Here is a 57,393-nt window from a genome sequence, read left to right on the forward strand (position 1 = left end):
AGGACAAGGACAAGGAGCCTCCTCCCGAGCAGCCTCCCGAAAAAGAGGATATCAGCAAGGAGCAGGCCCTCAGGATCCTGAAGGCCTTCCAGAAAGAGGAGGAAAAGCAGCTCAAGCAGCTGCGGGCACGCTATCAGGTAAGGAAAACCGACAAGGACTGGTAACCATGGCAAGACCTGCACACAGACTTCTCTTCATCTGCCTCGCTTTCATGGCGCTCTGTGCCGCGGCGCTCCACGCCCAGGGGATTGAGCTCTCGGCAGATGTGGACAGGACCTCCCTTTCCCTGGGTGAACAGCTCACCCTCTCGGTGACAGTGCGGGGTGAGAACGCCCCCCCTCCGGTACTCCCTTCTCTTGCAGATTTCACCATCCTCTCGCAGTTCCAGTCACAGAACATAGAAATCATCAACTTCCAGACTTCCGCCTCCATTACCTATCAGTATGTGCTCCAGCCCAGGAGGGCCGGCACCCTTACCATCAAGCCTGTGACCCTCCAGGCGGGCGGCACCACCTATGCCACAGACCCCATTGTCATTGAAGTGACAAGAGGAGGGGGCGGAGGTGCAGGCCTTCCTTTCGCCACACCGATCCGCCCCACCATCCCTGCGCCTCCCTCCATTCCCTCCCTGCATCCCCACGGGGCGCCGCCGGCTCTTTCGACGCCCTTTCCCAATTTTCCCTTCATGGACGAGGAGCCCCAGGGGCAGGTCTTCGCCGTGGCGGCCCTCAACAAAAAGAAAGCTTACGTGAATGAACAGCTGATCCTCACCGTCAACTTCTGCTATCCCGCAGAGGTCTCCCTGGACCACCGGCTCCTGCCTCCCTCCTCCCAGGGATTCCTTATCGAGGAGATCAAATCGCCAAGAAGCTACTATACGACGCTCCAGGGGCAGAAATACGCCGTCATTGAGCAGAAATATATCCTTTACCCCATCTCGTCAGGCTCGCTCACCGTCGAGAGCGTCACCGCCAACTACCAGGTCATGAGCTTTTTTGGCGGCGCCATGGAGACCGTGAAGACCGATCCCCTCCCCGTGGAGGTCATGGAGCTCCCGAAAGGAGCGCCCTCCCATTTTACCCATGCCGTGGGGGAGTTCAAGGTCGAGGCGGAAGTCGATCCCGGAGAGACGCCCATGGACGAGCCTGTGACCTTTACCATAAGGATTAGCGGTGAAGGGAACCCTTCCACCATAGAGCTGCCGAAGCTCCCCGACCTGGCGGGATTCAAGAAATTTGATACCACTGAGTCCCAGCGCACCACCCCCCAGGGCGCAAAGGTGACTGGTGAAAAATCGTTCAGCACCACCCTCATTCCCCGGAAGGAGGGCACCCTTGTCATTCCCGCCATCACCCTCTCTTACTTTGACCCTGCCTTGAAGGCCTACCGCACTGTCGCCACATCACCTCTGGAAGTGAAGGTGACGGCACCGAAGAACCCGTCGGCAGGGGGGCCGTCTCCCGAGGTATCAGGAGCTCAGCCCCTCGAGGTAAAGAAGACTGATATCCGCTACATCAAGTCTTTCATGAGGAAATGCGCCCCTGAGGACCTCCCCCTCTATAAAAACCTCTATTTCCTTGCTGCCGGGGCTCTGCCTCTTGTGCTGCTGGGAGGCTTTGCCTTCACCTTGAGAAGAAAAGAGCATCTTGAGAAGAATACGGCCCTCATGAGAAAGTCCCAGGCTTACCGCCAGTTCAGGACCCACCTGAAAAGCGCAAGATCGCTTGCGAAAGACCCCCAGACCTTTTACGCGGCGGTCCAGAAAGGCATCTACGAGTACCTCAGGAACCGTTTTGACATGGCAGGCTCCGGCCTCACCATCTCGCAGATAAAGGAATCTCTTGGTGACAGGGGTCTTGACGAGGCCGCCCTGAGGTCCTTTGAAGAGTTCCTCACAAAGTGCGATCTCGCCCGCTTCGCTTCAAAGGACAGCAAAGACAGCGATCCGTCAAAGGACCTGGAGCGCTGCGAAAAACTCGTGACTGCCATTGAAAAAGCCACGCGCACCGCAAGGAGCTCCCAATGAAAAAAGCGCTTCTCACCGCATTGCTTGTCCTGATTCTGTCTTCGCAGGCCTTCGCCGGCGCAGGCGAAGCGGACAGGCTCTTCCAGGAAGGGAACGAGGCTTACAGGAACGGCACCTACCAGAAAGCCATCGAGTGCTACCTGAAGATAACGGCCATCCAGCAAGTGGCAAGCCCCCAGCTCTATTACAACCTCGGGAATGCCTACTTCAGGGACAACAAGCTCGGCTATGCCATTCTTTACTATGAGAAGGCCCACCGCCTTCTTCCCAGGGACCGTGACATTGCCTTCAACCTGGAATTTGCAAGGGAGGCGGCGCAGAAAGCCGGGGCCCCCGAGGGGAAAGAGGGAGCATCCATCCTCTCCCTCGCCTCCATAAACGAGGTCACCGTGGCGGTATTTCTTCTCTGGTGGGGCCTTGTGGCCCTTATCATCCTCTATGTGTTCCTCAAGAAGGAGCAGTACCTCTGGGCACTCTGCACCGTGGCCATCCTCTTTCTCATGGGAACGGCCCTCATGGCCACTGCGATCTATCAGAGGGAATATCAGCAGAGCGGCATCATCACCGCACCGTCGGCAGAGGTCCATTCAAGCCCAAGCCTCCAGGAAGCCATCTCCGTGATCATCCCCGAGGGCACGAAGGTGCGCATCCTGAGGACCGAGGAAGACTGGGTGGAAGTGGCGGTGCAGGGCCAGAAAGACAATGCCTCCACAGGAGGGCCTATACAGGGCTGGATTCCTGCCAAGGATATAAAATCCCTCTAGGGGATGACGGTGAGAATCTTCCTGAGATCCTTCTCGTAGATTACCACATTACAAACGCGTGCAAGTCTCTCGGACTTGCAGTTGAAGGCAATGGAAAAACCGGCCGTCTCCGCTATGGAAAGATCATTTTCATTGTCGCCCACAAAAAAACAGCGGTCCAGCGGGATTCCTTCCCTGGAGGCAATCACCTTGAGGCCCTCGCCCTTCTTCTCCACGTCGTAGGGGGTGGCTTTCCCCCCCGAGATGACGCCATGGTCGTCGAAATAGACCTCGTTGATAAGGACATCGGAAAAGGGGTGGTCAGGAAAAAGCTCGTCAAGCACCATGCTGAGGCTTCCAGAAATGAGTGCAAGCTTGTATCCACGGCTCAAGAGCTCGTCAAGTGTTTCGCGGGCCCCTTTCATGAGCTTCAGCGAGCGGATGGAGGCGCGCATCTTCTCTTCGGTGACGCCGTGGTCCCTGAAGATCTCCAGATCGTGGAGGAACCACTCCTCGTAAGTGATCCTCTTGGCATAATAGTCTTCGGTGATTTTCTTCTTGAGGCTCTCATCCTTTACATAGGTTTCATAGAGGGTCTGCCAGATATAGACAGTGCCGTCAATGAGAGTGCCGTCCAGGTCGAAACAGACAAGCCTTCGATGGTTTTCCATGAGCGGTTCTCCTTTATTCTATTTCAAGGGGAGCAAAAGGACTTGCGCCTCCCACGCGGGGAGACTCATATCCCCTCACCTCGGCGGGAGCCACAGTGATGCGGCAGGGGAGGGCCGCCGTAAAGGGAATTGAGAGACGCCCCCCCTTCCCCTGCATCACTATACTGAGGGTATGGCCCGTCATGGCATAGTCAAGAATGTCGCCCTTCCCCTTGAGGGCTTCAAGGGCCTCACGCTTGACCTCAAGGCTCCAGGGAACCGGTATGGTCACCGTGACGGGCCCCTGGACAGCACTTTTCCAGGTGACGGTATATTCGACATCCTGCCCCCTTTTTACCCGCGAAGGCGTCACCACTCTTGCCACCTCGACTCCTTTTGACGCAGGCGCCTCGCTGTAGTACCGCCCGCGCAGGCGGTAGTAGAGGGGAAAATCGACGCGGGGCCGCAGCGTCACCACCCCTTGCGGCGCGGAAAATGCCGGGATGCTCCTCCTGAGAGGGCCTTCCCCACGGGGAAAGCTGAGGGTCTCTGCCTTCCTCCCGCTTACCTGTACCTCCAGGCTCCCGGAGGCGCACCTCCCCTCCTCAAGGCGCGAAAGAGCGGCAGCGACAAGCCACGTGGTGAATGGTGTGCCCCATGTGCCGTCAGGAAGCCTGTTGCCGACAAAGAAGGCCGTCACCGATACGGCGCGCTCATGACCGAGAAGGGAAGGCTCAAGAGCCATGACCGCCAGAGCCGTGGCCTCGAGGTCGGCGGCAGTGCCTTCTGCACCCGAAAAAAGTGACCTGCTCCCCTGCCAGAAAAAAAAGCCGCCCCGGGACAGGGCCGAGCGCAGAAGCGCTTCCTCTGCATCCTTTGCCTTCTCAGATGCACTGCGGCGGAGAATACCGGCCAGGAGAGCCATGGTGAGGCTTTCACTGGAACGGTCTGCCTTGTCAGCGAGGTATGCCAGGGATTCCTTCAATTCGTCAGAGGGTACCCCGCACTGAAGAAGTGCCCACGTCACCATGGCCGTGCAAAGCTCCGGCGCCGGGCCCCTCCCCTTCTCCTCGACCCAGCTCCCGTCAGGCCTGCGCACAGAGAAGAGCCACTTCACATGCCGCGCCGCCATTTTTTCATCGCCCACTGAAAGCTTCGCCCCCTCTTTAAGGGCCATCACCACGAAGGCCGTGAGGGCCGCTCCGGAGGTCTCATCGCCGGCATAACGGGAAAACCCGCCGCCCTTCTTTTCAAACCGGAGAAGACTGCCGTAATCCTGCTGGAATGATTCCCGCAGCTTCTGACCCTGCTCGCCGCCCTGCGGCACCGCTGCCCCTGCGAGAAAAGCGTTCTCGAGCATCCTGGCAGCGAATTCATCGGCAGTCACAAAGAGGCTCTTTTTTGAAGATTCCGCTCCCTCTGCGAGAAGAGAGGCGGCACTGTTGTAAATATCCAGAAAAACCTCCCGTCCCTCTTCCCTGGCACCTCCCGGAAATTCAAAGGAGAGGGCGCACTCTTTTTCAAGCCTCCCCTCCCTGGCCTGCTCATGCCCGTATGCCTTCGGCAGAACAGTACAGTCAGCGCGGACCTCCTGGTAAGCACCGCCGCTGCGGGCGGCCACTGCAAGCTTGTAGGGGCCGCCGGGACGGCTTATGGTGAGGGGGAACCATTGGAAAGCCTCGCCGTAGGGAGGGACTGTCACTTTCTTTTCACGGTCACCCGAAAGCAGAAACCAGTCCCTTTTCGATATCTCCACTAGAAGCTCCCGGGGAGCACCGAGGTAATTCACCAGCCTCACGGGAAGGGAGATGCTGTCGCCTTCCACGAGGCAGGGCTCCAGAAACCGGGGAATCTCGCAGAGAAACTCCTGGAATATGGTGACCTTCTGGGTGATCTCCCAGTTCTCGTCGAGGGACCCCGCGAAGAGCTCTCCCTGCAGGTTGCGGGCAGGGAGGAGAATATCCCGTGCAAGGGTCGAACGGGGAGCCACCTTGCTCGAGGGATCAAAATAATAGACGGCAGGAAGAGTGTTCCTCCGGGAGCCGTCAAAGGGCAGGGCTATGGGGACTGCAGGCGGCGCCTGGCGCCCCTCTTTCTTCTCGTCCCCGGGCCACGCTTCTTTGCGGTAAAAGGAAGACATCCTCTCTGCGAGGCCGTAGCGGGCTCCCTCCGGGAAGTGCTCCCCGTCCGGCCTGCTCCCGGTGAGGAGCATCACGGTCCTTCTCTCGAGCACCTGCGAGAGCTCATCGCTTTCAGGGGGCTCCTCCCCGCCGCTCTCAAAGGTGAAGGCCTCTTCCCCCGGGGAAAGCTGAAGAAAAAGGGCAGCTCCAAAAAACTGCCTTAAGCCTTCAAGCTTGATGGCGTCACTGAAGACGGCCCTCTCAAGGGCCCGGCACATGTCAGGGGAGCCGTCAAGGGGGAGAGGGTCCACAAGGGAGATCCAGTTGGATCTCCTGTAGCTCACCGGGCCGGTGGAGCCAGCCCTTCTCCTGAGGCCCACCTCCAGGAACCGCTCCCTTGAGGCCTCAACCTTGATGGCGAGGGGAAGCACCTCGCCCGGAACATAGACGCCCTTCATGGCGCCCATATTTATCTGCAGGCTCTCATGGGGCGAGACATATAGCCACTGGATGTCTCTGGGCCCATCTTTTACGCCCAGGGAGGCCCTTACCTCAATAAGCCCTTCAAGGCGCTCATCCAGGGGCAGCACAAGCCTTCCATGGCCTTCGGTCATGGCGAGCGACGCCGTGGCGCAGAGCTGGCCAGCCGAGTACAAATCAAGATAGACCAGTGCGCGGGCCTCTGTAGAGAGCACGGTAAAGGCGGGACTCTCGCCTTTCAGGAGCATGCTCCTGTCGGCACGCACAAGGAGGCTGTCGCTCCCTTTTTCCACGGGAAGCGTATACTCCTCATCAACGGTGAGGCCTTTTCCGTCCGAGCCCTTGACGCGGATATGCAGGGGCGCAGACGAAGGGGGCGTCACCTCGAAAGTGGCCCATCCCTTCACCTGCGTCGCAAGGGGCTGGGAGAGCCCTTCTCCCGCCACCGTCACCGAGAGGGGATAGGGCCCATACTCACGGTCGGTGACCAGAAGGGTCACCTTGTTGGCAAGGCCTCGTTTCAGCTCCCTGCGCTCGGGAAGGAGATTGACAAAAAAGGGGCGGGAAAAGACCGGGAGCTCCCGGGAGACTTCTGCGGTAAGCCCTCCCCTTGAGGCTTTCAAGGTAAAGGCAAGAGCCTTCATCTTTCCGCCTTCGCCCTGAGATGGCACGAGTGACTTGAAGCGGTAGAGGCCTTCCCCGTCGGCAGTCCGCTCAAGGTGGGCCAGAAGCTTCTCAAAAGCGCCGCGCGAGGTGATGGAAAGGTCAATGGCTGCCTGCGGCACGGGGCGCCCGTCAGGGCGGAGCACCTTCACCGTGCCCTGGATGGTGTCGCCTGAGACGGCTGCTTCACGATCAAACTCAAGCACCGCAATGAGAGGCTGAAGGGGTGCTCTCGTGAGCCTGAATTTCCTTGCGGACTTCGCTTCACCTGCAAGGGCGCTCATCTCATATTCCCCGCCGGCAAACCCCCTGGTGAGGGGGAACCGGGCAAGGGCCACTCCTCCTTCCCCCAGGGGGGTCTCAGTCTTAAAAAGAGTCTTCTTTTCCGGATCGACAAGAAGGAAAGTCACCATGCCTTCCCTGGCGGGAACGCCGCCGGGCACCTTGAGCACCCGTGCCCGGGCCAGAAGAAAAGAGCCCTCGGCGGTGCGGGTTTCAAAGAGCGAGAGCTGAATCTTCTTCCGCTCCTCTATGGTGACGGGGAAAGAATACTCCCGCCTTGCGCCGCCGCTGCCAAGAGCCACGAGAAGCTCACCTTTCCCTGAAATGCCGCTGACGGCAAGGGCGGGCGACACAGTACCGTTCCTGTCGGTGGAGAGCGACGAGGAGGCCTTTGTCCCGCCGCGATCGTCCCTGAGGGAGATCTCCACAGGGACCTCCTGGAGGGGCTTCCCGTCCGAGGGATCACGGACGATGACCCTCACGGAGAAAAGGCTTCCCTCAATGAGCACCTTGGTGAACGAGATGGCCGCGAGGTACGGCGGGGGGACTCCACCCCCTGCAGGGGAAGGGAAAAGGGGCTCTGCCGCCGCACACAGTCCGGCCATGATAAAGAGCATTGCCACAAGGCATATTCCGCCGCGGTACATCACAGTTCACTCTCTCCCTGTATAGTGACGCACAGTATACTCTCAAATAGTTCTCCATCACAAGCCCTCATTCCTCAAGGGGGAGAATTTTTCTGGAAATAAAAAGACCCCGGGGGGGTCTTTCTGGCCACTCTCAGGGGAAAAGGCCTACCTGTTGTGATAGACCATGCGGTAGCAGCCTGTAGGCTCTATCTTGATAAAAATGCCCGGCCGCACGGGAAGGATGGAAATCCTGTTCGTATATCCCAGATCAGCCAGCGTGAGGCGGTAATTGGCCCTCATCTCCATCATGGCAATCTGCGCCTCAAGGCTCAGGCTCACCCTGTCACGCAGCCATGGACTCTTGAAATCCACTCCCAGGATATTTGAATCGGGGGTAAGGCTCGGGGCTGCTATAGGCGCAACAAGCGAGGCCTCCATGGGGTTGATGCCCACCTGGACCGTGTCTCTCCCTCTCTGGGCCCTGATCTGATCGATCCTGTCTCTTGGATCTCTGTCCATATACTGCTCCTCCTTATCGCTTCCGGATGACCACAGGTATCCAATTTTATTATAGCATACCCTGGGGCCTTTTGTGTTGCGAAAATGTTAATCTTTTCCGGCGCCTTCCCCTCTATCATAGCGTTATTTCCGGAAAAAAGCAAGCCATGACAAAAAAAGAAGGAGGCGGTGCCTCCCTCTTGGATCCTTTCTGCTGCCTGCGGGCCTACTGGCCGTTGATGAGCTTGTTCACGCCGCCCATCATGGGGTTGAAGGCCTGGTTCCCAGTCTGGCTCTGCTGGGTGTCAGTCACACCCGACATGGTAAGGGCTGTCTTCACGAGCATCTGAGTCTCGGGGCTTACCTGGGCGCCGTCCTGCTGGCACTGCTGCCAGTCGGAGGTCAGCTGCTGCACTGCAGGGCTTGTTCCTTGGCCTGCGCCCCCGAAGCCTCCGTCTATGCCGCCCATTCCCTGGGGTCCGCCTCCCCCGATCTGCTGCGTCTGGCCCACGTTGCCCACGCCGCCCACGCTCTGGGTGGCATTGAGGCCCTGGGCCTGGCCCGCCTGAGGCACGCCGCCCTGGGCGGCGTTCTGGGCACCGGCAATGCCCTGCATTTTCTCGTTGATGACATTCATCACGTCATCCTTGAGCTTTGATTCCCAGTCCTGGCCACCCTGGCCTGCCTGCTGGGCGGGAGCGGCCTGCTGGGCAGGAGCTGCCTGCTGGGCTTCCTTGGGAGCGGCCTTGTCCTCGGCCTTCTTGTCATCCTTCTTATTGGCAAGCGATTCGACCATCTTCTTGAGGTCTTCTATCTGCTTCTTGAGGTCATCTATCTCCTTCTGCTTCTTCTCTTCGGCTTCCTTTTCTTTCTTTTCTTTTTCCGCGTCGGTTTCCTTGGTATCTTCCTTTTCGTCGGTCTTATCTACTTTGTCTGTGGTATCGGTCTTGGTTTCCTTGGTTTCCTCGGTTTTCCCCGCTTCCTCGCCCTTCCCCGTATCCTTGGCTGCCGCCGTGTCATACTTGGAAGTGGTCTCCTGAGTCTTGCTGGTGCCTCCGCCTACCTCGCCAATTTTGCCAATCGCATCATCTTCCGCCATTTCATTTTCTCCCTTCATTTATAATTTTTTATCACTCTTTCCTTCAAGGCTCCCTCGATCTACCTTGCCGGGAAGCTGATAGTTCCTTGTCTTATATGTTATCACATCTTTCCTTCTGGCAGTTAAGAGATCCCATGTTAACATTTTGTCACAAATATGAACGAAATGTAAGCAGATTGTTGACGAAATACTCGCTGCCCCGTCAGGACTCCTTGTCGCCTCCCATGAACCTGTCCTTCAGAAACTGCATGATTTCCTTATTGCTGTAATTCCCCTCGAGGATCTTGTTCATTTCCTCCTGCTCGCTCACTTCGCTCACTTCACTCTCTTCGCCGTCTTCGAACTCCCCGCCGAATTCCTTGTCAAAGGCCTCTTCGTCAAAATCCTCAAAGGCCACAATGCCTTCTTCCCATACGGTGACCACCGAAGCGCCCTTCGCGGACCGGTCCCTTTTGTCCTCATGGGCTTCCTCGGAAAAGAACACGTCATCATCGCATTCTATGGGACGGGATTCATCGAGAGGAACGCCAGCCTGCACCTGGGCGACTCCCGGGGCCTTCTTCGCCTGCTGGGCAGCCTGCTGGGCCCGCTTTTTCATCATGGCCCGGTATTTCGCGTACTTGGCCCTCATCTTGTTGCCTGAGCTTTTTCCCCGCGCCATGGCACTATCCCCTCTCTAAATATTTCTTTCTGGTGCTTCTCTTAAGACTGTCTTCTTCATAATAGCAATTTTCAAAAGAGGAGTCAACGGGAGGCCTGCCTCACCGATCTCCGTGGTAGCCGAACCTTCCTATGAGCGGCACAAAACGGCACTCGCAGAGCCTTACCACATCGTACTGGTCTGCCTTTCGCGTCACAAGCATCAGTACCTCACAAAAATCGGACTCGAGGGGGAGAATGAGCCGCCCTCCCTGCGCCATCTGCTCTTTCAGCGGCTCCGGTATCACCGGAGAGGCTGCCGTCACCATAATGGCGTCATAGGGTGCATGGTCCGGCCATCCCTCGGTCCCGTCACCGACAGTGAGATAAATATTGCCGTATCCAAGGGCTCCATAGATCTTCCCGGCCCCGGCGGAGAGCTCCGGGAGCCTCTCAATGGAATAGACCTCTTTCACTATCCTGCTGAGAACGGCGCCCTGGTACCCTGATCCTGTTCCCACCTCGAGAACCCTGTCGTGAGGTTCCAGTGCCAGGGCCTGGGTCATGTAGGCAACAATCCATGGCTGCGAAATGGTCTGGCCAAGGCCCACGGAGAGAGCCCTGTCTTCATAAGAAGACTCGCACTGCTCAGGAGGCACGAAAACCTCTCTGGGAACGGAGGCCATGGCGGAGAGGACTGCCTCATCGGTGATGCCTCTCGCCCTGAGCTGGATCGCCACCATGTGCTCCCGCTGCTCTTCAAAGATGTGCCTTCTCACGCTAATAATTCCTTCCCCCGGCGTTGCGGGTTTCCATGAGTCTTTCGTTGGCTTCACGGAGGCGCCCTGAGAGGACCTTGCAGACCTCTATGGCAATCTCAGGCTTCTCATAGATTATGTTGTAAAACTTCTCGCGGGTGAGCACCGAGAGCACTGAAGGCTCCAGAGCCACTGCCGACGCCGAGCGGGGTGCCTCGTCAAGCATGGCCATCTCACCGAAATAGTCTTCCGTTTTGAGCTCGGCAAGCACGATTTCGTCGTTCCTGCCGCCCCGCTTCCATATCTTCACCTTGCCCGAGTAAATAAGAAACATTTCGTCGCCAGGCTCTCCCTCACGGAACACCACATCGCCGGCCCTGTAGCTCCTCTCTTCGGAAAGCTCGCTTATGGCGGCGAGAAGCTCAAGCGTGAGATTCATAAAGAGGGGTATCTTCCTGAGAATGCTTATTTCCTCCAAAACTCTCACTCCCCTTTCGTCGCATTCGCTGAGGACCTCTTCATCAAGCAGTTCACGGCGGTCGCGCCTGACAAGGAAATAGCATGTGGCACGTCTGATCCACTTGTCAGGGTGGTGGAGATAATCTTCCCAGAGTGCATCCTCCGGTGCCGCCATCTCCTTCGGGAGCCGGAGCCTTCCTCCCGCGCTGTTGTCCAGGAGCGCCGCGGCAAAGGCTCCCGTTTTCTTTTTCAGAGCAATGAGCTGCGGGCCTCCAGGCCCCCTGGCGGGGGGGGGAAGGCTCCGGCTCACAATCATGATATGTCTCAACGCCTTCTGGTTGTAATCATAAAGCGCCTTGGCCAAAAGATCCTTTTCGGCGCCGTATTTCTTGAGCACCTCAAGGTAATGAAGGTTTCTCTGGGCGATATGAAACTCCACTTCCAGGAAACGGTACACGCAATCGAGGGAGATAAGGGTCGATCCCCCTGAGATAAGGGCAAGGGATGATTCCACTACCCTCTCGTCGCTGTGGTAGAGAAAGCTTCTCAGGTCATCAAGCAGGTCGTCGCGATGCCGGGACAGGGTGGCGATTGCCTCCCTGCGCACATCGCTGTGCCTGTCACCGAGAAGAGAGGCCACAAGGGGCAGAAGGCCCTCGGCGCCAAACTTCGCACATATCCTGAGGGCAGTAAGGCGGAGGGCCGGCAGGCTGTCCTGGAGAGCCTTTATGAACATAGTGCGGAAATCCCGCTCCCTGTAATCAATGAGGCGCTCCATGGCCTCCATGACCCGGAGCCTCACCGCGGGGCTCTCCGACGAGAGAAGGGGGGCAAGATAATAGAAGAAGGACCGGTCCAGGGATCGTCCCGCCGCATAGGCACCCCAGCAGATCTCGGATTCCTCGCGGCTTGCGAGCAATGAGTGTATAATCTGGCAGGAGCGCTCTTTCATGAAGCCGAACTGGCCTGCATGGAGGGCGGCAACGGCGCGAACCTCGGGGGAGCTGTCATCGAGGTGCTCCAGGATGAGGGGGATGTTCTTCTGGAGGTCCAGATCGCCAAGAACCTTGATGCAATGGGCTCTGAGATGGGCGTTCTCCGAGGAGAGAAGCTTCACGATGGGCTCATAGGCCTCCTGGACATCCATCTCCCCGAGAATGCTTATAATCTCGCTCTGGACCATAGGCTTCTTTTCGGGAAGAAGCTCGATGAGGGACTCGACAAGCTCCCTGTTCTGAAGTTCGCGGAGTGAGCGGAGGAAAAAAAGGCAGGGAAGGTCATCATAAGCCTTCACCCCTTCAAGTATGGCCTTTACATCGGGAATACCAAGAGGGCCCAGGTGATCCGCCAGGGACACCACATCAATATTTCTCTCCCTGAAACGCATCAGAAGGTTCTGAATATATTCCCGGCAGCCCCAGATAAGCACAGGAAGGGAGACAAGCGCGGCGCCTCCCCCCAGGAAGACAGTCCCCATCAGAAACCATGAGGACGCCGCGTCAAAGCCCATGAGTATCACGCCGCAGAATATTGTCGCTCCCGCCACAATCTCGGGCTCCACGAGGCTCTGAAAGACCTTTCTCGCCGTGAGGGGAAGGCCGTCACAGAACAGCACCTCCACCTCCCGCGCCACAGGGCCTCCCAGTGCGTATCTGGTCACGATGAAGGCCCAGAGGAGCACAGCCCCCCCCACGGGCACCAGGGCGGCGATGATAAAAATCACCAGGGCAAAGAGAGGGTAAAGCCCGTAAAGGGTACGGACGCCAATATGAGTTTTCAGAGCGGGAACCACAAAGAGAAGGCACAGCACGGTGGCCGTTCCCCCACTCATCATAAAGATCCCTCCGAGAAAGGCGGCCTCGCCGAAGCTCTGAAAGGATCGGGCCGAGAAAAAAAGCACAAGCATGTCCTGGGCCACCGTGATGATCGTGGTAAAAAACATGGCCAAGGTAAGAGCCATGGCGAGCCCCCCTTTTTTTCCCCGGAAGAACCCCCGCAGGAATCCCGTGGTCCCGGCAAGAGAGATCTGCACCGGGAGCTCCCCGGAAAAAAGCGCCGCAGCGGGGAGGGCACCGCCAATGGCAAGGAACACCGATGAGAAAAGGAGCACAGCGACCTCTCCGGTCCCGCAGGCAGAAAATACCACGAGGCCACTCACCACAGATCCCGCAGCAACGCTGAGAGCAAGGAGGCCTCGGGTTTCGAGTCCTCCTTCCTGTCCTGCGTAGTAAAGAGAAACATACCGGTACAGGATGCTCCAGAGGGCTCCGAAAGCGCCTGCCATCACCGCAAAGAAAAGGCCATGAGCACGGGGAGCCAGCAGGAGCACCAGGGCCTGCGCCACGAGGGCCCCATAGAAAAAGAGCCGGGAGGGGCGCCTTACCATAAGCCATAGAATGGCCTGGAACACACCGCATGCCAGAAGGGCGGGAGAGAGCAATGCGAGGTTTCCATGAGGTGCAAGCTGAAAGAGAAGGGAAAAACCGCCCGTAAAAGCGCTTGCGGTGAGGAAAACCATGGGCATGGCTTGGCCAGAGGTGTGGCGGGGCTCTCCAGGCAAGGATCCCTGGTGCAGGGTAAGAGAAGAAGGAGAACTCATAGATGTCATCATTCCTTACGGCTCCCCTTGATTCCTGTGGGGGGGGAATAATATATCGCCCCGCCGGGCCATGAACTGCTGCCGGCTCGCGAAGAATGCCTCCAGGATTCCTTCAGGTCCCTGGGGGGCCTGGCCCTCTGAAAGGGCTTCAATGAAAGCCGAGAGCGCGGCAAAGAACCCGGAAGCTTCAGACACTTCAACACCCCGGGAGACATCGTCCATGCGCTCATCCAGGGCAATCCCAAGCCCGTCAAGCTCTTCAATGAGCTGTTCCGCCTGGCGGCAGATTCTCTCGTGGGCCTCGAGCATTGCACAGTAGGGAGAAAGTGCATGGCGGTAAGGCGACAGGACATCCTTGCCCGGCCTTGAGAGAAAGGCGTACATCGCTTCCCGTTCCACCCCGTGCTCCCCCTCCCTTGCGAGACATTCTGAAAGGCCGCGCAAATGGGCCATCGCCACGGTACGCTTCTTCCACAGCTCTTTTTTCGAGGGATGGGCAAGAAGTGCGCCACGCCGTTCAAGCTCCCACTGGCTCCTCACCTCGTCAAGGGCGCGGAGTACCTCCTTTATGGCCTTTTCCTTCTCATCTATCCTTATCTTCAAAAGAAGGGAGGCCTTCAGCGAAAAAAGAGGGCGCATGGCGGAATACCTGGCCCTGAGGGTGAAAAGCTCTCTGTTAAGGACATCTCTTCTGAGGCGGAGGGATTCCTCCCTTTCCTTCAGGGCGCTGTTCACCAGGGCGGAAGCATCAAGGTAATCCAGTTTCTCCTCATACCCGGTAAGATCCCGCTCCATAGCATGTGCCCTCTCCATAAAAGAGGAGCCAAGGGCTTTCCTCCTCTGCCGTGCAGAATCCTGGAGCCTGTCCCAGAGCTCCCTCTGTTCCGCCTGAAAAGACTCCCTGCCTGTGCGGTATTCCCCCAGGGCCCCGTCTATGAGATCTCTTGCAGGAGAGAGGACTTCCCGCCAGTAAAAATGGCGGAACCCTGAATAAGCGGCCTCCACGGCGAGACGCCTCTCGTTAAGAAGCTTCTGAAGGCGGCCTCCCTCGGCCATGGTTTCTTCTTTATGCATCGCCTTCTTCTTTCATGGCACTCTGGTGGCCCTCAAAAGGGCCACTCTGGTGGCCCTCAAAAGTGAGGGTCATGTCCTGATAGAGGGAGAAGAGAGCTCCCGAGAGAGCCTCAAGCCGGGCACCCGGGGCACCTTCAGGGGGAAGGGCGCCTTCGGGGAGAAGCCCGCTCCTTATGGAAATCCCCTCGAGGCCGTCAAAAAAAAGGGCCCAGAGGAGATCTGAAGGCCTGGAGATCTCCCCCCTTGCCTTAAGCTCTTCCTTCTTCAGCAGCACCATATCGTCGTAATATCTTCTGAGCATGGTCTTGTCGGAAAACCATGTCTTCATGATAAGCCCGTCGGCAAGTGCCTCGAAAAAAGGATGGCAGTCTCTTTCCGTGAAAGCTCCGTCCCCTTCGGACACCATTGAGAGAAAGATCTCCTCGGGAAGCCCTGGAGGAACGCCGGCCTCTCCCCTCCTGACGGTGAGGGGTTTGAGACTTGAGACCGACAGCACTTTGTCCATAAGGAGCGACACAAGGGCAACAAGCATCACCGTGTGCGAGTTCCTGATAAAAAGGGCCGCCTCCAGAGGGGTAAGGACCGGCAGAATTTTCTCACGGTCCTCGGCAGATGTGGCAGCCTGAAGGTAACGCCTCCTGAAAAAGGGAAGGCGGCTCAGAAAGAAAAGGGACAAAAGGAAAAAGAGCACTCCCAGAAGCCCTATGACAAGGTTCTTCTCGGCTCCGGGAGTGAGAGACAGCGCTGGCACCGCACCGCATGCTCCCACAAGAGTCTCCTTTCTTCCTTCCAACCCCTTGGATATCAGTGCTACTTTTCTGCCTTGCAGGCCTTTTCCCCTTCAGGGCTGGAAAGGGCGGAAGACGGCACCGCAGTGGAAGGAAAGGCCAGGAGGGGAGGGAGAACCTTCACCGCAGAGAACAAAAGAGAAAAGCACACCTATGAAGAAGCATGCCATGAAACTGAAAGATCTTCTCTCACTCTTTCCCATAGCGGCCGAGAACCTCATCCACGGGGCCTTTCTCAAGCTGCGCGAATTGGCGGTCCTCGGCACCAGCCCATGGTGGTGGAACCTCCAGTTCCTCCTCTTTCTTCATTATTTTTTTGATCCCCCTTACAGGATTATCACAAGGCAGGGAAGCGACGAAGGGAACCTCATTTACGGCGAGACGCCTCTCCTCACCCTCAGGAGCATCCTGGCCCGCATCAGGCCTGGCAAAGATGATGTCTTCATGGACCTCGGGTGTGGAAGAGGCCTTCCCCTTGCAGCCGCCCACTATTTTGCAGACATCCCCGCTATCGGCATTGACTGTGTCGGCGAATTCATCAGGAGGGGCAGAAAAATTTTCGATGCCCTTGGCATCAAGGAGGTCTCCTTGCAGGAGGGATCTTTTCTGAACTGCGATCTGTCCAAGGGAACCATCTTTTTTCTCGCCGGCACCACTTTTGCGAGCGACACCCTCGCATCGCTCGTAGAGAAACTGAAGCAGCTTGAGGGGAAGAGAACCGTCATCTCCCTTTCGCAGGAGCTGCCAGGCTTCAGGACCCTTCACCGGGGCTACTATGACTTCTCCTGGGGGAAAGGCTCTGCCTATATTCAGGAAAGGGAGGAGCGGGGGCCAGAGGAAGGAGCTTCCCAGGGCCCGGGAGAGCGGCGGGAGAGTCCCTCAGGATTTTGAAAGGAATGAGAGAAGAAGCTTATGGTCTTCCCCTTCCATGCGGGACAGATCGACAGAACTCACAAAATACCCTTCCTCGCTGTCCTGGCCGTTTTTGATGACAGCCCCTTCAAAGGAGAGCAGCTTTTCGGTGGTGCCCAGTTCAATCACCACTACCTCGCCCTGAGGGAACTCACCCGGCGAGGAGAGTTCCAGAGATCTCGCCGTGACGGAGATCACCACTGCCTCGTAGAGAGCCTCTCCGCTTTTCACCGTGCAGGGAACCTGGACTGCCGGGTGAACTGTTGCCTTTGGCGCAAGCCTTGAGGGGACTATCTCCTCCCAGAGGACCTGCGAAGGCACCTTCACGGAAAAGAGAGGAGGCCTGTCTTCAGGCATCACGTCCATCACCTTTGCCTGAAAGCTTCCGAGGAAATTGTCCCTCCTGAAATGGATCGTCACCTCCATGCCGGGCACCAGGGCGCTTTTCTTGAGGACCGGCGGGGGGATCTGGATCTGGATCTTCTGGGGGGACTGGCTCTGGATCCTGGTGATAAATATCTGGGGGTAGGGCTCATCTCTCGGGGAAAGGATTATTTCAACCTCTTCCTCACGCAGAAAAGTGACAGGCCTTTTTTTCAGGAACCGGAAGACCAAGGGGCTCACCTCTGGGAAAGCTGTTTTCTCGCCCTTCGCTGCTGGTAAAGCATGGCATAGCGGAATATCATCTCGCGCTCCTTGGGGCCCACGTCATCAAATTCTATGTCGGTAACACTCTTGCGGGCATCGGAAGGGAGCTTCTGGCTTCCCACTACTTTTCCCTTCGCCTTGATTACCGGTGAGTCCGGGATTTCAAGTTCAAGGTAAAGAAGGGTCTCTTTGGGAATGGGGAGGTTGGTGATTACTTTTATGCCTGTGGCACTTATTTCCTTGGTGGTGGCCGTCTGGAGATGAGCCGTGCTGATTGCCCGGTATTCCACCGACACGGGGATCTCGACGGAAAAATCATTTTCCGTGAAGGGGCTCTTCTCCTCGGCAATATCAGAGGGAATGGTGAGGTCGATCTCCCTGTCGCGCTTCTCAAGTATCTTGGACTTGAAAGTGGAGACGTTGCTTGCGTCAAGAAAAGCTATCAGCACCTCATCTCCTATGGAACAGGGATAAACCTTGCTTCCTTTCTGCGGGGTCTTGAGGGTGAACCGCTTGCGGTCTATCTCGAGGACCACGGTAAAAAAGCTTTCCGTCCCATCCTGGGTCACAAACTCAATCTCCACTTCCTGCTTTGCTTCGAGCTTCAGGCTTGGCTTGCTTTTTTTAAAAAACCCGAAGACCATACCCTTCCCTCCTTGACATCAAAACACCGAAGACCTTGTTCACCCGTAGAAGAACTATTTTATCAGATGGAGATGAGGCCGCTTTTGAGAGGCACCATAGAGAGTGCCTGGCAAGAGCTTTTTCCGGGATTCCTGAATACATATTCTCTCTGCGAGGTAAATCTCCTTTTTCCCCTGCTCACGGTACCGGCTCCTGTGGCGCCCGGCGGGAAAGGCATCTTGTGGCAAAAGAGGAAATCAAGCAAGACCCTAGAATATCACTTTCTGGCAATGAGCGCCAGAAACCGCTCTTGAAGCGGGAATGGCGCGGATTTTTACGGAAAGAGGGAGCACCATGGTAGAATACAGCAGGGCTTATCTCAGGAAATATTACGATAACTTCAAGTTTTTCGACCACGAGTGCGCCGACAAAAGGATCAGGGAGATAAATCTCCGCATAAGGCGCTGCCTTAAATGCCCCGGGAAAGAGCAGTGCAGATGGCACCCTGAGTTCTGGCTCGAGGGCGAGCCTGAGCGCCTCGCAGAAGATGCAAGGCTCAGGACTCTTGAACCTGACGAGCCGGAGGAGCAGGAACCCGAGGAGGAAGACCTCGCATCGTAGGGTCTTCGGGGGGTGATGACGCGGTACTACCGGATGAAAGGCTGTAAGTGGCGTCAATGTCAAGAGAAGAGAGTCACGATGAGACGAAAAAGTCAGGATGGGAATCCTCAAAGCTCCGGAAGCTTAAAGTATACACCTATGTCCAGAACAAGCTGGAATCCCTCATAAAGAAAGATCCCATCCTGGCCGATACCTTCAGCGGCTCAAGGGTTGACCTCAAGAATCCCACGAAAGAGGACTACGACTTCGCCCTTTCCCTCTGCCTCGCGAGGAGCGGAAAGCTCTCCGACGAAGAGACCAAGATTATCCTCAGGAACATCTTCTCCCATGGAATGGGGACTTCATCGCCTGACGAGTATTTTGAAAAGATCATCCAGAAAGCCCATGCCACCCTCCAGGGGACACCTTCCCATGAAAAGCCCGACAGGATGGACCACAAAAACCTTCTCACCGGCACTTCCCTCCACGAACTTTTCAAGGAAGAGATGATGACAAGGCGTGAGCGCCACCGGGCCACAGGGAGATCCTTCCCCGGCCATGACACGGGATTTCCCTTTCTCAACGGGCATCTGGGGGGAATCCAGCCCGGGGCCCTCATAGGAATTGCCGGCACGCCGGGGAGCGGGAAGACAGGCTTTCTGCTGGCGCTTGCACGGGAGCTGGCAAAAAAGGATTCGGTGAAAAGCCTTTTTATAAGCTACCACCAGTCGATGGTCTCCCTCGGAATCGCGCTCCATGCGGCCCTCACGGAGATTCCTCACCAGGAACTCGCTTCAGGCTCATATAACGAGGCGCACTATGAGAAGGCTATGAAAAAGGCACAAGGAGAGCTGGACGCCTGGGGCGAGCTGCTGGTCATCCAGGAGGCTGATGAAACCTTTCACCTCTCGGCCCTGAAGCTCCTTTGCGAGGAAATAAGGCCTTCAGTGCTTTTCCTTGACTCCTTCGAGCAGATTCCCACCGGGAGGTCCATGACCCAGGAGCATCGCTTTGAGGAGCTTTATCCCTCCCTGCGGGGAATGACGAGAGATCTTGGGATTGCCATTGTCTTTTCTGCAACGATTGAAAAGGATCAGGAGGTGGCCCGTTTTGCGTGCTGCGATGCCGTGCTCAGGCTTTACAGGACAACGAGAGCTCCCCACGAGGAGCCATCGAACCTCTCCCTCATCATAGAGAAAAACCGCTACGGGAGGAATGACTTAGTGGGAGTCTTTGAATTCGATGCCCCCACTTTCACTTTCAGGGAGCGGGGTGCCATAAGCGCCCTGGAGCTTCCCTGATCAGGCCTCCCGCACCGATTCGCCATCCAGATCGGCATAAAGCTTCTCAATACAGGAAGGGCAGAGGCTGTGGCTGAAATCAGCCTCGGAATGCTGCTGGAGGTAGAGCTCTATCTGCTGCCAGTATCCCTTGTCATCCCTTATTTTCTTGCATGACGAGCATATGGGGAGAAGACCGCTCAGAGTTTTCACGTTGACAAGAGCGTTTTGAAGCCTCAAGATGAGGCTCTCTCTCTCTTCATCATCCTTTTTCCTCTGGACCGCAAGCGCATAGAGCATGGAGAGCTTCTCCATCACCTCGAGATCCCATTGACTATAGTCTCTCTTTGAGTGAGCCACCACAAGCTGCCCTACAAGCTCTTCGCCAACCACTGCAGGCATGGAGAGGACATTCCTTATCTCCTCCCTGCAGGGATCAAGCACGAGGGCGCCGCGCGGATCGGCTTTCGGCTCATTGGAGAGAAAGGGGGTTCCGTGGCCAATGACCCATTTCTGAAGCATTGCGGCCTCCTCGAAGACAGGGCCCGACATACCCTCTTCCCGGGAACCGTCTTCAATTGCGGGAATCCTTAACTGCGCATCACGGGAGGCCAGGTATCCGACAAAGCCATAGGTGCTCTCAGTGAGATGCCGTGCATAGGACAGCACCAAGAGCGATATCTCCTCCAGAGAGGCGAGTGAGAGAAGGGCTTTCGAGAGCTCTGCAAGGGCGGCGTTGATGGTGCCGGTCCTCTTGAGCTCATGTTCGAGGCTGTGCTTGTGAAGGGCCATCTCTATGGTGCTGTGGAGGAGGCGCTCTTCGAAGGGCTTGAGGATATAGCCGAAAGGCTCAGTGCACTTTGCCCGGGAGAGAGTGGCATTGTCTGAGAAAGCGGTGAGAAACACCACGGGCACATTGAAGCTGCTCTTGATCTGCTCTGAGGTCTCGATACCGTCGATGCCGTTCTTGAGCTGGATATCCATGAGGATCAGATCGGGCTTCAAGGCCTCGACCTTCTCGAGGGCCTTCTCACCTGATGTGGCTACGGCGCAGATTCGGTAGCCGAGCTTCTTGAGGGAGTCCTCTATATCCCGGGCCGTTATCACGTCATCTTCAACTATCAATATCCTGGCATCCTCCAAGTCCTTCACCCCTTTTTAAGAAGAGTAACTTCATTATATAGGCAAGAGGGGTGCCCCATCAAGGGTCTCTTCACAAGGCCATAAAATAAAATCGGGGCGAGAGGATTTGAACCTCCGACCCCAGCGTCCCGAACGCTGTGCGCTACCAGGCTGCGCTACGCCCCGTTTTAGCTCCCTTCAGGAGCCCCATTGATTTTCTCCATTGTAGTATATTCTCTCCCAAATGTCAAATCTCTCTCTCACTCGTAGAGAGGGGTCCCCTCGCTCGCGGTGAGGGCACGGTAATCCTCCAGGAGCGCCATGGTGACCTTCCCCGGGACGCCGTCACCGATTGTCCTCCCATCAAGAAGCACGACAGGAATAACCTCGGCTCCCGTGCCCGTGACAAAGCACTCATCGGCCACATAGATATCGTGGGGAGTGAAGGGCTCCTCCCTGACGGCGATGCCCCTCCTCTGCGCACGCTCAATAATGGTATTCCTGGTGATCCCCTCGAGGATTCCCACATAGACGGGAGGGGTGATAAGGGTGCCGCGGGTGAAGATGAAAATATTCTCCGTCGTGCACTCTGTCACGAAGCCTTCCCTGTTCACCATGAGGGCCTCGGCGGCACCTGCCTCGATGGCCTCTATCTTGGCCAGGATATTGTTAAGATAGTTGAGGGATTTAATCTGGGCGTTGAAGGCGGCGCTGATGTTCTTTCGCGTCGAGGCGGTGACGACCTTGAGGCCCACCTCGTACGTCTCCCTGGGATAAAGGGCTATCTTGTCAGCAATGATCACCACCGTGGGTCCTGCCGCTTTGCATTTGCGGGGATCGATGCCAAGGTCACCTACGCCGCGGGACACCACGAGCCGCACATAGGCATCGCGGAGATCGTTTTTCCTGCACGTCTCGACGACGGCTTTCTCCATCTCCTCCAGGGTGACGGGGATGGTGATCTTCAGCGATTTCGCCGATTTGTAGAGGCGCACAAGGTGGTCCCTGAGCTTGAATAGCTTCCCCCCGTAAGCCCTGATTCCCTCAAAGACTCCGTCTCCATAGAGAAACCCGTGATCCCATACGGAGATTTTTGCCTCCTCGCTTTTCACATACTGGCCGTTCATATAGACTACCATGATGCAACCCCCTCCTCATATATATGGCGTATAACTTCTTTTTCTTTCCCAAGGTTCCTGCCTTGCGGGTTTCTATGAGGCCCGCGAGAAGGAACTTTCAGGAACCCAAAGAATTGTATCTCAAAAGAGTTCCCCTCAGGAAAGAGCACTTCCCATGAAAAAAATAGCCGAGCAGAAAGTCCGCGAGGCACTCGCAAGCGAATGCCTCGATCATATGCGCTATCTCATCTTTGCCGAAAAGGCAAAAGAGGAGGGCTACCACAACATTGCCCGTCTCTTCCAGACTATTGCCTATGCGGAGCGCATCCATGCGAGGAAATACCTTCTCACCCTCCAGGATGTGGGCACCACGAAGGAGAACCTGCTTTCATCGCTCGCCGAGGAAAAATTTCAGTCCGAAGAGCTTTACCCCGCCCTTTTTGAAATCGCAGGGTTTTTCAAGGAAGTGGAGGCCCAGATAGGATTCCACGGGGCGCAGCAGTCCGAGCAGGTGCACACCGCCCTCTTTCAGAAAGCCCTCGAGACCATAGAAGCGCAGAAAGACATCATTCTCGGGGAGATCCACATCTGCAGGAACTGCGGTTTCTCCCTCGAGGGCTCGCCCCCCCCTACATGCCCCGTATGCGGCATGGCAAAGGAAAAGTTCAAGCAGTTCTAAGGATCTCCCCTGGCGCGGCGCAGAGCCTCCCTGGCCTTCTCCACCTGCCCCTGCCTCGCATAGAGTACCGCAAGGTTCATGAAGACCTCCCTGGAGCTTCCCCCTGAGGCAAGGCATTCGCCAAGAGTTTTTTCCGCCTCGCCGTACAGGGCAAGCTCAATCTCGGCCTGCCCTTTCTTCAGCAGCACGGCGGCGTTCCGGCCCTCGAACCTGCAGGCCTCGGAAAAGCACCGGTAGGCCCTCCTTACCTGATCAAGCTGCGCCCATTCCAGGCCGAGGGAGTACCACGCAAGGCCATAGAGCCTGAGAAGCTCCCTGGAAAAGTAGTCGTGAAACTTCTTTTCATCATAGCAGCCGCGGTATTGATACTCATGGCCAAGGAGCCGCTCCGCGGCTTCGCACTGCTCCCTTGAAGGCCCTTCTCCGGGTTTCAGCACAAGGGAGACAAGGCCCTGCGAAACCACTGGAAAGGCACTGTCAGAGACGGGATGGTTGAAATAGACAGGCCCTTTTCCCTGCCGGCCTTCTATTACCTTCAGAATGAAGGCTCTCCCCCTGGTATCCGCCGGGATTCCTTCGGGAAGAATGCCCTTGTGCCTCCTCGCAAGCTGCCTCCTGTACCATGGCGAATCAAGAAGGCCCTCCACCAGGACGGTAACGTCGCCTCTCAGGCCTTCCACAGACTGACAGTAAAGGAGAGCTGAAGAGGGAACATCGCCTGAGACGAAGAGAATCCCGCCGTTCCCGACGCTTCTGAGGACATTCCTCCCGTAATCAATGGCCAGGTAATCGCTGCGCCTCGTCACCATGCCGAAATTCATCAGCAGGGCAGCGCAGGGCAGCACAAGGGCAGCACCCAGAGCAACGGTGCGGCAGTTCCGCAAGGCCGAGATCGCCATGAGGCCTTCCCCTGCCGCCAAAGCCGCCACAAGGTAAGAGGGGAGAAAAAACCTCTCGAGCACCGCCAGGTATCCCTCTTCTGCGGGAAGGCGGGCCCAGACGATAAAGGCCAGGCTGAAGACCAGAAAGAGAAAGAGTCCTCCCCAGAACAGTGTTCTCTCCCTCTTCCAGCACGACACGGCGCCAAGCGCCATGAAGGGGAGCGCCATGGGGGTGCACTGCACCGCAAGAAGTGAGAGATAATGCCCTGCCTCCTTGAGAAAGATCCCGAAGGACCACGATGAGCCTGACACCGTGGCAAGAGACAGGGAGCCGTACCCGGCCCGGGTCACTACTCGGACAAAGGCTTCCCAGTCGCGAGGGTTCCCCCAGTTCACCGGGGGATCGGACGCCGCGCGGAGCGGAAGGTACAGATAGGGAAGGAGGCCTGCTGCAAAAAGGACCAGGGCGGCGGCAATGTTCCGGGGAGCCATGAGCCAGGTGAAGAGCCTCCCGCTGATGATGAAGTACAGCAGCAGAGGCGCAAGGAGAAGCACCGTGTGGTGATGGGAGAGGGAAAGGCCTGCAGTGAAAAAGAAAAGATAGGGCTCCCAGGTGACGGCATGCCTCCCTGAAGCATCCTTCCAGCAGAGCATGAGATAAAGCAGAAGAACCACGAAAAGAAGGTGAAGGGAAAAGACCTCCGCCGATAATGAGATCCTGAAGAAGGCCCTTGAGAAGGCGAAAAGAAGGGCTGTAGAAGCGCTCACCAGGGGATTTGCGAAGAGCCTCAGGCAGAGAAAGAAGAGCACGAGGACCGCCATGGACGAAAAAAAGGCCGACATGAGATTTACCCTGAAGGCGCCGTCAAGGAAGGGAAGCTTTGAGAAAAGATGGCCTGTCATCGTGTAGAGGGGGTAGCCGGGAGGATGGGCTATTCCTGCCGTGACGGCTGCCGTCACAAGCTCTCCGCTGTCGCTCTGAGAGGAAAGCGACGGCGAGAGCGCCATACCGTACACCACAAGGGAAAAAGCCCACAAAAGTCCTCCGTAGAGCCAGTTGATCCCCCTGGGTAAGCGGTGGCCTTCCTTCATGCTCATTTGTTCGCTCCCCCGGGTCCCGCCTCCTCTCTTCTTCTTTTCCTCCTCCCTCCCGCATTCTTCTTCCACCCCCTCCTGTTCCACCCCCACAGAGGATTCGCCCCGGGCCATGGAGAATGACTCCGCAGGGGACGCGCCACAAAATGAAACCTGTTCCGGAAAACCAGAGACTTCTCTCCCGTGAGCACCTGGAGCTTGTTCTGCTCAAGGCCCTTATCTGGAAGGATCCTCTCTATCCCGAGATCATTGCCGCGCTCTCGGCACAGGACTTCTCTGCCGATCACCGCCGCATTTACACTGCCCTGGTGAACATGGTGGACATCGGTATCGAGATCAAAAAGGATACCCTTGAAAACGCCATTGAAGTCCCCCTCACGACACCCCTTTTTGATGTGCCTCCCAGGGAAAAAGAGGTGGCTTCTGCCTTTGAGCTCTTCAGGCAGAAGCTCCACCACAGGAAAAAGGCCCTGGAAAAAATATCCACATGGAAGAAGACCATCGACAGCCTCACCGAGCTTGTCGAGGAGGGCAAGCTTGACCCCCGGATATGGGTCGAGCGCATGCAGAACCTGATTCCCTCCCCTAAGATAGACGAGAAAAAGAAGGCCGAGCCTCCCCGAGAGACTGCAGAGGAGAAGACGCCGAGGGAAATGCCCGGGGCTCTCGAGCCCGACTGGAGCAACCTCATCAGCCTCTTTGAAAAGGGAGAGCCCCGGGAGCTCTCGGGCCTGAAGACCGGCATTCAGGAGCTTGACAGGAAAAGCCTGGGGCTCAAGGGCCTCAATGTCCTCTCGGGCAGCCCCAAGATGGGAAAGACCACCCTGGCGCTTCAGCTCGCCACGGAGATCGCCCGCCACAACGACTGCCTCTCGGTGTTCTACTCCATGGAGATGGACCGCAAATCGCTGATGCTGCGCATCCTTTCCAGGATATCCCATATCCCCTACGAGCACTTTGTTCTCTGCAAAGGCAAAAACCTCGCCGATAAAGAGCGCGCCCGCTTCACCAAGAGCCGCGAGGTCTTCGATACCTTTCGGCAGAAGATGGTCATCCTTGACAGAACCTCTACAGAGCTTGACTCGGAGCAGATATTCTACCAGATAGACGCCCTGCTGAAAAGGGCGCAGAACGAGAAGGTCTTCATCGTCATTGACTCCCTGCCCAGCTTCTCCCTCACAGGAAAAGACATGGCAAAGCCCTCCTCCTTCGGCCCTGTCTTTCACCATATCCTGGGCAAATTCAGGCTCATCCAGCAGTACTTCGGTGCCATCATACTGCTTGTCTATCCCAAGCATTACGGAACCCACCAGGATCAGGAGGCCGACGACGGAGTCTACGATCTGGTCCACGTGGTGGACACCTTTTTTGAGCTCCTCAACAAGTCAAAGACCTCCACCGCCAGTGACTACTATAATGAATACACGACGGAGGCGGAGGAGATCGACCTCTGCGCCTCGAGCAGGGAAACGGGGCAGTGGTACATCCCCCTCACCTTCATGAAGAGCTTTTTTGACTTCACCCACAGGAAAAAGGGGTTCAAGGCCACAAAAATCACCTGGGGAGAGCAGGAGGAGCCAAAAGAGCCGGCTTCGCCCAAGGAGAAACCTCGAAAAGACGCAGCTTCAGAGCCAGAGGCGTCATCACAGTGACGGGGGTGCACCTCCGAGAGCGGCGCTGCCGGTAGCCCGGTAAAGCTGTATCTTGCACACTTCCCCGCCCCTGATATAAAAAGTGATTCCCTTCTCCACGTAATCAAGGGTATAGACATGTTTGGAGAACAGTGCCCTCCGGCAGGGGCCGTAAGCGCGCTCCACCTCGCAGGCAAAGCTTCCCACCGAGACACCGCAGGGAGTGACATAAGAGATATCGCCGAAAGAAGACTTCACGATAATAATCCGCTCTATGAGGTTCTCGGGGGCATAGAACTCAAGCCCCTTGTCTTTGTACCAGTAGAGAGAGCCCATGGTGTCCTTTGCCACGCCGAAGCGGGACACCACCTTTTCCATGGGTTCTCCTATGGCGATGGAGCCGAGCCCCCTGCCCGAAGTGATGAACCACTCCTCTGCCCTGAGGGGATTTCCTGAAAAGAGCGTCATGAAAAAAAGAAACCATCCTATGACCTGGTATCTCATACGATTTCTCCTTGCTGCAATGCCCCCGGGGGGCCTTTATCTGTCGGCAGGCACCTCTGTGCTGGCGATCCTTCCCGGCACCACCGTCAAGGGCACCTCGAAACGCTCTTTTGGCGTGCCCTCAGCCGTCACTTCCACTATGGCGCAGTGCTCGATGGAAAAGGCATCATTTTTAAAAGACAGAGGCCCTTTCCTGGCAATCTCCACCTCCCACTCAAGGCGTACCGGCGAACCGCCGGGAAGATCCCCGCCAGAAAACCTTTTTTCGGCAAGGAGGTACTGCTCCTTCACTCTGCCGCCCGCCATGAGGCGGCACTCGGCAGAGAGGGCCACTTCCTTCATCGATACCGGGGCTGAGGACCCGACAGCGACCTGCAGCTTGTTCCGGTAATGTGTCATGAGCTCCCGGGGGGAGATCTCTACGGTGAACTGCCCCATGGATTACCACCCCACAGTGACGGGATAGACCACCAGAGGGTGCGTCATCTCGATTTTTTCCACAGATTCGGCAATCCTCATGGTATATCCTGCTCTCCAGATGACGCCATAGTCGCCCTTAAGACTTGTGAACGACCCGGGGAGATAGGAGTCCTTGTCTTTTTCAGGGATCTTCAGAGCGTGGGACTCGCTGAAGCTGCACCGGGGATAAAGAGGTACGGCACTTGCCACGACCTTCTTGGAAAAAAAGAAGCTCTTCGTCTTCTGGGTCCCTTTTTCGGGGTATCTCACAAGGCACTCAACGAATAAAGCGAGCTCCTCGATGGTGATCTTTCTCTTCGCAACGACCTCTATGGAAACCAGAAACTCTTCCTCGAAAAATAGCTTGTGGGCCGCCACCTTGAGGGTTGCCAGGGCAGGCTTCCCTCCCGGTAATGCCATTCTCATGACCATGAGCAGCACAAGGGCGGCAGCGCAGACTTCCAGAGTGAGGAGATAGCCTTTCTCTACAAGCACCTCATAGAATATCGCAAAATCCATACCTTCCCGCCTCAGCGCTCGCCCGGCGGCATAAGGAGCACCCGGGCCATCCTTGTGTATTCCGTGACCACTTCCCCTATGAACTCCCTGGTCCTGTAGCCGGACTCAGGCGCCACAAGAATCCCAAAAGCAAGACCTGCGAAAAAACCCAGGCCGGCCCATAACAAAGGGCACCGTTTCATTGCACTCACCTCTCTCACAGCTCTATCACGTCATCACCATGGTCCTGTATATAACGCTCTGAAATGAGCTCCCTGTCACGCCTGAATTCCAGCGCAGAGGCCAGAGGAAGCCCATGGGAGCGGGTAAACTCCTTGAGGATCGGCATGTTCCTGAGCCCCGAGGTGAAGCAGAAGCTTGGGATGGCGCCAAAACAGAAGCATTGCTTGAAGAAATGGGAAGAGACGCCAAGCGAGTTCAGCATATCGCTTCCCCTGTCCAGGCCGTACTCGGCAAGCTTTGCCATTCTTTCCTCGCGGGTCTCGAAGGCAAGCACCGGGTTTCGATGGGTGATGCCGTGCCGCCCGAAAAATTCCTTCACAGCCTCGAGGTATTCCCCCTGCTGGATAAAAATCTGATCCTGGGCAAGGCTGTTCCCGTCTGCCGAGGAGGAGATGCCCCTCTGATGGCAGTAAATGATGGTCATGGTTTCCATCATCAGGCGGCATACCAGATCGACAAGAAGGGGGCTCCTGTATTTTCTGTACTGCTCGTCAAAATCGTCCCTCATGAGCCTGAAAAGCTCCCTGCCGTCCAGAACCCGGTGGGGGAAGCGGTGCCTGCCGAATTTCCGCTGGAGCTCCTTTGCCACGAGGCCCGGGCGGTAGGTGAAAAGACAGAAGCCCTGGACCACCGTCACCAGGTGCACCCGTTCATAATGCTCCTTGAGGACCAGGGCGGCCACCGTGGTATCAAGCCCCCCCGAAAACATCAGAGCCACCTCTTTTTCCATGGTAACCTCTCTTCAGTGAAATTTTGTCACTTTCGGCCCCAGGGCCACCTCGTCAACTATCCCCGCCACGACGGTTCTTATGGGGGCCTTGGAGTCATCAAGGATCTGCCGGGCCGAGGTCCCTTCGTCAATAATGAGGACCGTGTCGCCGACACCTGCATCCATCGAGCCGTCAACGGCCATCTGGATCTTTCCCGTGAGCTTTCCCGTGAGCACATCCAGGGGCCTTACCAGGAGCAGCCTGCGGCCCTCAAGGCTTTTCACCTTCACCGTGGCCCACGTGACACCGACGACTTTTGCGACAAACATCTCTCACCCTTCTTTTTCAAGCTCCACTCCGTCAATGATGCCCACTATGGCGGCATCGACGGGAGGCACGGCATCAACGGCAACAGCGGCCTCCCTGGCGCTCACGTAGAAGATGAACTCCTCGGAGCCTGAGCCCACGGCATCGATTGCCACAAAGGGATCGCCCTGGGGTTTCCCCTCCCAGTCCGTGGGCTGTACAAGCAGGAGCCTCACTCCCTCAAGGGTGGAAGTCTTCTTTGTTGCCACGACCCTTCCGATGACTCTTCCCGGCTGCATCTTTCTTCCTTTCGCTGCTTTATGGCCCTCTCAGGAGCTTTCAGCGTCTCACCCCGCCGCCTTGCCTCTTTATCAGCTCTCAGGGTATCGGTCTTCACTCTTCTTAAAGATAATCTCGCCCATTTTCTCCACCGTGTCCACAATGGCCATGATGACGAGATCACAGGGCTTGTTCTGAGTCGTTTCAGTCTGCCGCGCCGATGAACCGCTCACCAGCAGCACGAGCTCGCCCTCGCCGGCGCCTACGGCATCAATTGCCACCTGGGGGCCCTCGGCAGGCTGAAAATGGATATCCACGGGCTGCACGAGGAGGAACTTCCTTCCCTCTATCTTTTCATCCTTTCTTGTTGCCACCACCGTTCCGATGACCCTTGCGAACTTCATAGTGCCACCTTCCTTATGCGCTTACAAGCTCGAATTCCAGCATCTGGTATATCTCGGGGGCCGAGGCAGACTCGCCCCTGACCACCACTTTCCCCGGGGAGCCACCGGGCCAGAATACGGCCTCGCCGGTGCCCTGGTTGTTCATCTTCACGGCAGGCGTAATCCTCCCGTCACCTTCAAGAACCCTGAACCTCACGATTTCATCAACGGCGCCATTCTCATCGGAATAAAGAAGGGTAGCCTTGACCTTGAGGCCTTTCTTATCATTGGCTTCCACCTTGGGCTTCTCGGCCTCGAGGCGCAGTTTCTCAATCTTCACCAGCTGGATCTCAAGGGCCTCGCCCACGTAGGCATTTTCCTCGAGGGTGACCATAACGGTCTGCTTGCCCACCTCGGTGCCTGCCGTGTAGAAATTCAGGAACTCCCCCTTCCTCGTGGCAGCCGTTTCACTGGTAAGCCTCCCGTTCTGCTCGGCGAGGGAGAAGACCAGTTTTTTCCCGTCAAGAGGCTCACCGGAAAAATCGGTAACCCTCACCTTGATCATGCTCTTGCTCTTCCCGTCGGCCAGCATGGTCTTCACATCAGTGGTGACGATTATTTTCACGTTGGCCTTCTGATCCTCCGACATCAGCGCATTGGAGAGCTTTCCGATCACGCCGTCAAGGCCCTTGCTCGACGAAATATCCTGTTCCAGGGCCGCCGGCGAGACGGGAACAGGGGAGGCAGCCCGGGGCGCCGCTGCCTTGCTCCTGTAATAGAGCACCATCCCGAAAAGGAGCACGACGACACAGACGCCGCCGATAAGAAGCTTGTCCTGGGGAATCCCTCCTCCCCCGGAAGGGGATGCCGAGGGTTGCGGGGAAGGCGCCGCCATGTCATTGATGGCTATCTTGTCAAAGTACTGAAGGGCTGCCACCTTGACAGAACTGTAAGTAGAGGTGGCGTTTTTCAGCAAGATCAGCTTGACTTTCCTGGAATCAAGGATCCTGATGCCGGCAAAGACGGTGTACTGTTCTCCTCCAAGCTCGTAAAAAGTGCCGGCCTGCCCTCCGAACTCCGATCCTGACCGCATTCTCCTGTCGCTTACCGCCGAGGTGCGCACCCAAGACTCCATGAAGGCGAGGAGCTCAGTCTGGGCCCTCAGGGCATCATCGGGCTTCGGGAGCACCCCCAGCTCAAAAAAGAGCTCTCCGTCGGCGCCCTGCATGGCATGGTAGTATTCCAGATCCGACGAACGCGCATTATAGCCGGCAAATATCTCGTCAACACGGCTCAGGCCGGGAAGGCTCTTGATATAGGTGAAGCTCCCTATGGTGGTCTCCGTGGGATAGGCCACAGTGACGCCCCCGCCCTGGGAAAAGGCTCCACGGCAGAGGCAGAGAAGGGCCGCGAATAGTAGTAAGCCTGGAAAGCCTGCCCTTTGTTTCACTGACTTGTCACCCCGCTTGGATGCTTTCCAGAACTCTTCGAGAAACTCATGGCTTTTCCTCTCTCCCCTTCAGGAAGGCCTGCCTTCCCTCCCACGTACCGGAAGAGAAGAAGAGCCACAAGAAGGGAAAAGACCAGCTTTGCCGAGGGTGTGATGGCCATGGGAGTCACAAAACCCTCCACCACCGCTGCCACCGCAAAAAGCATCAGCACCCCCACCATGAGGCGGGCCGCTTCGCGGCCGCGGAGCTTCAGGGCATCGGCCCGGCTTCGCATGCCGGGGCTCACAAGGGCCAGGGCCAGCAGGAAGCCTGCACCGCCGGCGATGAAAATGGCAAGAAACTCTATGACACCGTGGGGAAGTATCAGAGACCAGAACATGAGGCTCCTGTGATAGTGGAGAGCAAGGGCCGCCAAAGCCCCCAGGAGCGCCCCGTTCGTGACAAGAAGCCAGATGGTGCCCGCTCCGAGGAAGATGCCGCTCGCGAAGGCCTTGATTCCCACGCCGATGTTATTGGTCATGATCTGGTGTGAGATCATTGATTTCTCCTCAAGGGAGAGGCTCTCGCAGGCGGGCTTCTCACCCTGGCGCTCCATGGAGGAGACCATGCGCTGGTCCAGAAAGAGGGAAGCGCGGTCAGGGCGGCTGTAGACGACAAGAAAAGCCACAAGCATGCCCAGCAGAAAGAGGAGAGCTGACGCCAGGATCGCTCCCCCGTTCTCCCTAATGGCACGGGGAAAGCCTGAAAGGTAAAAATCCCTCACCGAGTGGAGGGAAAAAGGCTCCTCCCGGTAAATCTCCCCGTAGGCCCTGGTGACACAGCCGTTCAGGTAGCTGACAAGCGCGGGGTCATAGCGGCACGATGTGGCAAAGGCAAGGTCGGAGCTCGCCTCGCGGTAAAGAGCGCCGAGGGCCTTGAGCTCACCTTCGTCAAGGCTCTTAAAGCCGCCTTGGCGAATCTTTGCCACAAGCCCGTCAAGGGAGTCCCACCGGGGTTTTCTCACGCGTACAAAAGAATCCTGATCCACTGCCGCCTCTCTTCCAAAAAGGATCGGAGCCCCCGCCCGTGAATATCTCTTTATGGAGACCATCACCATAAGAACACCGGAGCAGGTGGAGCTCACCTACGAGCTCGCCGGTGCCGGGTCGCGCTTTTTCGCTCTGGCAATAGACATGGCCATACGAACCCTTGCCCTGATCCTCGTCTATAAGGCCCTTGCCCTGGTAATCCGCTCGGTGAACCTCATGCCACTTCATGGCGCCCTCTCCTCGCCGGCAGTCTTTTCCCTCTTCGTGCTGGGCACCCTGGGAGGCTTTATCACGCTTGGCTATTCCATGTTCTTTGAAACGCTCTGGAACGGCCAGACCCCTGGCAAGCGCGCCGCAGGGCTCAGGGTGATCAAGGAGAACGGGACGCCGATCACGGTTTTTGATGCCGCCCTCAGGAACTTCATGAGGGCCGTCGATATCCTGCCCCTCTTTTACGGCATCGGGTGCCTCACCATGCTCATATCAAGGAAAAGAAAACGCCTGGGTGATTATGTGGCAGGAACCCTCGTGGTAAAAATCCCCGCCGAGGGGAGCCCCGTGCTCCTTCCCGAGATAGAGGTGGAGGCACCTGCCGATGCTCCCGATATCTCACCCCTCGACGAGAGGCACTTCCACCTTGCGCGTAACTTCATCATAAGGCGCGGCGGCCTTTCAAGCACCATTCGCGGCAGCCTGGCAAGGGAGGTATGCGGTGCCCTCCTCTCGACGATTGGCCTTGAAAGCCACTCCTTCCCAAGCGACGAGGAGTTCCTGGAATGGGTGGTCATCTCGTATGGAAAGGCTCAGGCTTCCGCAAAGCTGGGATCGAAAAGGCTGTGATCCTCGATGGTGGAGCTGAATACCTCGGCAAATCCCCTTTCCGCGATATACTGCTTGTCCCTTGCGTTGATAAACTCCTCGCGGTAATCGACAATAGCCTTCCAGATATCCTTCTTTTTGGCAAGATCCTTGCCGCAGGAGCTGAGCCTTTTTACCACGTCGCTGTGGATGATCTCCCGGAGCTCTTTGTTGCTGCGTGCAAGGATTGACTCCAGGATCTTCTCCTCCATGCCTTTCTTGCCCACAGGCTTGTATTCCTTGAGGCCTGTCCTCTTGTCCATGTAGCTGTAGACCATGGTCTGGGGATCGTCCTTGTCGGGGGCGATGACACCGATGGCAATGCCGATGAGGATCGCCACACGGGCCTTGCGCTGCTCTTCCTGGGAGGGCATGGTGACCTCGATCAGGTAGTCCTGCTCGCCCTTGCGCAGGTGGAGAGGAGTCTGGTAACCCTCGGAGAGCTGGTCATATTTTCCCTCCCACTTGTCTATCTCGTTGATCATCCTGAGGGGGAAGGCGCCCTCCTCGGTGGTGAAGAGGATCTCGTTCTTCCCCCTGATAGGCTGGATGCCCCTGAGCTGCCCCGGCTCGGAGCAGCATTTTTCAAGCAGCGGGATGAGATCGCGGAACTCGGGGAGAGTCCCCTCGCGACCGCCGAAGGTGCCAATGAGGGAGACCTTGCTGTTGGGGAGCCTCACGAAATCAGGAATCTGCTTGAAAGTGAGGAAGACCTCCGAGGAGGCGAATATGTTGCGCAGGGCCATCAGGGCTTGCTGCTCGTTGGGATACTTGTCAAAGAACTTCTTTGCCACCGAGATCTCCTTGACGCCATCAAAGAATGGCTTTGACACCGAGATGAGCTTTCCCATGATGTCCTTGTCACGGAAGTCATCTTTGCGCAGATCAAAGAGATTCTCGGCCTTGAGGGCCCTGAGCACCTCCGAGGACACCAGCGAGATGGAGTCCCGCTCATGGAGCTTGTCCTGATCCTCTACAAACTGGCGGTAATACGTTTCGATATCGGAAGGGTCATAGAGGAGCTCGCCGTTCATTACGAGCCCCGACGTGTCGTCAATGAGGTTTTTCTCGTTTTCCGTGAGGCGGCGCAGGATATTCTCCATCTTGGTCTTGAGCCGGTCCATCTCAAGCTCGAGAGCCTTGAGATACTCCAGGACCTTCGTGGAGAAGTCTATGGAGAGCTCAAGGACCTTCTTGTCAATCTTGCGCTTGAAGAAGGAGTTGGAGGCGCCGCTCGTCGCGTTGGTGATCTTGTCCTGGACCTGCTTGAGCATCACTTCCTTCTTGTTGAGGGAGAAGCGGTCGGCAAGCTTCTTGAGGGACTCGACCTCCTGAACCTTGCGCGTGGCGAACTGCGATTCCACCTTGGAAAGCTCATCATATTTCTTGACGAAGTAATCCTTGTAGCGGCTCATGGCGCTCTCGAGGGCATCCATGAACTGCTTGGCAAAGGCAAGCCCTTCCCCTTCTTTGGTGATCATCTTGGCGATATCGATTTCCAGCTTGGCGATGGTTGCCGAGAGCTTCTTTTCCTTGTTCTTGAAGATCCCCCGTGCGAACTCGCCCCACCTCGTGGGGTCCTTGTCGCCATCGTAGAATTTCTGCACAAACTGCTCGTCGCGCTTCAAGAGCGACTCGCCCCACTTCTTCTCATCGAGCTTCTGCAGGCTCGCGTAGCCTGCATTCATCTCTTCATCCACTCGGCTGTAATAGGTCTTGTTCCCCTCGCCGAGGGAGAGCTCGTCGCGTATCTGGTTTTTCTTGGCCGAGTCCACATCCACAAACATTTTGTTGATATCAAGGTAATGGGCAAGGTACTCGTCCATGCGCTCTGACTGCCCGCCGGCAAAGAGCCACCCGTTCACCACATTCTTTGCCATCCGGTAGGAGCAGGCATTGATGACGCGCTCCTTGGGGAAATAGATGGTGGCAAGCCCCAGGCTCATGAAGTTGAGGGGGCACCCCAGCTTGTCCAGGCCCCCGGCGACGGCAGAGACGTTGTCCTTGAGGGATGCTTTGTACTGGCCGAACTCATGGGCGAACTCCAGGTAGATGTTGTGGGCCACCATCTCGAAGAGGTCGGAGCTCTTGGAGAAGGTGACGCGTGAATTCCTGTTGTCGATGAGGTAGCAGAAGTCAAAGGGCGGCGGCTGAATCTTCTTGCCCACACGCTCCTTCTCCCAGTTGGCCTCGAAATCATGGGAGAGGTTGTAGTGGTTGAGCTCCCTGAGAGCGGCGTAGCCAGCACCATAGGGCATATCGGAATTGAAGACTCCCGGGAGTATGAAATAGCCGATCCGTGAGTGCTCTGTCCCCTCAAGCCAGCTCTTCACTGAAAAGGCAAGGTCCAGGAAGATTCCGCTTCCTGTCCCGCCGCAGAGCGAAGAGACAATATAGACATTCAGCCCCGATTCCACCTGGATGTTGTGGGTCTTGAGCATGTAGTCCATGTTGGACTTGTCGGTGACCTTGGAACGGATGCTGTTGAAGCTGCTCTTGATCTTCGAGTAGTTGAGGAAATAGGCGAGCCTCCCGACAGCCCTTATGCCCTTGGCGCCGACAGTCACGTCACCTAGCTCCAGGATCTTTCTGTCAAGCCACTCGGCAAGCTCGGGAAAGCTCCTTATCTCGTCCTTGAGGCGCTGCGTGCCCGTGACGGTGCAGTGGAGGAACTCCGAGGGATTCAGGGATATCTGCGAGAGCAGGACCTCGTCCACATCGGGCATGATGGGCTTCTCGGGGTCAGTGTCTATGATGAAAAAGCCCACTATGGGGAGCCTGTCGAGGCTGTCATAAGCCTCGACAATCTTGCGCCGCACGTTCATGATTATTCTCTGGCCCGTGCCGCCGACACCTATGAGAATGCTGGGACGGATGGGCCGAAGCTGTGTTACTTTCTTGGAGCTGTCCATGGGAACCTCCTTGTAATAATCGCATACCAATTGATGCGAGGGAAGTCTGAAAAAGAAAAGAAACCCCTGTTAAGGTTTCTCATGTATCGCGGTATTTCCTGCAAAGACGACGCCCCAATTAGAAGCTGAAGTTCCCGCCCTCTTCATCAGAAGGGGGAGGCGCTGCCTGAGCTTCCTCCTGGGGGACGCCGTACTCCTGATCGCCTTCCAGGAGCTGGATGGCGTGATAGGTGCCGTCAATGGTGAGGGTGAAGCTGCCGCCATAGGCGAGCTCCCGCTCTATCCCTGCCTGGGGTGCATCGGAGAGGACTCCCTCTTTTTTGGAGGTCAGGATAAACTTCCTGTCCCTTCTCGTGATGATGGCCACAAGCTCCTGGCAGCCCTCTATCTCGAAATCGGCGCCGCCGCCGAGCGTGATGCTCTCGCCATTTTTCAGTCTGAAGGCCCTTCCCTTCTCCTCCGTCTTGAGCGTCACCGTGAGGGGCATCATCTTCCTGTATACCACAAAGCCGAAGCCCCCGACAGCGCCCAGCCCGAGGGCCGTGACAAGGACGAAGAGCTCTGTGCATGGCGGGAGCTTTCCTGCCATGGGAATGGTCTCCCTTTTTGAGATAAAGGGATAGTTGTAGGCCATGGCAGGAGCTGCCGGCGAAGGCGAGGCCGACGCCTCTTTCGAAGAGGGGGGCTCGGCCTCCATGATGCCCGTCACTTCAACGTCCAAGACTCCCTGAAACTCCCTGGGGCTGAAGCTCCAGTTCTTGGGAAAGTTCACTTCGCTCACGAAGGAGAGTGATTTTCCCGGGGCAAGCACAGGAGCGGGAAGGTTTGAGTCCTTGGCCCTGCCTTCGCCGGTGCCGTTGTAAAAGCTTCTCACGGTGAGATTCTTCACGGCGAGCTTCTGGAAAGCGGAGAGCAGCTCAAACTGTACGGCTCTCTGGTAAGGGTTCTTGGTGGTCTTTCCAGTCTTTTTCAGGGTGAGCCTGTCGGAAAGCCATTCGACATAGAACCTGAAGGGAGCGAAGGCCACCTTCTCTTTGTCTTCTTTTATCTCATAGTCTCTTTCAAAGACTTCCTTGAGCTTCTCGGTGAAGGACTTCAATTCGCTTGAGATCTTCTCGTTGACAGGCGTCTTCGACTCCTCCTTGACCGACTTGAACCTGGGCTCGTACCCCTCGAACTTCATGCCGATGGGGATAATATCGATCCGCCTGGTCTTTTTCGCCTCGTCCATAAGCTCGGAAAGCTCGACGGACTCTTTGCTCCCCGGGTTCCTGAAGGGGCTCGCGCTGGGCGGCATGTCATCGCCGTCGGAGATGAAGACCACACGCTGGATCCTCAGGGGCTCACGCCTTTTTACCCTTCCCTCGTCAAATTCCTTCAGCGTCTTGAGGGTTGTCCAGTAAGCCTTGCGGATGTCGGTGCCGAAGCCCTTGGTGGTGGTGGTTTTTCTTATCTCCATGCCTTTGAAGAGCTCTTTCTGGCGGTCGTTGTCAATCTGCTTTATCTGTGCAGGTTTGGTGTCCTCGTCGAACTTGATGAGCACAAGGGTGTCGCCGATCCTGGAAAGGTCAACGACGCTCTCGGCCATGAGCTTCCACTCGGGGAGCACGGCCTTCATGCTGTCCGACACGTCGATGACAAAGACTATGTCATAGTTGGGATTTTCCAGGGCGGAGAGCAGGCGGATGATGTTGGCATCCTTTTTCGTGATGGTCTCGCCTGCAGGGGGAACCTGTGCCTCCACCGTGAAGGCGAAGACTAGCAAGAAAAAAGCAAAGGCAAGACTCACCGCTTTCAACAAATTCCGCATGGCCACTCCTCGTTGTGCGATTCCCGGGGGGTGCCGGGATTTCTTTCTATTCGACCTTGAGGAGATCTTCTCCTTTTTGGGGGCGCCTCGCGGTGAAGGCATAGCAGATGCCGTCGCAGCCCGCCACGTAAAGATGGCCGTCAGAGACAAGCGGGGAGGCCATTATCTCCTGTTCCAGGCGGTAACTCCACAGGTCGCGGCCTTCCATATCCAGGGCATAGACATAACCCGACTGCGAGCAGAAGAGCACCGCACCGCTCCCGAGGATCAGGGGCGGTGAAGTGATTGCATCGTTCACCATGATCTTCTCATTGCGGAAACGCCAGTTCACGCCGCCCGAGAGCTTTCCGAGGGCATAGAGGTACTGGGCCCAGGTGCCCGCAAAGAGCAGATCAGCCCCCACCGCGAGGGAAGCATTGATCCCCCCCTCGACCTGCGTGTAGAGATGCCACGTATCCTGCCCGGTCTCAATACTGAGGGCATAGACATTCCCGGCACCGTCGCCTATGAAGACGATTCCCTCACTTATGGCCGGAGCCCCGGCCACACGGGCACCCATGGGCTTGTCCTCTGGAAACCGCCATTTGACGGCGCCTGTCTTCCCGTCGAGGCCCCAGACATACCCCACGCGGGAGATCACGACAAGGATGCCCTTTGACAGGGCAGGGGAGACGATAAAGCCGTGCTCTTCGCCCTGGAAGTCATTGTCACTGAAGCGCCAACGGGGAGAGCCCGTGGCCTTGTCCAGGGCAAGGACCTCGCCGCCTGACGTGGCGACATAGACCAGGTCGTCCTCCACGAGCATATCGGCCTGGATGGGCGCAAGAGTCTCGTTCCGCAGCTGGGGATAAACCCAGAGGAATCCGCCGCTTGAGGCGTCAAGCTTGAAGACCTTCCCTTCCATGGTGGCAATATATACCCTTCCGAGAGAAGGGGCTCCCTCCTCATCGGGTGCAGGGCGCTCCTCGTCAATGGCCGGCGTCGCCACGAGAGCGCTTGAAGTGGGGCGGACCCATATCTTTTCACCGTTATACTGGTTAAGGGCATAAAGACTCCCCCCATGGGTGGCGATAAAGAGCACACCGCGCCATGCAAGAGGCGATGCGGTGATCCTTACCGCCTCCTTGAGATCGGGGAATGTCCACTTCAGGTAGAGAGGAAAGGAAATGCGCTCCCTCGAGAGGCCCGTGCGCCCGTTATCACCCTGGAACGTGAGCCACTGCCCCGGCACCACGGGGAGAGGCGACTGGCACTCCCTGCACTTCTCAGACTCCACCCTGTTTGACTGCCTGCAGTTGAGGCAGTACACCACTTTCTTCAGGCACTTGGGGCAGAAGAGAGCTTTCCCGCCCAGGATGCTCTTGCATTCCTCGTATGGGCAGATACCCTTCATATCCCCGCCGCAGCAGGGGCAGAACCGTGCTTCGACCCTGCGCAGCACCACCTCCTTGCCGCAGAGCGGGCAGGCTCTCCTGAAGAGCTCGCGGCCCGTGGTGCTGCAGAACCGGGCAGCCTTCCTGTGAAATCCCTGGCAGAGGGGGCACCGCTCCGAAGCATCCCTCCCGGGGGGCACCGGCGGCGGCTCCGTTGGGGGAGGGGCCTTGATGTCCAGGGTCTCAAAGCCCGCGGGAGCCATCTGGATAGGCTGCGTGAGGCTCTCTGAGGGAATTACGACGGTGGGCTGCCGAAGGGCTGCCTTGCTGAGCTTTTTTGCGCCCGTGAGGGCATGCCCCGTGACAGGGCAGAACTTGGCATTCTCACTATGCGGTTTTCCGCAATGGGCGCATTGCTTTCGGGCGTTCATTGAAAATCCTTGACGGTGAGTATTTCTTTCTCCCTCTATAATTATTCAGAATGAAGCAACCCTCCTGCAATCTCCCTGGGGAATAAGATAAAGGGAGGAGCACGGCGCAAAGGCTCGAATGAGTAATAGAGAAAGCTCTCGAGGAGGTACGCCGGTGCTCGCTATGCTCGCCATCACGAAAAAGATGCTCATGGAACAGTGGGATATCCCCTCCCTCCTTGTGGAAAGGGCCGAAAAATCCCTTGAGGCGACCGAGAAACGCCGGCAGGAGCTCCGTGCCATCACCGGATACACCATGCTGAAGGTCCTGACGGCCTTCAGGAACCATCAGGTTTCAGACAGCCACTTCTGGGGAAGCACGGGCTATGGATTTCATGACGCCGGAAGGGAGGTCCTTGACGGCATCTTCGCAGAAATCTTCGGCACCGAGAAAGCCCTGGTGCGATGGCAGTTCGTCTCGGGCACCCATGCGCTTGCCTCGATCCTCTTCGGTGCACTTCGCCCCGGCGACCGCTGGATATCCCTCGTAGGGCCTCCCTACGACACGCTCTGGCCCCTCATCGATGGATCGGGCCGCTGGAAGGGCTCTCTTGCCGAGTGGGGCATCACCTACGACGAGGTCCCTCTCGCCAGGGACTGCTCCTTTGACAGGGAGGCAATAAGGAAAGCCCTGGATCATCCGGCAAAACTGGTATACCTGCAGCGCTCCCTCGGCTACACATGGCGCCCCTCGATCACGCTCTCCGCCATGGAGGAGCTGATCGCCTTTGTCAAATCCCTTGCCCCCGCGGTAATCGTGATGGTTGACAACTGCTACGGCGAGTTTGTCGAAGAGAGGGAACCGACCCATATCGGCGCCGACATCATGGGAGGGTCTCTCATCAAGAACGCCGGCGGAGGCCTTGCCCCGGCGGGAGGCTATATCGCAGGGAAAAGTGACCTCGTGGAGAGGGCTTCAATATACCTCACCTCACCCGGCATCGGCCCCGACGAGGGGGCCACCGTGGGGCTGAACCGCCTCCTCTTCCAGGGCTGCTTCATGGCGCCTTCAGTGGTAGGCGGGGCCCTTGAGGGCGCCGTGTGGGCTTCCCATCTTCTGGAGAGCCTGGGTTTCAAGGTGCTCCCCGGCCCCTTCGACGGCAGGACCGACATTATCCAGGCCATCGGCCTGGGAACCCCTGAGGCTCTCAAGACCTTCTGCAGGGGCATCCAGGAAAGCTCACCCGTTGACCACTTTGCCTTACCCGAGGCGGTGAGCATGCCGGGATACCGGGACCCCATCATCATGGCAGGGGGAACCTTCATACAGGGCTCATCGATAGAGCTCTCCTGCGACGGCCCCCTCAGGGAGCCCTATGCCGCCTATCTCCAGGGGGGGCTTTCATTCCACCATGTGACCATAGGTGTGATGAAAGCCCTCGCAAGGCTCGCCCGCGAGGGCCTCGTAACACTCTGAACAAAAGGAAAAGGACCTACCTTTCCTCGTTGTGGTAAGCCCTTTATCGCTTTTCCTATTTTTCTGCTGCTTAGCAGTCCTTGGCGGGCGGTATAGGTACGCCCTTGACGGGTTCCTTGGGATCAAATATGACGAATTTGAAATCCTTGTTGTGACCTGAGTAATTCCTGATCTTCACCTTGATGTTGTCGTAAAGAAGCGTATTGTTGGTGTGAGGCACGCAGAATGACTTGTAAGCCTGGCGCACTCTCACCTTCCCGAAAAGGGTATTGTTGGGAGTATAGAAGTAAATTTCAAGGTTGATGAGGGGGTCGCAGAAGAACTCGTTGTACTCGATCTGGAAGAATTTCCCGTTGTTGCTGTCAAACTTGGTCTCAAACTCGTGAGGAAGGTAGAAATAGCTCTGACCCGTGGGATAGTGGTACACATTATAGCGGTGTGTGTCCGCTGGTGTGTGGAAGAGCTTCTCGTCCTGGGCCCATGCCTGCCCGGCAAACATGACGATAAAGGCACAGACTGCAAGAAGCGCTATCGCCGTAAATCTTTTTGTCACCTTTCAAACTCCTTTCTTATCCAAAATAACACGATTTTTCCTTGGTGGCGGTCACCTCCCCTCATTGAAGCTTTCGTCTCAAACCTTGTAGGAATAGTGGTTTCCCAGATTTTGACTATAATTCGCGCAGAGCAGAGAAATTCCTTCCGGGAAAAATAAATTTCTCACCGCCATACCCGAAGGTACGCGTCGCCGCTTATGGCCTGCCCTCCCGATACGATGCATCTGTTATCGGCCGTCAAGGGTATGGCCATGACGGCGCCGGTGTGGCCCACACACCTCCTGAGCTCCCTGCCGCTCTCAAAATCCCAGACCCTTACCATCTTGTCGCTGCTTCCGGTGATCACATGCTTTCCATCGGCACTCATTGTAATGGAGTTCACCCACCCGCTGTGACCGCGGAGATCCCTCAGGCGGGCTCCTGTGGCAGTCTCCCACACGCATGCCACGGTATCATAGCCTCCCGAGAGGCACCAGCGGCCGCATTGCGAGAAAGCCAGGGCCGAGACATCGCTGCCATGGCCCTCGAGGCGCCTCACCACCTTGCCGCTTACAGGATCAATCACCCATATGACCTTCTCCCCGCCGCCGGCGAGAAGAAAAGTGTGGGAGAGGGCCAGGGCAAGGATTCTCTGGGATGAGAGATCAAGGAGCCTCACCTCCCTGCCGGTTTCTCCTTCGAGGAAGCGCACCGTGCCATCATTTCCTGCCGAGAGAAGAAATGCACCGTCGCCGGTAAAGGCGTTCTGGCAGGCAAGCGCCAGGGTCCTGCCGTCAGGGGAGAGCGCCATGGCCTGCACCTGGAGAGAGGATGGGCCTTCCCTCCCATCAAAGGAGCGCAGCTCCGCCATGGGATCACCGCCATAAATCCGCACTACCCCTGCGGCGTCTGAGACCGCCAGGTGGCTGCCACAGGGCATGGCCACAGGGCCTATCACCTCTTTCGAAGGATAGGGCATAGCACCAAGACTTCCCCATTCACTCCAGGAAGGATCTGGCCCGCCTTCCTCTCTCTCCGGCAGCCTTCCAGTGACGGTGGCCTGGAGCTTCGCGCGGAGCTCCGGGCTTTCCTCCTTCGGCGCCATTTTGCTCCAGACCCTGAGCGGCGTCTTGTCACCGGAAGCCGCTGAGATCATGAAGCTGAAATCATGGAGCATGACCAGGGAGTGGATTATGCCCATGTGGCCAAGGAGTCTCCTGAGCTCCCTGCCGGTGGCATGCTCCCATATGCGCAGGAGCCTGTCGCCGCTCCCCGAGACGAGATAGCTCCCGCAGGGCGAGAAGGCAAGACGGAAAACACCGTTCAGGCACCCGGGCATGGATCTCACTTTCCGGCCTGAGGCAGGATCCCATATATGGATCATGGTGTCAAAGCCTCCCGAGGCAAGCTCCTTCTCATCAGGGGAGAGCGCTATCGCCGCCACAGGGCCTGAATGGCCTTCGAGAGTCTTTACGAGCGCTCCCACTCCTGCGGGAGCTGTTTCTCATCTATGGCCTTCCTCAAAGGTATTCCATTGAGAAGCTCCATCTGGATATAAAAGTTCAGGGCCCTGCCGTCGCCGCCCACCTCTTCCACATGGACCACGTGGGGATCGTGAATCCCTTTCAGGATAGCGCCCTCGCGGAGAAACCTGGTCACGATCACCTGGTCGCTGCGGTACTCCTCCTTGAAACGCTGAATAAATAAGTTCCCCCTGAGGGTGCAGCTTGTTTTTCCTCTCATTTCAGCGGGAGTGCGCTCTTTCCCTCTCGGAACGATGACCGGGCGCACGTAAAAAAAGGCGCTTGATGGCGCCTTCGGTACAAATCAAAAGGGGCGTGTCGCCACGCCCCTTCGAGAGCCGACTTTTTAACCCTTTATGTATTCATCCCACTTGTTGAACATCTTGTCCTGCGTCTTGGCCCTGTTGAGCGTCACATCCTGCTGGATTTCATAGATCTTGGTCTGCGTATCCTGCAGAATCTTCCACTTGGTCCATTCATGCTTCTGCTTCTCAGCAGCCATCTGCATGGCGGTCTGCTCACCCTGCAGCGAGTCGGTCTGCTGCATCTGAGCCATGGTCATCATACTAGAGGATCCACCTCCGCCTACTCCTCCGAACATACGAGCACCTCCTGTAGGTTAGTATTTTTCTTATCTTTATTATGCCATTTCCTCTGAGAAATGTAAAGCGCCTTTTGTTAAAATCATGTTAAGATATCTTTAAAATAATGTTAACATCCATGCAGAGAAAGGATTTGTACCATGTGTTCGCGTCAAGAGAACACAAAAAACGGCAAAAACAGCGGGCCATGTACTCTGGAATCTACCGCGGCGCATCAGAGAAATAAAAAACTACAGGAAATATATGTCCTTTCCTGCAGTTCTTTATCGTCTTGCGAGAGAGGAAGCCTCAGAAGCCCTGTTCCGCTGCAGGAGCGCCGGCGACAAGCCCCATCTGCTGCAGATCGTGGTGTATCTTCTCGTTGTTCTCATACATGGTGATGATGGCGCCGTCGCGGGCAGCCGTTATCACCACTTCCAGGACCTCCATGAGGGTTTTCTGGGATACGCGGCCGTCCTCATCCCAGTTGATCTTCTCCTTGGACTTTTCCCAGACATCGAGGTACATCCTGTTGAACATGTAAATCATTTCCTCGGGAGTGAGACCAATATGTGTCTCCATGCTATCACCTCCGTAAAAAATACGCCCTCACCCTGGACATTACCCGATTTTCATAAAGAATTCTCTCTCTTCATCGCAATTCCTTTTTCTCTGCCATGAGATCCGGGAATTCCCGCAGAAAGGCCTCTAGCCGAGGGAGACCATACCCACGGAGTTCACATTCACCTTCGGAGCTATCTCGTTCCACGAGAGGACCACAAGGTTGGGGAAAGAGCGGTCCGTGAGCCTCTTGAGGGCAGGCCTGATCTGGGGAGCGCAGAGAATGATGGGCTGGAGGCCGCGCTCCTGGAGCTTGCCCACCTCCTGCCCGATGGACATCAGAATCTCCTGGCCCATGTTGGGATCGAGGGCCAGGAAGGAGCCCATCTCGGTGCGCTGGATCGACTGGGCGATAAGCTGCTCAATCTGGGGATCGAGGGTGATCACGTTGATGACCCCTTCATTGTTCATGTACTCCTTGCAGATGACGCGTGAGAGGGCCACGCGGACGCACTCGGTGAGCACCTCGGGGTCTTTGGACATGTGGACGTTGTCGGCCAGGGTCTCAAGGATGGTCACGAGGTCGCGGACCGAGACGCGCTCGCGCACGAGGTTCTGGAGGACCTTCTGCACCTCGCCGAGGGAGAGCTGATCAGGCACAAGCTCCTTGACGACGGCAGGGTGGGTCTTCTTGATGGTGTCCACCAGGGCCTGGACTTCCTGGCGGCCCAGGAGGTCTGATGCATGGGCCCTCACCACCTCGGTGAGCTGCGTGGCGATCACCGACACGGGGTCGAAGATCATGCACCCCAGGCGCTCGGCGTCTCCGCGCTGCTCGGGAGAGATCCACACGCCGGGCATTCCGTAGGTGGGATCGACCGTCTTCGTGCCTCTCAGGTTCTTCAGCTTGTCCTCGGGGCCGATGGCCAGGAACTGGTTCACCATGACCTCGCCGGTGGCCACCTCGATCTCCTTGATCTTCACCACGTAGGCATTGGGCTTGAGCTGCAGGTTGTCCCTGAAGCGGACGCCGGGCACGACTATGCCGAGCTCGAGAGCCACGTGGCGGCGGATGGAGGTGACGCGCTCCAGAAGCTTTGCGCCCTGGTTGGGATCAACGAGGGAGAGGAGGCCGCGGCCCACCTCCAGCGAGATGGGATCAACCTGCATGAGCTGCACGACGCTCTCGGGCTTCTTGGTGGCCTCCTTCTTGCTCTCCTGCTGCACCTGCGCCGTCTGGATCTCCACCTTCTTGTTGCCCTTCTCAATATATCTGGCAAGGATATAAAGCACCACGGCGAGTATGAAAAAGGGAATCTGGGGCAGGGCGAAAAGGCCGACCATGCCCAGAAACCCCAGGATGGCCATGAAGACCGCGGCGATGTTGAGGGCCTTGGGCTGCGCCGTGACCTGTTTCACGACATCCTCACCGAGGTTCGCTTCCGAGGCGGCGCGGGAGACGACCATACCCATTGAAGTGGACATCAGGAAGGCGGGAAGGGTGGTCACCAGGCCGTTTCCTATGGAGAGGATGGCATAGGTGCTCACGGCGTCACCGGCCTTCATGTGCTTCTGCACCACGCCGATGAGGAGGCCTCCGACGATGTTCACGATCATGATCACCACGGCCGCCATGGCATCACCTTTCACAAACTTGCCGGCGCCATCCATGGCCCCGTAGAAATCCGCTTCCTTTTCAATCTCCTTGCGCCTTTTCTTGGCTCCCTCGGCATCGATGAGGCCCGAGTGAAGATCGGCGTCGATGGCCATCTGCTTGCCCGGCATGGCGTCGAGGGTGAACCTCGCGGCCACCTGGGCGATACGCTCGGCGCCGCTTGTGATAACCATGAACTGGATGATGATGAGAATGATGAACATGATGAAGCCCACGACAAGGTTGCCTCCCACGACGACCTGCCCGAAGGCGGGAATCACTTCACCGGCACCGATAGGCACCCCCTCGGCATTTTTCACATCACCATGGAGAAGGATCATACGGGTGGCTGACACGTCAAGCGCCAGGCGATACAGGGTGGCCACAAGAAGCATCGTGGGAAAGACGGCAAATTCCAGGGGGTTTGCAATGTAAATGGAGATAAGGATGATGATGACGGAGAAACAGACATTGATCACCAGGAGAATGTCCAGGATTTCCGCAGGCAGGGGAATGATGAGCATCATCACGATGCCCACGACGACAACGGCGATGCCGATATCGGAATGCTTGATGAGTTTCATGCCTGGCGCATCAGTTAATCCCATAAGGCTTCTTCCTCCTGTGGTCCAGCTTTGTAGAGAGAGCTTTTTCTCACTATGGCGGTGCCGCTAGCCTGCACGCCTCGATGCCCTGCGGGCCATCTTCTTCTTCATCTCGCGCTTCTTCTTGAGCTTGAACACGTATGCCAGCACCTCGGCCGTCGCCTTGTAAAGCTCGGGGGGGATGCCCGAGCCCACCTCGCAGGCGCCGAAAAGGGCTCTCGCAAGCTCCACGTTCTCTACGATGGGTATCTCGTTTTCCTCTGCAATCACCTTGATCTGCACGGCAATGAGGCGCTCGCCCTTTGCCACCACGACGGGCGCCTTGTCCTCGCCCTGGCGGTACCTTACCGCCACTGCAAGGTGGGTGGGGTTGGTAATCACCGCCGAGGCGCCGGCGGCATCACCCATCATCCTTCCCATGGAGGCCTGGCGCATGAGCTGCTTCATCTTGCCCTTGACCTGGGGGTTTCCTTCAGTGTCCTTATACTCGTCCTTGAGCTCCTGGATGGACATCTTCATCTGCTTCATGAACTGCTGCCGCTGGATAATGTAGTCGATGATGGAGAGGGCCGTCATGCCCACGAGGACGTTCATGATGATGCGCTTCACGACAGACTTCAGGAACGTGGTGGTCTGGTAGATATCCCACTGGATGGCCATCGAGAGGTTCATGATCTCCGATTTCACAATCTTGTAGACTATATAGCCGATAACGACCAGCTTCGCTATCTGTTTGAACATCTCGATGAGACTCTTTACGGAGAATATCTTCTTGAAGCCCTCGATGGGGCTTATCTTTGAGAGCTTGGGCTGGAGGGGCTCGGTGGAGAAAATGAACTTGACCTGCGCGAGGTTCCCGAAGATGGCCACTACAAAGGCGGCGGCGAAGAGAGGGGTCAGGTTCTTGAAGAAGACGATAAGGAGCTGCAGGCCGTCGGCGAAATTGTTCCTCTCGTTGATGGGATTCTGAGGGATCGTGGGGATAATGCTCCAGACCCATCTCATATAATCGCCGAGGGACCAGAAAAGCTTGGCGCCCATGGAGCCAAGGATCGCTGCCGTCACCAGCAGAAGCAGGGTGGAAGTGATGTCCTGGCTCTTAAAAACCTGGCCCTTTTTCTTTGCCTCCTGAAGCTTGTGCTCAGTCGGCTCTTCAGTTTTATCACTGTCTTCGCCCATGAGATCTCCCCCTTTATGGGATCATTTTGGCACCATGACCTTCACGGTATTCATGACCCACTCGTTGTCCATCATGAAGAAAATCTGGTACGTCTTGATAAGGATATAGAGCGACGCGCATATGAGCGTAAGCCCTACGGCGATGTTGAGCGGGAAGGAGAGCATGAAGACGTTCATCTGGGGCGCCACGCGGGCCAGGAGGCCCAGGCCTATCTGGGTGATGAAAAGGGCCGCGAGCGACGGCGCCGCTATCTGTATCCCAAGGTAGAAAATCTGCCCCGTCATCTTCACGAGCTGCGTTATCAGATCCCTGCTGAAGTTGCACCCCGTGACGGGCACGAGCTCAAAGCTCTTGAACATGGCCCTTATCAGAAAGTGGTGGCCGTCAAGGCAGAGATAGATGATCATGGCAAGGTAGAACTTCATGCGGCGCATCATGTTCACCGAGCTTCCGCTTGCAGGGTCAAAGCTCGCTGCCACCGAGAGACCCATCTGCGTATCCAGCAGCTCGCCGCCGAACTGGGCGGCAGCCATTATCATGAAGGAGGCGAAGCCTATGACAATCCCCACGACAAGCTGCGTGACCAGCATGAGCATGAAGGGGAAGACGTTGAAATCAAAGTACTCGGGCACCGGGAGCTCCGGGAACACGATGATGGTCATGGCGGCGGCGGCGGCGACAAGCACCTTCTTGTCAAAGTGATGGCTGCCCCAGATGGGCGCCTGCACGAAGAAGCCGACGAACCTCACCAGGGCGAAGAGCCAGAGGGCGAAGAGCGTTAATATTTCCCGTGTAGATGAATCCATCTCCACCACCCGACAGTATTTTGTAGAGCTACTGATTATTTATAATGGCGGGAAACCCGCTGAAAATCTCAATGGCAAAGGACGAAATCATTGACGATATCCACGTGGCGCATATCACCACGGCCGCGAAGGTGGCGACAATCTTGGGTACAAAGGAGATGGTCTGCTCCTGGATCTGCGTCGTCGCCTGCAGGATGCTGATTACAAGGCCCGTCCCGAGGGCGGCCAGAAGCATAGGCGCCGAGAGGAGCAGCGTGAGATAAAGGGCTCTGCTCGTGATGTGAAGCACAAAATCTTCGGTCATCCCATCCCTCCTTGCTGCAGAAGTGGCAGCTCCTGCTTTCATGATACACTTTTATTTGAAACTTCGCAATAACCCTTCCACTACGAGATCCCACCCATCGATGAGCACGAAGAGCAGCAGCTTGAATGGCATACTGATGGACATGGGCGAGAGCATGAACATACCCATGGCCATGAGGATGCATGACACTACCATATCCACGACAAGAAAGGGCAGGTAGATGAGAAAGCCAATCTCAAAGGAGGTCTTGATCTCTGAGAGCACAAAGGCGGGGATAAGGACCCAGAGAGGCGTGGCCTCCTTGTTCTTGAGCTTCTTGATGCGCGCCATCTTCACGAAAAGCACAAGGTCCTTGTCCCGGCAGTTGCGGAGCATGAATTTCTTCAAGGGTGTTGACGCCTTGTCTATGAACTCATTCCAGCTTATCTCCTTCTTGCTGAAGGGCTTGACGGCCTTCTCGTTGATCTCCTGGCCCACAGGCGCCATGATATAGAAGGTGATGAAAAGGGCAAGACCCATGAGGACCTGCGTGGGAGGCACCTGCTGCGTTCCCATTGCCGTCCTCAGGAAGGAGAGCACCATGGTCACCCTGATAAAAGACGTGGTCATCACAAGAATGTAAGGCGCAAGCGAAAGGAGCGTCATAAGGAGGAGCATCTGGAAAGGAAGTATCATTGAGTCGGGGTCGGTGGTCTTGGCGGACCCGATGGTGATGTCGGGGAGCTTTATCTCGGGCATGGGGGCTCCTTGAGCCTCCTGGGCTTTCACCATGAGAAAGCCGGCCATGAGGCACAGGGAGATTCCAAGGAGAAGCCTGCTCCTTGTGGTTCTGTTACCAGCCATTGCCTTCACCTCGCATTCTAAGACGCCTCTTCCTTGTTTTTCTTGTCAAGCATCAGCTTGTTGAGAAAGGAAAGAGCCGGGGGGAGCACAAAATTCCCCGCGGGCGGCTGCGCCGCGTCCCTTTCGATCTCCTTCTGCCGCTCACTCACCATTGACGGCTCCAGGTCCGTCAGGTATTCCACCTGGTTATCGGTGACGGCGATGAGCACGAACTTGCCCGCCACATCCACAAGGTAAAGGGCCTTCTGGGGCTGCAGCAGGTGGCGCTCCACCACCTTGATCATCTTTGTCTGGATCCCTATCGAGGGGATAGATATTCTTCTCATGGAAACAAGGCGCAGAAAGAGATAGATGACGATGCTCACGACGACGAGGGCGAAAATGGTGAGCCCTATCCTGTGGTAGAAGCTTCCCTGGATCTCCCTGTCGCGGGGTGTCCCTTTCTCGGCCTCGTCGAGCCAGTTCACTTCGGTTGCCTCTCCGGAGGGAGTCGCATGGGGCGAGGAGGGCTCTGCGGAGGGAGTCTCCGGCGAGGCTGCCGGGAGCGATGATACGGGAGCCTGGGGTGAGGGACCGGCCGCTTCCTGCGTCGGCGATGAGGCGAGGGCAAAGGTAAAGGAAAGCAGCACCAGGGCCACTGCAACAGCCCAGTGGAGGACAAAGGCGCGATGGCTCATCATCTGGCTCTTCAAGGCACCTCACACTTCATTGGAATAGGCAGGGAACGCTCCTGCTACCGGTTAAGGATCTCGGTGATCCTCACGCCGAAGTTTCCGTCAATCTCAACGACCTCGCCGCGGGCAATCATCTTGTTATTGACAAGGACATCGACAGGCTCGCCCGCCTCCTTTTCAAGCTCTATCACCGAGTTGACGCCGAGCTTCAGGATCTCCTTCACGAGCATCTTGGTTCTGCCCAGCTCGGCCTGCACCACGAGAGGCACATCCTTGAGGAGGTCGATGCTGCTCGGTGCCCCGCCCGGGGCGCCCCCTCCCTCAATCTGCCCGAACTGCACTGACCGCACTGTCGGCTGGCCGCCGTTTTTCCCATATACGCCCTCGCTACTCAAATTCTTCATCTCCTTCGCCAACAACTTTGGTTATCTGCACTGACATCCTGTTGTCCTTCGTGCCGGGACGGCCAAGAAACTTTGTTTTCTCGTTGATCTTCACCTTGAGGGGCGAAGTGACCTCCACGTCGAGCTTGATGCAGTCCCCCACCTCCAGGTAGAGGAGATCCTGGAACATGAGCTCGGCCTTTCCGAGTTCCACTACGACGGGGACTTTCGCCGCCTCGATTCCCCGGGCGAAGATGGGTGTCACCGAGGGGGAGGAAGCCTGCGTCGTGGTGGTGGGCTTGGATATAAGGAACTCATCAAAGCTGGAACGGGGAATGCTGTCCTTGAGGTGGCGGAAGGGGACGCAGAGATCGATGGCCCCCCTTGCCTGGGCGATATAGGCCTGGAAGCTGATCACCACCATCATTTCGCTGGGCGTCACGATATGGACTGCCATGGGGTTAAAGTCCATCTCCAGGAACTGCGGGATAAACTCCCTCACATCCTTCCATGCTGCCGTGTAGCCCTCGAGTATCTTGGAGATAGGCTTCAGTATCACCGCCTTTTCAAGGTCAGTAAAGGAGCGCACCTCCTCGAGGGGGACGCCTCTTCCCCCCATGAGCCTGTCTAAAAGGGCAAAGCTCAGGGAGAAATCAAGGCACAGGAGTCCCCGTGTCTCAGGATCTATCCTGAACACGTAAATCGCCGTCGGATCGGGCAGGGAATTGATAAAGGACTGGTAATTTCTCTGCCTGACACTTACAAGCTCAACCTGGACACGGGCCTGAAGGAGCGTGCCCAGGTGAATCATCATGTTTTCCGCAAAGGTTCCAAATATCTGCTTGGCAAACCGCTCCTGGTCATTGGTGAGCTTCTCACCTTTTTTAAAATCGTAACGGTCTGCCTTCCCGTACTGCCCTGGCCTGGAGGCCCCCCCTGTGGCGCGCATGACGTCATCAAAGGAGGCCGGATCCTTGTCTCGCAAGAGGCGTTCCTCCTCTCGGCCGCATGGGACCGTATCTCGCTTTTATCGTGCTATTATACCACAGTTTGTCCCATTTGTCCATTGAGAGAAAAGAAGCGCCGACCCCTTATTTCACAAGCTGGATGGCCTGTTCCAGCAGTTTGTCCATCGCCCTGAAAGCGGCGAAATTGGCGTTGTAATTGATCTTGGCCATACCGATCGCCGCTGCCTGCTGGGCATAATCCACATTGGCAAGCTCGACGCTGTTCGGTACCACCTGTCCCAGGGCTCCCTGGCCCGACACGCCCTGCACGGCCTTGCCGGAGGTCTCCGACTCGGAGAAGGTGGTGGTGCCGGAGCGGGTAAGGCCCGAAGGGTTGGCGAAGCTTGAGAGGGCCATCTGGTAGATGGGCACTGTCTCCTTCACCTGCTGGCCCGTGACGGGATCGCTGATGGTGCGCTCGCCGTACATCTTGCCCGAGCTGTCAAAGCTGAAGTTGTCGTACTGGCCCATGAACTTCTGCGTGGCGGGGTCAAGGCTCATGTCGATGTCGGTGAGGCCGCCCGAGATATTCCCCTGGGCATCGAGCTTGAAGGCTTTCGCTTTCATTCCTGAAGCCTCGTGGACAAGCTTGCCCTCTGCCGAGGGCACGAAGCGGCCGTCGCGGCTGAAATGGGTGTTCACGCCGTCAGACAGGTTGAAGAAACCGCTCCCGTTGATGGCGAGGTCATACATGCGGCCTGTCTGGGAGATGGCGCCCTGGGTAAAGATGATGCTGTTCTGTTTCTTCTTGGCCTTGCCCGAGCTCCCGGTGGATCCCATCAGATCGTTGAAATTGACGGCCTCGGCCTTGAAGCCGGGGGTGAACTGGTTCTGCAGATTGTTGAAATAGGTATTCATCATCTGCTGGTTGTTCATGATATTGCTGGCCTGGTTGTTCATGTCAAACATGGTATGCTCCTCCTTCTGAAGTCATGCTTTTTTCTCTGCCGCGGGGCTGCCATCCCCGTTTCACCCCCTTGTGAATTCCGTTATCATCAAATATTTCTTTTCGTTTTCCTCTCTTTTGCGACTGAAATCGCTCAGTGGTGCCATTTTTATTGTATCAGTCCCATATTGCCAAAATGTTAACACTTTGTATCCAGATTGTAAACTCTCACTCCCTCTCAGGAAAGCTCTTCCACGAGATTGATCTTCACTTTCCCCACCTTGATCCCGTTCTTTTCGAGGGCCCCCGTGAGCTCCTCCTGGGACTCCTCGAGGGCCTGGCGCACGAGCTTGGACTCGGTGTGAAACTCCGCCGAGACCTTCTCGCCGTCAAGCGAGAGCTTGAGCCTGAGAGCGCCCAGGAACTGGGGGTTCATCTTGATGGTGAGCTCTGTCCTGTTCCCTATATTCCTGAGCTCGACATGCTCGATGATCTGCTTTATCACCTCTTCGCGCTTCACGCTCCGCTCGGCGGCATCTGATTCCTCCGTTTTCGCGGCAACCCCGGTGCCGGCCTCAGTGGCCTCTCTCGGGCCCTCCTGAGTGACAGGGGCTCCTGGAGCGCCCGTCTTTGCCCCCTCGCGGGAAACCTTCCCCTTTTCCTTCACAAGGGTGTCAAGGAATTTCTCCACCTCGCCCCTGGAGCCCTTGGAGGCAAGGGAGGCGCGGTCCGAGGGGGAGAGGTCATCCATCTTCATATGCCGGGAGGACATCAGGCTGCTGAACTCGTCGGCTGCCATCCCCTTGGGCAGCCCCTCGGAAGAGAGGCCCATGGCACTCTTCTGGGAGAGCGAGAGGGTCGAGCGGTCCGTTGACGCCAGGTGGTAGAGGGCCTCCTTCGAAGCGGAGAGCTTCCCCGCTTTCCCCTGGGCTTTTTTCAGCTCCTCGCTGGCATCGGCCTTCTCCTTCTCGCGCTTGTCGGAATATATCTCCTCCTGCGAGGGCTCCTTGACGTCGCGGTCAATCTTCTGCGTGCGCTCCTCGAGAAGCTGCGAGAAAAGCTCCACGTCCTCGTCGGTTCCCCCGTCACGGGTCTTGCCTTTGGCCTCCCGCGCCTTTGTATTGTGGATTGAGCCGATCATGTTGTTATCCATCGCCGTTCCTCCTCATCTTTTGAATGGGCTTCATGCGTGAAGGCCCTTAGCTCTTCTTCTTATACTCCCCGTACATGGAGAGAATGTTCTCGACATAATGCTGCGTCTCCTGGAAGGGAGGCACGCCGCCGTAGTGGTCAACATTCCCCGGCCCCGCGTTGTAAGCGGCGAGCGCCTTGGTCGTATTGCCGTCATAACGGTCCAGCAGCTGCTTCAGGTACTTGACACCGCCGAAGACGTTCTCCCTCGCGTCCATCGCATTGGCGACGCCCAGATCCTTCGCCGTCTCGGGCATGAGCTGCATGAGCCCCATGGCACCCGCCTTGGAGCGTACGCCAGGGTTGAAGCCCGACTCCTGGCGGATGACGGCCCTTATGAGGTCCTCATCGACGCCAAACTGCGAGGAAGCGTCCTTCACGATGCCTTCAAAATCCTTCTCGGAGCCGCTGTAAGGCGCCTGTGAAGGCCCGGTGCACCCGGCAGTACCCCCCATCTTTGAGGCCAGGATCTGCTCAAAAGTGAGCGTTGAGGGGGGATTCAGGCAGGGCGGCCCTCCCTGGAGATTCCCCACGCCTCCCAGGTTCGGCACGGAGTTCAGGTTCATGGTGCCGAAATGGGACTGAATTGCCTGCATCCTCAGATTGATCGATGACATCCGTTCATAGATTGACATAGTCATCCTCCTTTCTAGGTGACACGCTCATCTTCATATCTTCTCACGGGCAAATTTTATCGTCGCAAGCTCGTCAATGAGCTTTTTCTCCTCGTATTCCTCCTCGTCGGTGAAGACCTGCTGCTGCTTTTCCTTGAGCTTCTCATATATCTTCTTCTCCTGCGTGGCCTTGATGAGGGCCTGGCGCTGCTCCTCGACCTTGATGGCAATCTCCCTCAGGCGGAGCTGCTGGTTGATGATGTCGTTCTTGAGCTTCTCGATGGTGTAAGCGTACATCTGGAGCTCCGTCACGTCGATTCCCCCCGTGCCCTGCTTCTCCTTGAATTCCAGTATTCTCTGCTGCCTTGTGTGCTGGAGGTGCTGGAGGACCTGCTCCTCACGGGCCTGGAGCTGCACGAGGTCGGCGAGCTTTTTCTTTTCCTCGTCCTCCATTTTCACCTTGATCTCCAGCACGCTCTGGAGCTTGAACCTGAACCTTTTTCTCCCCATATCTGAGAGATCTCCTCCTTTACTCCACGCCCATCAGGTGCTTCATCGTGTTGATGGTGTCTTCGTAATTCGCAGGCTCATCAACTCCCTGCTTCAGGAACGCATACACCCTGTCTATCATGGCTTTTGCGTAGTCCACCTTGGGATTTGAGCCGTCCTTGTAAGCGCCGATATTGATGAGATCCTCATTATCCTTGTAAGTGGAAAGCACATCGCGGAGCCTCCCCGCCGCTTCCCGGTGATCCTTCTTCGCAACGGCCGTGAAAAGACGGGATACGCTCTGCAGCACGTCAATGGCGGGATATCTGTTCTCATGGGCAATTTTCCTGGAGAGCACGATGTGGCCGTCCAGGATGGAGCGCACCGTGTCGGCGATGGGCTCATTCATGTCGTCGCCTTCGACGAGGACCGTGTAGATTGCCGTAATGGACCCGTCCTTCGAGGTGCCTGTCCGCTCAAGGAGCTTCGGCAGGAGGGCAAACACCGAGGGCGTGTAGCCCTTCGTGGCGGGAGGCTCGCCGATTGCGAGACCGACCTCGCGCTGCGCCATGGCAAAGCGTGTCACGGAGTCCATCATCAGCATCACGTCGCGCCCTTTGTCGCGGAAATACTCGGCTACGGTGGTCCCCACGAAGGCTCCCTTCATACGGACAAGTGCCGGCAGGTCTGAAGTGGCCACCACGACGACGGAGCGCGCGAGGCCCTTCTCACCCAGGTCTTTCTCAATAAAGTCGCGGAGCTCTCTTCCGCGCTCACCCACAAGGGCGAGCACGTTGATATCGGCGGTGGTGTTTCTTGCAATCATGCCGAGGGTTGTGGACTTTCCCACGCCGGAGCCTGCAAAGATACCGACACGCTGGCCCTTGCCGAAGGTGAGAAGTGAGTCAATGGCCCTCACTCCCAGGGAGAGAGGGTCTTTGATAGAGGGTCTCGTGAAGGGATTTGGCGGGTTGTTGTAGATTGAGTACTCCTCTTCATACTCAATGGGCCCCTTACTGTCGATGGGGTTCCCCAGGCCGTCCAGAATGCGCCCCAGGAGCTTGGGTCCCACCTTGACGGTGAGGGAGCGCCCCGTGGCCCTCACCTCGCAGCCGGGGCCGATGCCGGCCATGTCGTCGATGGGCATCAGAAGGACCTTATTGGCCTTGAATCCCACCACTTCAGACCTTACCGGGTCAAGAGTCCCCTTTTTGAAAATATGGCAGAGCTCACCGACCTGCACCTGGGGCCCCTCTGACTCGATGGTGAGGCCGATGACCTGCGTCACCTTCCCGTGCATCTTCACGAGGGGCGTCGTGTCGAGCGCATTGTAATAAGGCGCGAAATCAATTTTGAACTGGTCCAGCTGCTGCATCGTTCTTGTCCTTTTCCACCTTTTCAAAGGCAAGCTCAAGGGTATGGATCTGCGTGACAATCCTTGCATCGGCGTTCCCCAGGTTGGTCTCGATGATGCAGCCGCCGCGGTCCACGCCGGGATCGACGATTATGTCAAGGGTCTTCAGGCCTTCCACCATGCAGGCAAAGATGTCTTTCTTGCCCTTGGCGTACTCGTAATCCTCCTGGTTCACCTTGATAATCACTTCGTCACGCTGCTTCACCGTCTCGAGGGCAGCCCGGATCATGCTCACCACGATCTCGGGGTCTGTCTCAAGCTGCAACTTGATGATCTTCTCGGCTATCCTTATGGCGAGCTTGGCCACTTCGGGCTCAATGGAGCGAAGGAGAAGCTCACGCTCCTTCATGGCCTGCTCCAGGACATTCTTTGCCTCCCTGATGAGGTTGCTCATCTCCTCGCGCCCCGCTTCAAAGCCGTCTTCCTTCCCCTTCTGGAGGCCGTCGCGCTCGGCCTGCGAGAAGGCCGACTGGCTGTAAAGCTTTGTCTCCTCGATGAGCTTCTTTGCCTCAGCACGGGCCTTCTTGATGATCTCCTCGGCCTTTTTCTCGGCCTCCTCGATGATGATCTTATCCATCTGGGGCTGGGGCGGAGGCGGCGGGGGAGGCTCCACGGGTGCCTCCTCGATAAGGGGCGTGGCTTCCTCGTCCTTGACAGGCTCCCTGGCCTTCTGCGGCGCCTGGGGCTGGGCAACGGCGGGCTTGGGCTCCTCGATGCCGGCAGGCGATGCTGAAGAAGCGTCATCGGCAACGCCGGGGGGAGTAAAGGTTGAGTAAGTCCCTCCCTTGAGAATGCCTGATTTCGCTGGGGATAAGCCGGAAGGGGGGGCCTTGTCGGCGGCTCCCTCGGTGGTTATCTTGTGTTGCTTGATAAGACCCACCTGGTTCACCTCATCGCATTGTACCTCAAAAAGCTAGCGGAATTTCACCTTGCCGAGGGTCACAAGCCCCCGCAGGATATTGCGGATCTGCTGCTGCGCCGCCTTGATTTCCTCCCAGGGCACCGAGCCCAGGGAATCCACGTCGTCGCGGAGGGCCTTGGACACTTCCGGCGTCATGCAGTTATATATCCTTTCTGAAAGCTCCCTGTTGGCACCCTTGAGGGCCAGCACAAGATCCCTTATATCGGTGAGGCGGAGGACCTGCTGGAGCGAGTTGTCGTCTATGTTGTTGAGATCCTCGAAATCGCAGAGCTTGTTTTTAATGTCGCTCGCAAGGTGCGGGCTCTTCTTGGTGAGGCCCGTGATGATCTTCTCCTCGGTGGAGCGGTCAGACTGGCTCAGGATCTCCACGAGGGCCTCTTTCCCGTCAGCATCACCGAAGGCCTCTCCCTCCACGATGGAGTAGA

The 57,393-nt window shown here is 56.9% G+C and carries 56 protein-coding genes and 1 tRNA gene (1 of these 57 only partly in view); 9 read left to right on the plus strand and 48 right to left on the minus strand.

Annotated elements, in window-relative coordinates; all coding sequences use genetic code 11:
- The first annotated feature begins 166 nt into the window (after positions 1-166).
- Together RDV48_09020 and RDV48_09025 are read left to right on the plus strand one after the other, a co-directional pair.
- Complete coding sequence (locus RDV48_09020) at positions 167-2,026, plus strand: BatD family protein (GenBank protein ID MDQ7822920.1); 1,860 nt, start codon at positions 167-169, stop codon at positions 2,024-2,026.
- Positions 2,023-2,790, plus strand: coding sequence for a tetratricopeptide repeat protein (locus tag RDV48_09025; GenBank protein MDQ7822921.1), 768 nt, complete (start codon positions 2,023-2,025; stop codon positions 2,788-2,790). The genes RDV48_09020 and RDV48_09025 overlap by 4 nt, the downstream gene beginning before the upstream one ends.
- Here RDV48_09025 and RDV48_09030 read toward each other — a convergent pair.
- The 9 genes from RDV48_09030 to RDV48_09070 all read right to left on the minus strand — a co-directional run bounded on the left by RDV48_09030 (position 2,787) and on the right by RDV48_09070 (position 15,488).
- Positions 2,787-3,440, minus strand: a complete 654-nt coding sequence (locus RDV48_09030) for an HAD family phosphatase (GenBank protein MDQ7822922.1) — start codon at positions 3,438-3,440, stop codon at positions 2,787-2,789. The genes RDV48_09025 and RDV48_09030 overlap by 4 nt on opposite strands.
- Positions 3,441-3,453: 13 nt before the next feature.
- Positions 3,454-7,611 (minus strand): hypothetical protein, encoded by a 4,158-nt coding sequence (locus tag RDV48_09035; GenBank protein ID MDQ7822923.1) that lies wholly within the window; start codon positions 7,609-7,611, stop codon positions 3,454-3,456.
- A gap of 147 nt (positions 7,612-7,758) precedes the next feature.
- Entirely contained in the window at positions 7,759-8,112 is a 354-nt protein-coding gene (locus RDV48_09040; protein ID MDQ7822924.1) for a hypothetical protein, read from the minus strand.
- A gap of 205 nt (positions 8,113-8,317) precedes the next feature.
- Positions 8,318-9,190, minus strand: coding sequence for a hypothetical protein (locus tag RDV48_09045; protein MDQ7822925.1), 873 nt, complete (start codon positions 9,188-9,190; stop codon positions 8,318-8,320).
- Between the two features lie 202 nt (positions 9,191-9,392).
- The gene (locus RDV48_09050; GenBank protein MDQ7822926.1) at positions 9,393-9,851 is read right to left on the minus strand and encodes a hypothetical protein; all 459 of its coding nucleotides are present in this window, start codon (positions 9,849-9,851) and stop codon (positions 9,393-9,395) included.
- 100 nt (positions 9,852-9,951) lie between these two features.
- On the minus strand, positions 9,952-10,608 hold the full coding sequence (locus RDV48_09055) for a protein-L-isoaspartate(D-aspartate) O-methyltransferase (GenBank protein MDQ7822927.1): 657 nt from the start codon (positions 10,606-10,608) through the stop codon (positions 9,952-9,954).
- 1 nt (position 10,609) lies between these two features.
- The gene (locus tag RDV48_09060) at positions 10,610-13,645 is read right to left on the minus strand and encodes a HEAT repeat domain-containing protein (GenBank protein MDQ7822928.1); all 3,036 of its coding nucleotides are present in this window, start codon (positions 13,643-13,645) and stop codon (positions 10,610-10,612) included.
- Between the two features lie 15 nt (positions 13,646-13,660).
- Entirely contained in the window at positions 13,661-14,719 is a 1,059-nt protein-coding gene (locus RDV48_09065; GenBank protein MDQ7822929.1) for a hypothetical protein, read from the minus strand.
- Positions 14,712-15,488, minus strand: coding sequence for a hypothetical protein (locus tag RDV48_09070; protein MDQ7822930.1), 777 nt, complete (start codon positions 15,486-15,488; stop codon positions 14,712-14,714). Before RDV48_09070 ends, RDV48_09065 begins: the two co-directional genes overlap by 8 nt.
- A gap of 187 nt (positions 15,489-15,675) precedes the next feature.
- Here RDV48_09070 and RDV48_09075 point away from each other — a divergent pair, with 187 nt between their 5' ends.
- Positions 15,676-16,398, plus strand: a complete 723-nt coding sequence (locus tag RDV48_09075; GenBank protein ID MDQ7822931.1) for a hypothetical protein — start codon at positions 15,676-15,678, stop codon at positions 16,396-16,398.
- Here RDV48_09075 and RDV48_09080 read toward each other — a convergent pair.
- Together RDV48_09080 and RDV48_09085 are read right to left on the minus strand one after the other, a co-directional pair.
- Positions 16,387-17,034, minus strand: a complete 648-nt coding sequence (locus RDV48_09080; protein MDQ7822932.1) for a hypothetical protein — start codon at positions 17,032-17,034, stop codon at positions 16,387-16,389. The two genes, RDV48_09075 and RDV48_09080, sit on opposite strands and share 12 nt — an antisense overlap.
- Positions 17,035-17,039: 5 nt before the next feature.
- On the minus strand, positions 17,040-17,711 hold the full coding sequence (locus RDV48_09085; protein MDQ7822933.1) for a flagellar brake protein: 672 nt from the start codon (positions 17,709-17,711) through the stop codon (positions 17,040-17,042).
- Between the two features lie 334 nt (positions 17,712-18,045).
- Between RDV48_09085 and RDV48_09090 the strand changes: the two genes are divergently transcribed.
- Positions 18,046-18,312 (plus strand): hypothetical protein, encoded by a 267-nt coding sequence (locus RDV48_09090; GenBank protein MDQ7822934.1) that lies wholly within the window; start codon positions 18,046-18,048, stop codon positions 18,310-18,312.
- 56 nt (positions 18,313-18,368) lie between these two features.
- Entirely contained in the window at positions 18,369-19,592 is a 1,224-nt protein-coding gene (locus RDV48_09095) for a DnaB-like helicase C-terminal domain-containing protein (GenBank protein MDQ7822935.1), read from the plus strand.
- Here the strand turns inward: RDV48_09095 and RDV48_09100 are convergent, their stop codons facing one another.
- From RDV48_09100 to ilvE, 3 genes are all read right to left on the minus strand, one after another.
- Positions 19,593-20,714: a response regulator gene (locus tag RDV48_09100; protein MDQ7822936.1), complete on the minus strand. Its 1,122-nt coding sequence runs from the start codon at positions 20,712-20,714 to the stop codon at positions 19,593-19,595.
- 91 nt (positions 20,715-20,805) lie between these two features.
- A tRNA-Pro gene (locus RDV48_09105) sits at positions 20,806-20,879 on the minus strand.
- A gap of 74 nt (positions 20,880-20,953) precedes the next feature.
- On the minus strand, positions 20,954-21,832 hold the full coding sequence (ilvE, locus tag RDV48_09110; GenBank protein ID MDQ7822937.1) for a branched-chain-amino-acid transaminase: 879 nt from the start codon (positions 21,830-21,832) through the stop codon (positions 20,954-20,956).
- 154 nt (positions 21,833-21,986) lie between these two features.
- On the opposite strand from ilvE, the gene RDV48_09115 reads away from it, so the two are divergent.
- Positions 21,987-22,490, plus strand: coding sequence for a rubrerythrin family protein (locus tag RDV48_09115; protein MDQ7822938.1), 504 nt, complete (start codon positions 21,987-21,989; stop codon positions 22,488-22,490).
- Here the strand turns inward: RDV48_09115 and RDV48_09120 are convergent.
- Entirely contained in the window at positions 22,487-24,469 is a 1,983-nt protein-coding gene (locus tag RDV48_09120; protein MDQ7822939.1) for a DUF2723 domain-containing protein, read from the minus strand. The genes RDV48_09115 and RDV48_09120 overlap by 4 nt on opposite strands.
- Positions 24,470-24,612: 143 nt before the next feature.
- Here RDV48_09120 and RDV48_09125 point away from each other — a divergent pair, with 143 nt between their 5' ends.
- A complete protein-coding gene (locus RDV48_09125; protein ID MDQ7822940.1) occupies positions 24,613-26,118 on the plus strand; it encodes a DnaB-like helicase C-terminal domain-containing protein in 1,506 nt (501 codons plus the stop codon).
- Here the strand turns inward: RDV48_09125 and RDV48_09130 are convergent.
- The 10 genes from RDV48_09130 to RDV48_09175 all read right to left on the minus strand — a co-directional run bounded on the left by RDV48_09130 (position 26,110) and on the right by RDV48_09175 (position 31,957).
- Positions 26,110-26,601, minus strand: coding sequence for a hypothetical protein (locus RDV48_09130; GenBank protein MDQ7822941.1), 492 nt, complete (start codon positions 26,599-26,601; stop codon positions 26,110-26,112). The two genes, RDV48_09125 and RDV48_09130, sit on opposite strands and share 9 nt — an antisense overlap.
- 36 nt (positions 26,602-26,637) lie before the next feature.
- The gene (locus tag RDV48_09135; GenBank protein MDQ7822942.1) at positions 26,638-27,039 is read right to left on the minus strand and encodes a hypothetical protein; all 402 of its coding nucleotides are present in this window, start codon (positions 27,037-27,039) and stop codon (positions 26,638-26,640) included.
- Between the two features lie 3 nt (positions 27,040-27,042).
- The gene (locus tag RDV48_09140) at positions 27,043-27,579 is read right to left on the minus strand and encodes a hypothetical protein (GenBank protein MDQ7822943.1); all 537 of its coding nucleotides are present in this window, start codon (positions 27,577-27,579) and stop codon (positions 27,043-27,045) included.
- 11 nt (positions 27,580-27,590) lie between these two features.
- Entirely contained in the window at positions 27,591-27,761 is a 171-nt protein-coding gene (locus tag RDV48_09145; GenBank protein ID MDQ7822944.1) for a YtxH domain-containing protein, read from the minus strand.
- Between the two features lie 14 nt (positions 27,762-27,775).
- Positions 27,776-28,531: a hypothetical protein gene (locus tag RDV48_09150; protein MDQ7822945.1), complete on the minus strand. Its 756-nt coding sequence runs from the start codon at positions 28,529-28,531 to the stop codon at positions 27,776-27,778.
- A gap of 12 nt (positions 28,532-28,543) precedes the next feature.
- Positions 28,544-28,840: a EutN/CcmL family microcompartment protein gene (locus RDV48_09155; GenBank protein ID MDQ7822946.1), complete on the minus strand. Its 297-nt coding sequence runs from the start codon at positions 28,838-28,840 to the stop codon at positions 28,544-28,546.
- Between the two features lie 3 nt (positions 28,841-28,843).
- Positions 28,844-29,116, minus strand: coding sequence for a EutN/CcmL family microcompartment protein (locus RDV48_09160; GenBank protein ID MDQ7822947.1), 273 nt, complete (start codon positions 29,114-29,116; stop codon positions 28,844-28,846).
- A 72-nt stretch (positions 29,117-29,188) separates the two neighbouring features.
- Positions 29,189-29,500, minus strand: a complete 312-nt coding sequence (locus tag RDV48_09165; GenBank protein ID MDQ7822948.1) for a EutN/CcmL family microcompartment protein — start codon at positions 29,498-29,500, stop codon at positions 29,189-29,191.
- A 13-nt stretch (positions 29,501-29,513) separates the two neighbouring features.
- Positions 29,514-30,929 carry an invasin domain 3-containing protein gene (locus RDV48_09170; GenBank protein MDQ7822949.1) on the minus strand — a complete coding sequence of 472 codons (1,416 nt, stop codon included), beginning with the start codon at positions 30,927-30,929 and terminating at the stop codon, positions 29,514-29,516.
- Positions 30,926-31,957: a stage II sporulation protein M gene (locus RDV48_09175; protein MDQ7822950.1), complete on the minus strand. Its 1,032-nt coding sequence runs from the start codon at positions 31,955-31,957 to the stop codon at positions 30,926-30,928. The genes RDV48_09170 and RDV48_09175 overlap by 4 nt, the downstream gene beginning before the upstream one ends.
- Before the next feature lie 52 nt (positions 31,958-32,009).
- On the opposite strand from RDV48_09175, the gene RDV48_09180 reads away from it, so the two are divergent.
- Positions 32,010-32,798 carry an RDD family protein gene (locus RDV48_09180; protein ID MDQ7822951.1) on the plus strand — a complete coding sequence of 263 codons (789 nt, stop codon included), beginning with the start codon at positions 32,010-32,012 and terminating at the stop codon, positions 32,796-32,798.
- Here the strand turns inward: RDV48_09180 and RDV48_09185 are convergent.
- The 3 genes from RDV48_09185 to RDV48_09195 form a co-directional block, all read right to left on the minus strand.
- Entirely contained in the window at positions 32,762-35,728 is a 2,967-nt protein-coding gene (locus RDV48_09185; GenBank protein MDQ7822952.1) for a tubulin-like doman-containing protein, read from the minus strand. The two genes, RDV48_09180 and RDV48_09185, sit on opposite strands and share 37 nt — an antisense overlap.
- Positions 35,729-35,846: 118 nt before the next feature.
- Positions 35,847-37,538 (minus strand): vWA domain-containing protein, encoded by a 1,692-nt coding sequence (locus RDV48_09190; protein ID MDQ7822953.1) that lies wholly within the window; start codon positions 37,536-37,538, stop codon positions 35,847-35,849.
- Between the two features lie 46 nt (positions 37,539-37,584).
- Complete coding sequence (locus tag RDV48_09195) at positions 37,585-39,342, minus strand: PQQ-binding-like beta-propeller repeat protein (protein ID MDQ7822954.1); 1,758 nt, start codon at positions 39,340-39,342, stop codon at positions 37,585-37,587.
- A 163-nt stretch (positions 39,343-39,505) separates the two neighbouring features.
- On the opposite strand from RDV48_09195, the gene RDV48_09200 reads away from it, so the two are divergent.
- A complete protein-coding gene (locus tag RDV48_09200) occupies positions 39,506-40,798 on the plus strand; it encodes a methionine gamma-lyase family protein (protein ID MDQ7822955.1) in 1,293 nt (430 codons plus the stop codon).
- Between the two features lie 70 nt (positions 40,799-40,868).
- On the opposite strand, the gene RDV48_09205 is transcribed toward RDV48_09200, so the two are convergent.
- From RDV48_09205 to fliG, 20 genes are all read right to left on the minus strand, one after another.
- Positions 40,869-41,351, minus strand: a complete 483-nt coding sequence (locus RDV48_09205; protein MDQ7822956.1) for a hypothetical protein — start codon at positions 41,349-41,351, stop codon at positions 40,869-40,871.
- 164 nt (positions 41,352-41,515) lie between these two features.
- Positions 41,516-42,817: a WD40 repeat domain-containing protein gene (locus RDV48_09210; protein MDQ7822957.1), complete on the minus strand. Its 1,302-nt coding sequence runs from the start codon at positions 42,815-42,817 to the stop codon at positions 41,516-41,518.
- Positions 42,802-43,074: a hypothetical protein gene (locus RDV48_09215; protein ID MDQ7822958.1), complete on the minus strand. Its 273-nt coding sequence runs from the start codon at positions 43,072-43,074 to the stop codon at positions 42,802-42,804. Before RDV48_09215 ends, RDV48_09210 begins: the two co-directional genes overlap by 16 nt.
- A 126-nt stretch (positions 43,075-43,200) precedes the next feature.
- Positions 43,201-43,419 carry a hypothetical protein gene (locus RDV48_09220; GenBank protein ID MDQ7822959.1) on the minus strand — a complete coding sequence of 73 codons (219 nt, stop codon included), beginning with the start codon at positions 43,417-43,419 and terminating at the stop codon, positions 43,201-43,203.
- A gap of 325 nt (positions 43,420-43,744) precedes the next feature.
- Positions 43,745-44,017, minus strand: coding sequence for a hypothetical protein (locus tag RDV48_09225; protein ID MDQ7822960.1), 273 nt, complete (start codon positions 44,015-44,017; stop codon positions 43,745-43,747).
- 126 nt (positions 44,018-44,143) lie between these two features.
- Positions 44,144-46,258, minus strand: a complete 2,115-nt coding sequence (flhA, locus tag RDV48_09230) for a flagellar biosynthesis protein FlhA (protein MDQ7822961.1) — start codon at positions 46,256-46,258, stop codon at positions 44,144-44,146.
- 63 nt (positions 46,259-46,321) lie between these two features.
- A complete protein-coding gene (gene flhB / locus RDV48_09235) occupies positions 46,322-47,434 on the minus strand; it encodes a flagellar biosynthesis protein FlhB (GenBank protein ID MDQ7822962.1) in 1,113 nt (370 codons plus the stop codon).
- A 21-nt stretch (positions 47,435-47,455) separates the two neighbouring features.
- Entirely contained in the window at positions 47,456-48,241 is a 786-nt protein-coding gene (gene fliR / locus RDV48_09240) for a flagellar biosynthetic protein FliR (protein MDQ7822963.1), read from the minus strand.
- A 28-nt stretch (positions 48,242-48,269) separates the two neighbouring features.
- Positions 48,270-48,545: a flagellar biosynthesis protein FliQ gene (gene fliQ / locus RDV48_09245; GenBank protein MDQ7822964.1), complete on the minus strand. Its 276-nt coding sequence runs from the start codon at positions 48,543-48,545 to the stop codon at positions 48,270-48,272.
- A gap of 51 nt (positions 48,546-48,596) precedes the next feature.
- Positions 48,597-49,388, minus strand: a complete 792-nt coding sequence (gene fliP, locus RDV48_09250) for a flagellar type III secretion system pore protein FliP (GenBank protein ID MDQ7822965.1) — start codon at positions 49,386-49,388, stop codon at positions 48,597-48,599.
- A gap of 17 nt (positions 49,389-49,405) precedes the next feature.
- Positions 49,406-50,068 carry a flagellar biosynthetic protein FliO gene (locus tag RDV48_09255; protein ID MDQ7822966.1) on the minus strand — a complete coding sequence of 221 codons (663 nt, stop codon included), beginning with the start codon at positions 50,066-50,068 and terminating at the stop codon, positions 49,406-49,408.
- A 53-nt stretch (positions 50,069-50,121) separates the two neighbouring features.
- Positions 50,122-50,457 carry a flagellar motor switch protein FliN gene (gene fliN / locus RDV48_09260; GenBank protein ID MDQ7822967.1) on the minus strand — a complete coding sequence of 112 codons (336 nt, stop codon included), beginning with the start codon at positions 50,455-50,457 and terminating at the stop codon, positions 50,122-50,124.
- Entirely contained in the window at positions 50,450-51,430 is a 981-nt protein-coding gene (locus RDV48_09265; protein ID MDQ7822968.1) for a FliM/FliN family flagellar motor switch protein, read from the minus strand. Before RDV48_09265 ends, fliN begins: the two co-directional genes overlap by 8 nt.
- 106 nt (positions 51,431-51,536) lie before the next feature.
- Positions 51,537-52,361, minus strand: coding sequence for a flagellar hook basal-body protein (locus tag RDV48_09270; protein ID MDQ7822969.1), 825 nt, complete (start codon positions 52,359-52,361; stop codon positions 51,537-51,539).
- 215 nt (positions 52,362-52,576) lie between these two features.
- Complete coding sequence (locus RDV48_09275; GenBank protein ID MDQ7822970.1) at positions 52,577-53,491, minus strand: flagellar hook-length control protein FliK; 915 nt, start codon at positions 53,489-53,491, stop codon at positions 52,577-52,579.
- Between the two features lie 46 nt (positions 53,492-53,537).
- Positions 53,538-54,164 (minus strand): lytic transglycosylase domain-containing protein, encoded by a 627-nt coding sequence (locus RDV48_09280; protein ID MDQ7822971.1) that lies wholly within the window; start codon positions 54,162-54,164, stop codon positions 53,538-53,540.
- A gap of 33 nt (positions 54,165-54,197) precedes the next feature.
- Complete coding sequence (fliJ, locus tag RDV48_09285) at positions 54,198-54,653, minus strand: flagellar export protein FliJ (GenBank protein ID MDQ7822972.1); 456 nt, start codon at positions 54,651-54,653, stop codon at positions 54,198-54,200.
- 19 nt (positions 54,654-54,672) lie between these two features.
- Entirely contained in the window at positions 54,673-56,007 is a 1,335-nt protein-coding gene (gene fliI, locus RDV48_09290) for a flagellar protein export ATPase FliI (protein MDQ7822973.1), read from the minus strand.
- Positions 55,979-56,926 (minus strand): FliH/SctL family protein, encoded by a 948-nt coding sequence (locus tag RDV48_09295; protein MDQ7822974.1) that lies wholly within the window; start codon positions 56,924-56,926, stop codon positions 55,979-55,981. The genes fliI and RDV48_09295 overlap by 29 nt, the downstream gene beginning before the upstream one ends.
- 33 nt (positions 56,927-56,959) lie before the next feature.
- Positions 56,960-57,393, minus strand: the 3' end of a protein-coding gene (fliG, locus tag RDV48_09300; GenBank protein ID MDQ7822975.1) for a flagellar motor switch protein FliG. 559 nt of this gene lie beyond the right edge of the window; 434 of the gene's 993 nt are visible here — the last part of the coding sequence; its start codon lies beyond the right edge, outside the window — the gene reads right to left on this strand; it ends in the stop codon at positions 56,960-56,962.

Source organism: Candidatus Eremiobacterota bacterium (genome assembly GCA_031082125.1).
Classification (GTDB): Bacteria; Vulcanimicrobiota; CADAWZ01; order CADAWZ01; family Ess09-12; genus Ess09-12.

Coding starts and splice junctions, on each gene's coding strand:
- RDV48_09275 (MDQ7822970.1), bottom strand. CDS start 53,491: ATGGATAACAACATGATCGGCTCAATCCACAATACAAAGGCGCGGGAG.
- RDV48_09050 (MDQ7822926.1), bottom strand. CDS start 9,851: ATGGCGCGGGGAAAAAGCTCAGGCAACAAGATGAGGGCCAAGTACGCG.
- RDV48_09045 (MDQ7822925.1), bottom strand. CDS start 9,190: ATGGCGGAAGATGATGCGATTGGCAAAATTGGCGAGGTAGGCGGAGGC.
- RDV48_09195 (MDQ7822954.1), bottom strand. CDS start 39,342: ATGAACGCCCGAAAGCAATGCGCCCATTGCGGAAAACCGCATAGTGAG.
- RDV48_09165 (MDQ7822948.1), bottom strand. CDS start 29,500: ATGAAGTTCGCAAGGGTCATCGGAACGGTGGTGGCAACAAGAAAGGAT.
- RDV48_09030 (MDQ7822922.1), bottom strand. CDS start 3,440: ATGGAAAACCATCGAAGGCTTGTCTGTTTCGACCTGGACGGCACTCTC.
- RDV48_09060 (MDQ7822928.1), bottom strand. CDS start 13,645: ATGAGTTCTCCTTCTTCTCTTACCCTGCACCAGGGATCCTTGCCTGGA.
- fliJ (MDQ7822972.1), bottom strand. CDS start 54,653: ATGGGGAGAAAAAGGTTCAGGTTCAAGCTCCAGAGCGTGCTGGAGATC.
- fliR (MDQ7822963.1), bottom strand. CDS start 48,241: ATGGATTCATCTACACGGGAAATATTAACGCTCTTCGCCCTCTGGCTC.
- RDV48_09065 (MDQ7822929.1), bottom strand. CDS start 14,719: ATGCATAAAGAAGAAACCATGGCCGAGGGAGGCCGCCTTCAGAAGCTT.
- RDV48_09155 (MDQ7822946.1), bottom strand. CDS start 28,840: ATGTTTGTCGCAAAAGTCGTCGGTGTCACGTGGGCCACGGTGAAGGTG.
- RDV48_09185 (MDQ7822952.1), bottom strand. CDS start 35,728: ATGGACAGCTCCAAGAAAGTAACACAGCTTCGGCCCATCCGTCCCAGC.
- RDV48_09040 (MDQ7822924.1), bottom strand. CDS start 8,112: ATGGACAGAGATCCAAGAGACAGGATCGATCAGATCAGGGCCCAGAGA.
- RDV48_09220 (MDQ7822959.1), bottom strand. CDS start 43,419: ATGATGACCATGGCTCAGATGCAGCAGACCGACTCGCTGCAGGGTGAG.
- RDV48_09255 (MDQ7822966.1), bottom strand. CDS start 50,068: ATGATGAGCCATCGCGCCTTTGTCCTCCACTGGGCTGTTGCAGTGGCC.
- RDV48_09215 (MDQ7822958.1), bottom strand. CDS start 43,074: ATGAGAGGAAAAACAAGCTGCACCCTCAGGGGGAACTTATTTATTCAG.
- RDV48_09225 (MDQ7822960.1), bottom strand. CDS start 44,017: ATGGAGACACATATTGGTCTCACTCCCGAGGAAATGATTTACATGTTC.
- RDV48_09280 (MDQ7822971.1), bottom strand. CDS start 54,164: ATGTCAATCTATGAACGGATGTCATCGATCAATCTGAGGATGCAGGCA.
- RDV48_09160 (MDQ7822947.1), bottom strand. CDS start 29,116: ATGCAGCCGGGAAGAGTCATCGGAAGGGTCGTGGCAACAAAGAAGACT.
- RDV48_09125 (MDQ7822940.1), top strand. CDS start 24,613: ATGAAACCTGTTCCGGAAAACCAGAGACTTCTCTCCCGTGAGCACCTG.
- RDV48_09095 (MDQ7822935.1), top strand. CDS start 18,369: ATGTCAAGAGAAGAGAGTCACGATGAGACGAAAAAGTCAGGATGGGAA.
- RDV48_09180 (MDQ7822951.1), top strand. CDS start 32,010: ATGGAGACCATCACCATAAGAACACCGGAGCAGGTGGAGCTCACCTAC.
- RDV48_09085 (MDQ7822933.1), bottom strand. CDS start 17,711: ATGGTCTTCGGGTTTTTTAAAAAAAGCAAGCCAAGCCTGAAGCTCGAA.
- fliP (MDQ7822965.1), bottom strand. CDS start 49,388: ATGGCTGGTAACAGAACCACAAGGAGCAGGCTTCTCCTTGGAATCTCC.
- RDV48_09270 (MDQ7822969.1), bottom strand. CDS start 52,361: ATGTTTGACATGAACAACCAGGCCAGCAATATCATGAACAACCAGCAG.
- flhB (MDQ7822962.1), bottom strand. CDS start 47,434: ATGGGCGAAGACAGTGATAAAACTGAAGAGCCGACTGAGCACAAGCTT.
- RDV48_09090 (MDQ7822934.1), top strand. CDS start 18,046: ATGGTAGAATACAGCAGGGCTTATCTCAGGAAATATTACGATAACTTC.
- RDV48_09035 (MDQ7822923.1), bottom strand. CDS start 7,611: ATGTACCGCGGCGGAATATGCCTTGTGGCAATGCTCTTTATCATGGCC.
- fliQ (MDQ7822964.1), bottom strand. CDS start 48,545: ATGACCGAAGATTTTGTGCTTCACATCACGAGCAGAGCCCTTTATCTC.
- RDV48_09200 (MDQ7822955.1), top strand. CDS start 39,506: ATGCTCGCCATCACGAAAAAGATGCTCATGGAACAGTGGGATATCCCC.
- RDV48_09020 (MDQ7822920.1), top strand. CDS start 167: ATGGCAAGACCTGCACACAGACTTCTCTTCATCTGCCTCGCTTTCATG.
- RDV48_09135 (MDQ7822942.1), bottom strand. CDS start 27,039: ATGGGGCAGTTCACCGTAGAGATCTCCCCCCGGGAGCTCATGACACAT.
- fliI (MDQ7822973.1), bottom strand. CDS start 56,007: ATGCAGCAGCTGGACCAGTTCAAAATTGATTTCGCGCCTTATTACAAT.
- ilvE (MDQ7822937.1), bottom strand. CDS start 21,832: ATGGTAGTCTATATGAACGGCCAGTATGTGAAAAGCGAGGAGGCAAAA.
- RDV48_09140 (MDQ7822943.1), bottom strand. CDS start 27,579: ATGGATTTTGCGATATTCTATGAGGTGCTTGTAGAGAAAGGCTATCTC.
- RDV48_09075 (MDQ7822931.1), top strand. CDS start 15,676: ATGAAACTGAAAGATCTTCTCTCACTCTTTCCCATAGCGGCCGAGAAC.
- RDV48_09190 (MDQ7822953.1), bottom strand. CDS start 37,538: ATGCGGAATTTGTTGAAAGCGGTGAGTCTTGCCTTTGCTTTTTTCTTG.
- RDV48_09130 (MDQ7822941.1), bottom strand. CDS start 26,601: ATGAGATACCAGGTCATAGGATGGTTTCTTTTTTTCATGACGCTCTTT.
- flhA (MDQ7822961.1), bottom strand. CDS start 46,258: ATGGGATTAACTGATGCGCCAGGCATGAAACTCATCAAGCATTCCGAT.
- RDV48_09145 (MDQ7822944.1), bottom strand. CDS start 27,761: ATGAAACGGTGCCCTTTGTTATGGGCCGGCCTGGGTTTTTTCGCAGGT.
- RDV48_09120 (MDQ7822939.1), bottom strand. CDS start 24,469: ATGAGCATGAAGGAAGGCCACCGCTTACCCAGGGGGATCAACTGGCTC.
- RDV48_09115 (MDQ7822938.1), top strand. CDS start 21,987: ATGAAAAAAATAGCCGAGCAGAAAGTCCGCGAGGCACTCGCAAGCGAA.
- RDV48_09150 (MDQ7822945.1), bottom strand. CDS start 28,531: ATGGAAAAAGAGGTGGCTCTGATGTTTTCGGGGGGGCTTGATACCACG.
- RDV48_09025 (MDQ7822921.1), top strand. CDS start 2,023: ATGAAAAAAGCGCTTCTCACCGCATTGCTTGTCCTGATTCTGTCTTCG.